The organism is Microbacterium enclense (assembly GCA_038182865.1).
In the GTDB taxonomy this organism is placed as follows: domain Bacteria; phylum Actinomycetota; class Actinomycetes; order Actinomycetales; family Microbacteriaceae; genus Microbacterium; species Microbacterium enclense_B.
The window spans coordinates 1,029,470-1,085,076 of the sequence record CP116226.1 but is presented as its reverse complement, the minus strand read 5'-3'; the positions used below and the strand labels follow the sequence as shown (position 1 = coordinate 1,085,076).

General features: G+C 71.7%; 56 protein-coding genes and 1 pseudogene (1 of these 57 cut by a window edge). 26 read left to right on the top strand and 31 right to left on the bottom strand.

Annotated features, from left to right (window positions below):
- Positions 1-116: 116 nt before the first annotated feature.
- Positions 117-611, bottom strand: a complete 495-nt coding sequence (locus PIR02_05050; GenBank protein ID WZH38035.1) for a DUF1990 domain-containing protein — start codon at positions 609-611, stop codon at positions 117-119.
- Between the two features lie 609 nt (positions 612-1,220).
- Here PIR02_05050 and PIR02_05045 point away from each other — a divergent pair.
- The gene (locus PIR02_05045) at positions 1,221-2,435 is read left to right on the top strand and encodes a molybdopterin molybdotransferase MoeA (GenBank protein WZH38034.1); all 1,215 of its coding nucleotides are present in this window, start codon (positions 1,221-1,223) and stop codon (positions 2,433-2,435) included.
- A complete protein-coding gene (locus tag PIR02_05040; GenBank protein ID WZH38033.1) occupies positions 2,432-3,259 on the top strand; it encodes an NTP transferase domain-containing protein in 828 nt (275 codons plus the stop codon). Before PIR02_05045 ends, PIR02_05040 begins: the two co-directional genes overlap by 4 nt.
- Positions 3,260-3,280: 21 nt before the next feature.
- Here PIR02_05040 and PIR02_05035 read toward each other — a convergent pair whose 3' ends face one another.
- The gene (locus PIR02_05035) at positions 3,281-4,459 is read right to left on the bottom strand and encodes a citrate synthase (protein WZH38032.1); all 1,179 of its coding nucleotides are present in this window, start codon (positions 4,457-4,459) and stop codon (positions 3,281-3,283) included.
- Between the two features lie 52 nt (positions 4,460-4,511).
- On the opposite strand from PIR02_05035, the gene PIR02_05030 reads away from it, so the two are divergent.
- Positions 4,512-5,597, top strand: a complete 1,086-nt coding sequence (locus PIR02_05030; GenBank protein ID WZH38031.1) for a citrate/2-methylcitrate synthase — start codon at positions 4,512-4,514, stop codon at positions 5,595-5,597.
- A gap of 118 nt (positions 5,598-5,715) precedes the next feature.
- Positions 5,716-6,219, top strand: coding sequence for a hypothetical protein (locus PIR02_05025; GenBank protein WZH38030.1), 504 nt, complete (start codon positions 5,716-5,718; stop codon positions 6,217-6,219).
- Positions 6,220-6,225: 6 nt separating this feature from the next.
- Here the strand turns inward: PIR02_05025 and PIR02_05020 are convergent, their stop codons facing one another.
- The gene (locus PIR02_05020) at positions 6,226-6,597 is read right to left on the bottom strand and encodes a hypothetical protein (GenBank protein WZH38029.1); all 372 of its coding nucleotides are present in this window, start codon (positions 6,595-6,597) and stop codon (positions 6,226-6,228) included.
- Between the two features lie 137 nt (positions 6,598-6,734).
- Between PIR02_05020 and PIR02_05015 the strand changes: the two genes are divergently transcribed.
- Positions 6,735-7,931 carry an MFS transporter gene (locus PIR02_05015; GenBank protein WZH38028.1) on the top strand — a complete coding sequence of 399 codons (1,197 nt, stop codon included), beginning with the start codon at positions 6,735-6,737 and terminating at the stop codon, positions 7,929-7,931.
- Positions 7,932-8,010: 79 nt separating this feature from the next.
- Here PIR02_05015 and PIR02_05010 read toward each other — a convergent pair whose 3' ends face one another.
- Both PIR02_05010 and PIR02_05005 read right to left on the bottom strand, forming a co-directional pair.
- Positions 8,011-8,910, bottom strand: a complete 900-nt coding sequence (locus PIR02_05010; protein WZH38027.1) for an AraC family transcriptional regulator — start codon at positions 8,908-8,910, stop codon at positions 8,011-8,013.
- 44 nt (positions 8,911-8,954) lie between these two features.
- Positions 8,955-9,098, bottom strand: coding sequence for a hypothetical protein (locus PIR02_05005; protein ID WZH38026.1), 144 nt, complete (start codon positions 9,096-9,098; stop codon positions 8,955-8,957).
- A gap of 113 nt (positions 9,099-9,211) precedes the next feature.
- On the opposite strand from PIR02_05005, the gene PIR02_05000 reads away from it, so the two are divergent.
- Positions 9,212-9,955 carry a DUF429 domain-containing protein gene (locus PIR02_05000; protein WZH38025.1) on the top strand — a complete coding sequence of 248 codons (744 nt, stop codon included), beginning with the start codon at positions 9,212-9,214 and terminating at the stop codon, positions 9,953-9,955.
- Between the two features lie 15 nt (positions 9,956-9,970).
- On the opposite strand, the gene PIR02_04995 is transcribed toward PIR02_05000, so the two are convergent.
- From PIR02_04995 to PIR02_04980, 4 genes are read right to left on the bottom strand one after another with little or no spacing between them, the layout of a single operon-like run.
- On the bottom strand, positions 9,971-10,801 hold the full coding sequence (locus tag PIR02_04995) for a hypothetical protein (GenBank protein ID WZH38024.1): 831 nt from the start codon (positions 10,799-10,801) through the stop codon (positions 9,971-9,973).
- Positions 10,801-11,124, bottom strand: a complete 324-nt coding sequence (locus tag PIR02_04990) for a transcriptional regulator (GenBank protein WZH38023.1) — start codon at positions 11,122-11,124, stop codon at positions 10,801-10,803. Before PIR02_04990 ends, PIR02_04995 begins: the two co-directional genes overlap by 1 nt.
- Positions 11,121-13,649 carry a DUF2309 domain-containing protein gene (locus tag PIR02_04985; GenBank protein ID WZH38022.1) on the bottom strand — a complete coding sequence of 843 codons (2,529 nt, stop codon included), beginning with the start codon at positions 13,647-13,649 and terminating at the stop codon, positions 11,121-11,123. Before PIR02_04985 ends, PIR02_04990 begins: the two co-directional genes overlap by 4 nt.
- Positions 13,646-15,124, bottom strand: coding sequence for a proton-conducting transporter membrane subunit (locus PIR02_04980; GenBank protein WZH38021.1), 1,479 nt, complete (start codon positions 15,122-15,124; stop codon positions 13,646-13,648). The genes PIR02_04985 and PIR02_04980 overlap by 4 nt, the downstream gene beginning before the upstream one ends.
- Before the next feature lie 98 nt (positions 15,125-15,222).
- Here PIR02_04980 and PIR02_04975 point away from each other — a divergent pair, with 98 nt between their 5' ends.
- Positions 15,223-15,495 (top strand): winged helix-turn-helix domain-containing protein, encoded by a 273-nt coding sequence (locus tag PIR02_04975; GenBank protein WZH38020.1) that lies wholly within the window; start codon positions 15,223-15,225, stop codon positions 15,493-15,495.
- Between the two features lie 18 nt (positions 15,496-15,513).
- Here PIR02_04975 and PIR02_04970 read toward each other — a convergent pair whose 3' ends face one another.
- Together PIR02_04970 and PIR02_04965 are read right to left on the bottom strand one after the other, a co-directional pair.
- A complete protein-coding gene (locus PIR02_04970; protein WZH38019.1) occupies positions 15,514-16,770 on the bottom strand; it encodes an MFS transporter in 1,257 nt (418 codons plus the stop codon).
- On the bottom strand, positions 16,767-17,351 hold the full coding sequence (locus PIR02_04965; GenBank protein ID WZH38018.1) for a TetR/AcrR family transcriptional regulator: 585 nt from the start codon (positions 17,349-17,351) through the stop codon (positions 16,767-16,769). The genes PIR02_04970 and PIR02_04965 overlap by 4 nt, the downstream gene beginning before the upstream one ends.
- A 47-nt stretch (positions 17,352-17,398) precedes the next feature.
- Here PIR02_04965 and PIR02_04960 point away from each other — a divergent pair, with 47 nt between their 5' ends.
- The 5 genes from PIR02_04960 (at position 17,399) to PIR02_04940 (ending at position 20,663) form a co-directional block, all read left to right on the top strand.
- On the top strand, positions 17,399-17,983 hold the full coding sequence (locus tag PIR02_04960) for a GNAT family protein (GenBank protein ID WZH38017.1): 585 nt from the start codon (positions 17,399-17,401) through the stop codon (positions 17,981-17,983).
- Between the two features lie 81 nt (positions 17,984-18,064).
- The gene (locus PIR02_04955) at positions 18,065-18,760 is read left to right on the top strand and encodes a YafY family protein (GenBank protein ID WZH38016.1); all 696 of its coding nucleotides are present in this window, start codon (positions 18,065-18,067) and stop codon (positions 18,758-18,760) included.
- Positions 18,761-18,856: 96 nt separating this feature from the next.
- On the top strand, positions 18,857-19,231 hold the full coding sequence (locus PIR02_04950; protein ID WZH38015.1) for a VOC family protein: 375 nt from the start codon (positions 18,857-18,859) through the stop codon (positions 19,229-19,231).
- 49 nt (positions 19,232-19,280) lie between these two features.
- Complete coding sequence (locus tag PIR02_04945; protein WZH38014.1) at positions 19,281-19,652, top strand: metalloregulator ArsR/SmtB family transcription factor; 372 nt, start codon at positions 19,281-19,283, stop codon at positions 19,650-19,652.
- Positions 19,653-19,685: 33 nt separating this feature from the next.
- A complete protein-coding gene (locus PIR02_04940; GenBank protein ID WZH38013.1) occupies positions 19,686-20,663 on the top strand; it encodes an SRPBCC family protein in 978 nt (325 codons plus the stop codon).
- Positions 20,664-20,778: 115 nt separating this feature from the next.
- Here PIR02_04940 and PIR02_04935 read toward each other — a convergent pair whose 3' ends face one another.
- The 3 genes from PIR02_04935 to PIR02_04925 all read right to left on the bottom strand — a co-directional run bounded on the left by PIR02_04935 (position 20,779) and on the right by PIR02_04925 (position 23,005).
- On the bottom strand, positions 20,779-21,222 hold the full coding sequence (locus PIR02_04935; GenBank protein WZH38012.1) for a hypothetical protein: 444 nt from the start codon (positions 21,220-21,222) through the stop codon (positions 20,779-20,781).
- Between the two features lie 89 nt (positions 21,223-21,311).
- Positions 21,312-21,767, bottom strand: a complete 456-nt coding sequence (locus PIR02_04930) for an SUF system NifU family Fe-S cluster assembly protein (GenBank protein ID WZH38011.1) — start codon at positions 21,765-21,767, stop codon at positions 21,312-21,314.
- A complete protein-coding gene (locus tag PIR02_04925) occupies positions 21,764-23,005 on the bottom strand; it encodes a SufS family cysteine desulfurase (GenBank protein ID WZH38010.1) in 1,242 nt (413 codons plus the stop codon). Before PIR02_04925 ends, PIR02_04930 begins: the two co-directional genes overlap by 4 nt.
- Before the next feature lie 437 nt (positions 23,006-23,442).
- On the opposite strand from PIR02_04925, the gene PIR02_04920 reads away from it, so the two are divergent.
- A complete protein-coding gene (locus PIR02_04920) occupies positions 23,443-23,919 on the top strand; it encodes a hypothetical protein (protein WZH38009.1) in 477 nt (158 codons plus the stop codon).
- Positions 23,920-24,049: 130 nt separating this feature from the next.
- A complete protein-coding gene (locus PIR02_04915) occupies positions 24,050-24,406 on the top strand; it encodes a hypothetical protein (protein ID WZH38008.1) in 357 nt (118 codons plus the stop codon).
- 49 nt (positions 24,407-24,455) lie between these two features.
- Here PIR02_04915 and PIR02_04910 read toward each other — a convergent pair whose 3' ends face one another.
- Positions 24,456-25,046, bottom strand: a complete 591-nt coding sequence (locus tag PIR02_04910) for an Lrp/AsnC family transcriptional regulator (GenBank protein WZH38007.1) — start codon at positions 25,044-25,046, stop codon at positions 24,456-24,458.
- Positions 25,047-25,194: 148 nt separating this feature from the next.
- Between PIR02_04910 and PIR02_04905 the strand changes: the two genes are divergently transcribed.
- Genes PIR02_04905 through PIR02_04885 form a run of 5 tightly spaced genes read left to right on the top strand, consistent with a single transcriptional unit; the run spans position 25,195 to position 30,427 of the window.
- On the top strand, positions 25,195-26,781 hold the full coding sequence (locus tag PIR02_04905; protein WZH38006.1) for an ABC transporter substrate-binding protein: 1,587 nt from the start codon (positions 25,195-25,197) through the stop codon (positions 26,779-26,781).
- Positions 26,782-26,792: 11 nt separating this feature from the next.
- The gene (locus PIR02_04900) at positions 26,793-27,848 is read left to right on the top strand and encodes an ABC transporter permease (protein ID WZH38005.1); all 1,056 of its coding nucleotides are present in this window, start codon (positions 26,793-26,795) and stop codon (positions 27,846-27,848) included.
- Complete coding sequence (locus tag PIR02_04895; protein ID WZH38004.1) at positions 27,845-28,756, top strand: ABC transporter permease; 912 nt, start codon at positions 27,845-27,847, stop codon at positions 28,754-28,756. The genes PIR02_04900 and PIR02_04895 overlap by 4 nt, the downstream gene beginning before the upstream one ends.
- Complete coding sequence (locus PIR02_04890) at positions 28,753-29,598, top strand: ABC transporter ATP-binding protein (protein ID WZH38003.1); 846 nt, start codon at positions 28,753-28,755, stop codon at positions 29,596-29,598. Before PIR02_04895 ends, PIR02_04890 begins: the two co-directional genes overlap by 4 nt.
- A complete protein-coding gene (locus PIR02_04885) occupies positions 29,591-30,427 on the top strand; it encodes an ATP-binding cassette domain-containing protein (GenBank protein ID WZH38002.1) in 837 nt (278 codons plus the stop codon). Before PIR02_04890 ends, PIR02_04885 begins: the two co-directional genes overlap by 8 nt.
- Before the next feature lie 20 nt (positions 30,428-30,447).
- Here PIR02_04885 and PIR02_04880 read toward each other — a convergent pair.
- The 7 genes and pseudogenes from PIR02_04880 to PIR02_04850 form a co-directional block, all read right to left on the bottom strand.
- Positions 30,448-31,120 (bottom strand): annotated as a pseudogene (locus PIR02_04880) (response regulator).
- Positions 31,117-33,732 (bottom strand): DUF4118 domain-containing protein, encoded by a 2,616-nt coding sequence (locus tag PIR02_04875; GenBank protein ID WZH38001.1) that lies wholly within the window; start codon positions 33,730-33,732, stop codon positions 31,117-31,119. Before PIR02_04875 ends, PIR02_04880 begins: the two are co-directional and overlap by 4 nt.
- Positions 33,733-33,860: 128 nt before the next feature.
- Complete coding sequence (gene kdpC / locus PIR02_04870) at positions 33,861-34,445, bottom strand: potassium-transporting ATPase subunit KdpC (GenBank protein WZH38000.1); 585 nt, start codon at positions 34,443-34,445, stop codon at positions 33,861-33,863.
- An 11-nt stretch (positions 34,446-34,456) separates the two neighbouring features.
- On the bottom strand, positions 34,457-36,607 hold the full coding sequence (kdpB, locus tag PIR02_04865) for a potassium-transporting ATPase subunit KdpB (protein ID WZH37999.1): 2,151 nt from the start codon (positions 36,605-36,607) through the stop codon (positions 34,457-34,459).
- Positions 36,607-38,292, bottom strand: a complete 1,686-nt coding sequence (gene kdpA / locus PIR02_04860; protein ID WZH37998.1) for a potassium-transporting ATPase subunit KdpA — start codon at positions 38,290-38,292, stop codon at positions 36,607-36,609. The genes kdpB and kdpA overlap by 1 nt, the downstream gene beginning before the upstream one ends.
- 1 nt (position 38,293) lies before the next feature.
- Positions 38,294-38,383, bottom strand: a complete 90-nt coding sequence (kdpF, locus tag PIR02_04855; protein WZH37997.1) for a K(+)-transporting ATPase subunit F — start codon at positions 38,381-38,383, stop codon at positions 38,294-38,296.
- Entirely contained in the window at positions 38,380-38,520 is a 141-nt protein-coding gene (locus PIR02_04850; GenBank protein WZH37996.1) for a hypothetical protein, read from the bottom strand. Before PIR02_04850 ends, kdpF begins: the two co-directional genes overlap by 4 nt.
- A 334-nt stretch (positions 38,521-38,854) precedes the next feature.
- On the opposite strand from PIR02_04850, the gene arfB reads away from it, so the two are divergent.
- On the top strand, positions 38,855-39,283 hold the full coding sequence (gene arfB, locus PIR02_04845; protein ID WZH37995.1) for an alternative ribosome rescue aminoacyl-tRNA hydrolase ArfB: 429 nt from the start codon (positions 38,855-38,857) through the stop codon (positions 39,281-39,283).
- Positions 39,284-39,471: 188 nt separating this feature from the next.
- On the opposite strand, the gene PIR02_04840 is transcribed toward arfB, so the two are convergent.
- The 3 genes from PIR02_04840 to PIR02_04830 all read right to left on the bottom strand — a co-directional run bounded on the left by PIR02_04840 (position 39,472) and on the right by PIR02_04830 (position 43,172).
- Complete coding sequence (locus tag PIR02_04840; protein WZH37994.1) at positions 39,472-39,852, bottom strand: PLD nuclease N-terminal domain-containing protein; 381 nt, start codon at positions 39,850-39,852, stop codon at positions 39,472-39,474.
- A gap of 254 nt (positions 39,853-40,106) precedes the next feature.
- Positions 40,107-42,200: an APC family permease gene (locus PIR02_04835; protein ID WZH37993.1), complete on the bottom strand. Its 2,094-nt coding sequence runs from the start codon at positions 42,198-42,200 to the stop codon at positions 40,107-40,109.
- A 102-nt stretch (positions 42,201-42,302) separates the two neighbouring features.
- On the bottom strand, positions 42,303-43,172 hold the full coding sequence (locus PIR02_04830; GenBank protein WZH37992.1) for a serine hydrolase: 870 nt from the start codon (positions 43,170-43,172) through the stop codon (positions 42,303-42,305).
- Positions 43,173-43,247: 75 nt separating this feature from the next.
- On the opposite strand from PIR02_04830, the gene PIR02_04825 reads away from it, so the two are divergent.
- From PIR02_04825 to PIR02_04805, 5 genes are all read left to right on the top strand, one after another.
- Positions 43,248-44,345, top strand: a complete 1,098-nt coding sequence (locus PIR02_04825) for a VanZ family protein (protein WZH37991.1) — start codon at positions 43,248-43,250, stop codon at positions 44,343-44,345.
- A 50-nt stretch (positions 44,346-44,395) separates the two neighbouring features.
- A complete protein-coding gene (locus PIR02_04820; protein WZH37990.1) occupies positions 44,396-45,649 on the top strand; it encodes a wax ester/triacylglycerol synthase family O-acyltransferase in 1,254 nt (417 codons plus the stop codon).
- A 50-nt stretch (positions 45,650-45,699) separates the two neighbouring features.
- Complete coding sequence (locus tag PIR02_04815) at positions 45,700-46,302, top strand: hypothetical protein (GenBank protein WZH37989.1); 603 nt, start codon at positions 45,700-45,702, stop codon at positions 46,300-46,302.
- A 66-nt stretch (positions 46,303-46,368) separates the two neighbouring features.
- The gene (locus PIR02_04810; GenBank protein WZH37988.1) at positions 46,369-47,115 is read left to right on the top strand and encodes a YcnI family protein; all 747 of its coding nucleotides are present in this window, start codon (positions 46,369-46,371) and stop codon (positions 47,113-47,115) included.
- A gap of 8 nt (positions 47,116-47,123) precedes the next feature.
- On the top strand, positions 47,124-47,696 hold the full coding sequence (locus PIR02_04805) for a copper resistance protein CopC (GenBank protein ID WZH37987.1): 573 nt from the start codon (positions 47,124-47,126) through the stop codon (positions 47,694-47,696).
- A gap of 262 nt (positions 47,697-47,958) precedes the next feature.
- Here the strand turns inward: PIR02_04805 and PIR02_04800 are convergent, their stop codons facing one another.
- The 6 genes from PIR02_04800 to PIR02_04775 all read right to left on the bottom strand — a co-directional run bounded on the left by PIR02_04800 (position 47,959) and on the right by PIR02_04775 (position 55,343).
- Entirely contained in the window at positions 47,959-48,834 is an 876-nt protein-coding gene (locus PIR02_04800; protein WZH37986.1) for a neutral zinc metallopeptidase, read from the bottom strand.
- Positions 48,835-48,919: 85 nt separating this feature from the next.
- On the bottom strand, positions 48,920-49,954 hold the full coding sequence (locus PIR02_04795; protein WZH37985.1) for a LacI family DNA-binding transcriptional regulator: 1,035 nt from the start codon (positions 49,952-49,954) through the stop codon (positions 48,920-48,922).
- A gap of 29 nt (positions 49,955-49,983) precedes the next feature.
- A complete protein-coding gene (locus PIR02_04790; protein WZH37984.1) occupies positions 49,984-50,859 on the bottom strand; it encodes a carbohydrate ABC transporter permease in 876 nt (291 codons plus the stop codon).
- Positions 50,856-51,794 carry a sugar ABC transporter permease gene (locus tag PIR02_04785; protein WZH37983.1) on the bottom strand — a complete coding sequence of 313 codons (939 nt, stop codon included), beginning with the start codon at positions 51,792-51,794 and terminating at the stop codon, positions 50,856-50,858. Before PIR02_04785 ends, PIR02_04790 begins: the two co-directional genes overlap by 4 nt.
- Before the next feature lie 54 nt (positions 51,795-51,848).
- Positions 51,849-53,165, bottom strand: a complete 1,317-nt coding sequence (locus tag PIR02_04780; GenBank protein WZH37982.1) for an ABC transporter substrate-binding protein — start codon at positions 53,163-53,165, stop codon at positions 51,849-51,851.
- 21 nt (positions 53,166-53,186) lie between these two features.
- Positions 53,187-55,343, bottom strand: a complete 2,157-nt coding sequence (locus PIR02_04775) for an alpha-galactosidase (GenBank protein ID WZH37981.1) — start codon at positions 55,341-55,343, stop codon at positions 53,187-53,189.
- 142 nt (positions 55,344-55,485) lie between these two features.
- Here PIR02_04775 and PIR02_04770 point away from each other — a divergent pair, with 142 nt between their 5' ends.
- Positions 55,486-55,607: the 5' end (the start) of a hypothetical protein gene (locus tag PIR02_04770; GenBank protein WZH37980.1), read on the top strand. Its footprint extends 2,581 nt past the window's final position; only the first 122 of its 2,703 coding nucleotides appear in the window; the start codon lies at positions 55,486-55,488; the stop codon falls past the right edge of the window.

The following is a 55,607-nucleotide window of genomic DNA, read 5'->3' as shown; positions in this document are numbered from 1 at the left end:
ATCGGTGCGAGGCGACACGTCCGACGCGGCCCGCACCGCGTGCTCTCGGACGGATCGTGTGATCTCGCGGAGCCGCCGGCCGCGCCCCTGGTGCGCCGCGCCGGGCGCGGCGGTGGTCAGCGCGCGTCGAGCGCGCGCAGGTACCGCCGCGTCATCCACGCCTGCACGAGACGCCCGAGCGGCGCCCCGACACGGGTGAACCAGCGGCCGGGCCGCGAGAACGCCGCGACCTCGAACACCACCTCGCCCGAGGGGCGGAGGGTCACCGTGAAACGTTCCTCACCGCGTTCGGGGTGGCCGGGCAGCGTGCCGTACGCAAAACCCGCGGTGGTTTCGCTGCGCTCGGCCCACACGACGAGACACGGGATGCGGAAGCTCAGGATGCCGAGCCCCAATCGCATCGTCACACGGCTGCCCGCGCGCAACGGGGTCTCCGACATCTCGATCCGTGCGCCCGCTCGTCGCTGCGCTTCGCCCGCGAGCAGGGCGTCGGCCGCGCGCTCGAAATCGCGGCGCCCGTGGCCGATCATGCGGCGGCCGCGCACGTGGTGGTACCCGGCCGGCATCTCGCCGGCGGTCGCGCCGACCTCGTCGTAGGTCAGGCCGTCCATGCCCTCACGCTAGCGCGGCGCATGTCTCGCGGGGCCGTCGCGGTGCCGAGGGGTTGCGCGCCGCGGAGCGGCGGCGGGTGCGGAGCGGAGCGAGGGCTGTTCGGCGCGGAGCGGGGGTGGTGTGGCGCGGAGCGAGGGTGGTGTGGGGCGGAGCGAGGGGTGGCGCGCAGGGGAGGAGATGGGGCGACGGGAGGACGCGGCACCGCTCCCATGTCCTCCGCTCCCCGAATCTCCTCCCGTCACGACCTTCCGCGGCGCGGTCCCCGTCACCGTGGGAGGTCATGACGGGCCCCGCCCCGCCGCGGGCCCTCCTGCACGCTGCGCGCCTCACCCGCCCGCTCTCGGCGGGTGCGGGTGGCGCGCAGGGGAGGAGATGGGGCGAAGGGAGGACGCGGCACCGCTCCCATGTCCTCCGCTCTCCGAATCTCCTCCCGTCCTCGCGTACCGCCCCACTCCCGCCGGACCCCCCGGCCCGCGACCCCCCCCGGGCCCCCGGCCCCCGACCCGACCCGACCGGACCCCCGCCCCCGAGTCCCCGCCCCGGAGCCCCTGGCGCCCGGAGCCCCCGGCCCCGAGCCCCCGCCCGCGCCCCGCGCCTACGCTGGACGCATGCCCGTCCCGCCCGCCGATCCGATGATCGACGTCGCCGCACACCTCGCCGTGATCCTCGAGGCCGTGCAGCCCCTCGCACCGGAGATGCGCGACGTCGCGGCGGCCCGTGGCCTGGTGCTGCGGCATCCGGTGCACGCCGCGGTCGACGTGCCGGGCTTCGACAACTCCGCGATGGACGGCTTCGCCGTCCGCGAGCTCGGCCCCCTCCCCGCCACCCTCCGTGTGGTCGCCGACCTCCCGGCGGGATCGGCGGACGACCCGCGAATGGATGCCGACGACGCGGTGCGCATCATGACGGGGGCGCCCGTCCCCTCCGACGCGACCGCGGTCGTTCCGTTCGAAGACACCCGCGATGGCCTCGACGGCGGCCTCGAGAGCGTCACCGTCATCGCCGCCGACCGCGGGCCCGGGGCCCACATCCGCCGCCGCGGGTCCGACGTGCGGGCAGGGGATCTGGTCGTCGCCGCCGCGACGCGGCTCACGGCGGCACGGATCGGGGCCGTCGCGGCATCCGGAGTGTCCCGGGTGTCGGTCTCGCGGGCGCCGCGAGTGGCCGTCGTCTCGACCGGGTCGGAGCTCGTGCCGGCGGGCCAGCCGCTGCGACGCGGGCAGATCCCCGAGTCGAACAGTGTGCTGCTGGCCGGCCTCGCCGAAGAGAGCGGGGCCGAGATCGTCCTGCGCACCAGCGTCGGAGACGAGGGCGAAGGCCCTCGCGACGCCATCGCCGCCGCGGAGGCGGCCGGGGCCGACGTCGTGGTGTTCTCGGGCGGAGTCAGCGCCGGGGCGTACGAGGTCGTGAAGAACACCCTCGGCGACCTCATGCGTTTCGACCGCGTGCGAATGCAGCCGGGGAAGCCCCAGGGGTTCGGGCGCACTGCCGCCGGCACGCTGTTGTTCGGTCTGCCGGGAAACCCGGTGAGCGCGGCGGTGTCGTTCGAGCTGTTCGTGCGCCCCGCGCTCCGAGCCCTCGAGGGTGATTCCGACGTCGGGCGAGCGAGTGTCCGCGTCGCGCTCGCCGGAGGGTGGCGCGGGCGCGTCGACCGCGTGCAGTACGTCCCGGTGCGGCTCGACCGCTCCGATCCCGCGCGATGGCTCGCCGAGCCCACGGCCCGGGGTACGCGGGGTCTCGCGGACGCCGACGGGTTGGCCGTCATCGAACCGAGCGGGGACGACCTCGCGCCCGGTGATCACGTGACGGTGCTCCTGACGTGAGGGTCGATGCGATCGTGCTGGCGGGCGGGCGTGGCTCGCGCGTCGGCGGGGCCGTGAAGCCGCTCTTCGTCATCGCGGGCTCGACGCTCCTGCAGCGCGCGGTCGACGCGGCGCGCGCCGCGGGAGCGGAGCGGATCGTCGTCGCCGCCGTGCCACTCGCCCCCGGCCTCGACGTCACGTGGGTGCGTGAGGATCCCCCCTTCGGCGGACCCGTCGCGGGGATCATCGCGGCCCTCGACGAGGTGGATGCCGACGAGGTCTACGTCATCGCGAGCGACCTGCCGACCGCCGGCCCGGCCCTGACGCTGCTGACCGACCCCGTGCCACCGGGGAGCGACGGAGTGTGCCTCGACGACGGTCGACGCCAGTGGCTCATCGGCCGGTACCGGACCGCGGCGCTGCGGGCAGCGGCATCCGGTCTCGCCGATCGCGGGCGTGATGCGTCGATGCGGGCGCTCCTGGGTGCGCTGGCGGTCCGCCTCGTCGCCGCGGATCCGGCCCTCACGCACGACGTCGACACATGGGACGATCTTCGAGCAGCCCGAGGAGGAGCCATGACCGAGTCCCGCACCCTGCCCCCTGAGGCGTTGAACGACTGGAGCGCGGCGCTCGCCGAACGCTTCGAGCTCACCGAGGGCGACATTCCGATCTCGCTGATCCTCGACCTCGCGCGCGACGTCGCGAACGGCGTCGCGCGTCCGGCGGCCCCGCTCAGCGCCTTCGTCGCCGGGCTCGTCGCCGGTCGCGCGGGCGGCGCGCCGGCCGACACCGAGGCCGCGGTCGCCGCGGTGGTCGAGATGGCGCGCGGCTGGGAGAACCGCTGATCCCGCCGGCGTGAGCGGCGATCACCGCCCGAGGTACTCGCCCCTCGGTCGCAGGCGCATCGCCTTCTCCGCGTACTCCGCGCCGATGTGCGAGACCCACCCCGCCAGACGCCCCAGGACGAAGATCGTGCTCGCCGCGTCGTCGGGAAGACGGGCTCCGGATGCCAGCGCGGCCAGCGCGAGATCGACGTTCGGCCGCAGCCGCGTGCGGTCGGCGACGACCTCGCTGAGGCGGCGCACGGCATCCATCGTCGCGGCTCCGTCGGGAAGCTCCCCCACGAGGGGGAAGAGGGCGTCGGCGCGATCGTCGACCTCGGGATAGAGCGGGTGGCCGAAGCCCGGGATACCGTTGCCGTCCTGCAGCGCCTCGGTCAGGGCTCGCTCGGGGTCGAGGCCGCGCCGTACCCGCGCGAGCAGGCGTGCCGTCCGCGCCGCGGCCGAGATGTGCAACGGGGAGTCGGCCGCGCCGAGCGCGGCGCTGATCGCGGCGTAGCCGTCGGCGCGCGCCGACGCCGCCACCCGCGCGGCGAAGGTCGACACCGCCAGGTCGTGGTCGATGAGCAGGATGAGGGCCGCGTTCACCGCGGTGACGGTCGGGCCGTCGGGCGGCGTGCGCCACGCGCTCGCGAGTGAGCGGGCGACGTCCGCGTGCGGGTCGCCGCCGAGAGCGACGGGCAGGCCCGTGAGCAGCGTCCAGCCGATGCGGTGCAGCGTCGCCGCTGAGGCGTCGTGGCGGAGCGGGTCGTCGGCGGTGAATCCGGTCAGGGCGGCGCGGAGACGATCCATCGCCCCCGCGTGCGAGGGGAGTGCCGCGACCATCTCGCGCGCGCTCCCGATCGCCGGGTCGGGGGCGTCGATGCGCTCGGCGTCCCAGAGCCACGCCACGACCTCGGCGAAGTCGCGGTCGATGAGGTCGCGCGCGCGGCGTCCCCGGTAGAGCAGCTCTCCGTCTTCGATGTCGGCGATGTCGGTGTGGACGACGCCGATCGGCATCCCGGTGGTCGGATGAGCGGGCGCGGGTGCCGTGCGGCGACGCGTGCCCGCGAACGCCTCGACCTCGAGAGCGTCGAAGCTCGAGCCGTGCGCGTCGCGCTCGCGGTGCAGGAGCCCGCGGGAGACGTAGGCGTAGACGGTCTCGGGTTTGACCCCCAGACGGGCGGCGACCTGGGCGGCGGTGAGGCGGGGGAGCGGCGGAGTCATCTTGATCCGATCAACGTTGACGCTGGTGTCGTCATGTTCGCACACTGGGCCCATGAACGACCTGATCGATGTGCCCCGCGGCCTGAACGGCGTCGTGGCGGCCGAGACCGCCCTCAGCGACGTCGACGGCGAGGCCGGTTTCTACCACTACCGCGGCCACGCGGCCGTCGATCTCGCGCGCGAACGCTCGTTCGAAGACGTCTGGCATCTGCTCGTCGTGGGCGAGCTCCCCGCCGGCGCCGACGGCGCCGCCTTCGCCGAGCGCGTGACGACCGCGCAGGCAGATCGGCGGCTGCCCGAGCTCGTCGCCGCGGTCGCGGCGCACACCGATCAGCCGCTCGCGCGACTGCGCGCGGTGTGGACGCTCGCGGCATCCGCCCGTCGGTCCTCCCCGCTCTACGACCTCGACGAGGCCGCGCGGCTCGAAGAAGCGATCGCCTTCGCCGCGATGGCGCCGATCGCTCTCGCCGGGGGCGGGGGAGGCCGCGGGGCGGGTGTGGTCGCCGACTATCTCGAACGCGTCACCGGGAACGCGCCCGACGACGCGCACGTGCGCGCACTGTCGGCGTACCTCATCGCGGCGATGGACCACGGTTTCAACGCCTCGACGTTCACCGCGCGCGTCATCGCGTCGACCGGGGCCGACATGGCATCCTGCCTCACCGGTGCGCTCGGAGCCCTCTCGGGGCCGCTGCACGGGGGAGCGCCGGCCCGGGCCCTCGACAGCCTCGACCGGGCGGGCGACGACCCCGCGGCGTGGGTCGCCGGAGAGCTCGCGGCGGGGCGGCGCCTGATGGGCTTCGGTCACGCGGTGTATCGCACGAGCGACCCGCGGTCGCGACTGCTGCGCGAGGTCGCCACGGGTCTCGGCGGCGGTCGCGTGGCGCAGGCGCTGGCCTTCCAGCATGCGGCGGAGGAGGCTCTCGCGGTCCGCCATCCCGAGCGTCCCTTGCGTGCCAACGTCGAGTTCTACGCCGCCGTGGTGATGGAGCAATGCGGGATCCCGCGCGCGATGTTCACGCCCACCTTCGCGCTCGCCCGCACGATCGGGTGGACGGCGCACGTGCTCGAACAGGCCCGAGACCCCAAGATCATCCGGCCGGCGGCGCGCTACGTCGGACCGCCTTTCGGGCGGTGACTCCTCACCGCTCCGGCGCGGTGCGGAGCGCCAGGCACCCGGACTCCGAGGCTCGACCTCGCGGCCGCTGAACCCGAGCGGACGTGACGCGGCCGCCGAGCTCGGCGACAATGGAGTGATGCGATCCCCCCACGCGCTGGTCATCACCCTGCTCGCCGCCGGTCTCGCCCTCACCGGGTGCACCGGTTCCTCGGCATCCGACGACTCATCCGCCGCGGCGCCTCCGGCATCGGATGCCAGCCCCGTGGCCACCGCCTCGCCGGTGCCCGCCGACGGTCCGGTCGCGGCCTTCCAGACGTGGTGGACGGCGGTGCGCTCCGCCGACACCGTGGCCGCCTGCGGCGCGCTGACCGAACCCCTGCAACAGCGCATGATCGCCGAGTACACCGCCACGACCGGCGTCGAGGTCGGCGATTGCGCGACCCTCATCCGCCAGAGCTCGGCGGTCTACGCGGCCGCGGGGATGCCGGCCGAGGTCGCTGTCGCCCTCGAGTCGGAGACCGCCGACGACGCGGTGCTGCAGGTGACCTACGCGACCGGCGACTGCGGCACGGTGCACCTCGAACGCGCGGACGCCTCCTGGATCCTCACCGAACTCAGCGAGGAGTGCGGCCAGGGCTGACCCGCCTCAGGGGAGGAAGTCGGCGCCGCTGAAGAAGCCGATACCCAGCGACAGCAGAGCCGCGGCGACGCCCGCGATGAACCCGGCCGCGGCGAGCTCGCGCGCCATGCGCGCGTTCAGGCTCAGGATGCCGGTGACCAAGGACACGAGGGCGAGCACCCAGATGCCGATCTGGATCCAGACGAACTGATCGAAGTCGGCGATCGCGCTGACCGACACCAGGAAGATGTGCCAGGCGATCACGATGCTGCCCGTGATGATCGCGATGACCGACACCGCTCGCAGGTCGCCCTTCGGCAGCCGCGGCGCGGGCGGTTCGGGCCGCGGTGGCACACGGATACCCGGCTCGAAGGAGTCGGGGAGATCGTCGTCTGCCATGGGGTGATCCTCGCAGGTCTCGCGGGTGAGAGCGAACGTCCGGCCCGGGGTTGCGGAGCAAGACGTCACGGACGAACGGTCGGATGCCACGGACGATCGGTCGGGCACGGAGACCGCCGTCCGACGAGCATCGAATCATGCCCACGACCGCATCCGTCCCCCTTCCCGTCGTCGCCGCCGCCCCTTGCATGAGATACGGCGGTCTCGTCGTGATGATGCTCATGAGCTTCCTGCTCGTCACGGCCGAGTTCCTCCCCAACGGCGTGCTGACCGAGATGGCCGCGGGACTCGGGATCACCCCCGGGCAGGCGGGTCAGACCGTCACCGTCACGGCGCTCGCCGGGTTGCTGATGGCGCCGACGGTGGGGTTGATCTTCCCGCGCCTCGACCGCCGCACCCTCCTGGTCGGCGCCGCGGCCGCGGCCGCCGTGTCGAGCATCGTCGTCGCCGCCGCGCCCCACCTCGTCACGATCCTTTTCGCCCGCTTCCTCCTCGGTGCCGCCATCAGCACCTATTGGTCGATGTCGATCACCGTCGCCTCGAGCCTCTCCGCCCCCGGACGCATCGGTCGCGCCGTCATGTTCACCTCGGCCGGTCTCTCGCTCGCGACGGTCGCGGGCGTGCCGCTGGGCGTGATGCTCAGCGAAGCGCTCGACTGGCGACTGGCCTTCCTCCTCGTCGGAATCGCGTCGGCCGTCGTCGGGCTCGCGGTGCGTCTCGTGCTCCCGCGCGTGCCGGCGGCCTCGGCATCCACCATCCGTCTGCTGGTCGACACGTTCCGCCGACCGGGCGCCGCGCTCGGCCTGGCCGGGCACGTCCTCATCGTGCTCGGGCACTTCCTCGCCTACACCTACGTGCGGCTCCTGCTCGAGCGTCTTCCCGAGGTGGACGCCGGCACGGTGGTGATGCTGCTCACGCTGTTCGGCGCCGGCGGCCTCGTGGGCAACATCGTCATCGGCATGGTGGTCGACCGGGCCTTCGGCATCCTGGCCGTGGGCGGTCCGCTCGCGATCGCCGCGTCGATCGTCGTCGTGCTCACCATGCCCGGGGGACTCGTCGCGGTGGCGGGGGCGGTCTTCGCCTGGGGCTTCCTGTTCGCGTCGTGGCTGATCATCGTGAACACCTGGATCGGCCACCGCATGCCCGACCGCCTCGAGGCCGGGGGCAGCCTCGTGGTCACCGGCTTCCAGCTCGCGATCGTCGTGGCCGCCGGTGTCGGCGGCGTGCTCGTCGATGCCGCCGGGGTGGTGGTGACGGATGCCGTGGGCGTCGCGCTCCTCGTCGTGGGCGCCGTGCTGTTCGGTCTGTCGTTGCGGGTTCCGCGGGCGCGCTGACCGGGGCAGGGGCGCGTGCGACTCCCGCGGACGCGCCCCCACCTCGCGCTCGCGTCGCCGCCACGGACCTCGGGCGGGGTCAGCCGTGCGAGATCGGCGCGGGCCCCGGCGCGGTCCGCCACTCCGACGGGGCGACGCCGACGATCCGGCGGAACGCGCGACGGAATCCCTCGTCGGAGGCGTAGCCGAGCGCGCGCGACACGTCGCTGACGCTCTCCCCGGCCTCGAGCAGCTCTTTCGCGCGGTGAACGCGGGCGTCGGTCACGTATCCGCCGGGAGAGCGGCCGAACGCCTCGCGGAACCGCTCCGCGAACACCGAGCGCGACATGGCGGCGAGGCCTGCCATCTCCTCCGCGGTCCACGGGTGTCCGGGGTCGTCGGCGATCGCGGCGGCCACGCGGTCCAGGAACGGATCATCCGCGCGGGGAGGCCAGACGGCGCTGGCGTTGTCGAAGGCCCACGCGCGGATTACGGCGAGAAGGACCGTCCGCACCATGATGCGGCAGATCACGTTGTCGCCCGAGCGCGAGCGACCGGGCTCGCCCCCGGTGGGACCGAGGTGCGAGGCCAGGGCGGCGGCTGCCGGCTCGGCGTGGGCGAAGTCGTTCACGAAGACGACCCCGGGGAGGGTCCATGACGACACCGTGCGCGCGAGCTCGGCGGAGATGACGGTGACCTCGGCGCCGGACTGCGACGTGAGGTCGAGGTGCTCGCAGCCGAAGGACACGAAGGCGTCACCCGCGAGAAGCGTGCGGCGCCCGCGCAAGGTGGCGGCATGCCCGGAGGGCGCGTCCACCGCGCAGCCGAGGTTCTCGCCGATGTCGCCGGTGATCTCGCCCGAGCGGACGAAGACCAGCGTCGCCTCTCCCCGCGGGACGGCGAGGCGCTCTCCCGTGGCGAGGGCCGAACGCCGCGCGTTCTCGGCGCTGATGTCGAGCGACGCGAGAGCGCGATCGAGGGCGGCGGCGTGCGGTGTCACGAAGCGGGAAACCGCCCTCGTCCCGTCGCTATTCCTCGCCGCGCTCAGACGATCACCTCCACGCTGGTGCGCAGAGCGACGACGGACGTCACCCGCGGGTCGTCCCGGCGGAGATCCGGTGCCTCGACCGCGGGGACGCGACGGGAGTCGCGGGCGCTGAGCGGGTCGGAGAGGTCGGCGTCGGGCATCCGGCGATCCTCACACCGAGCCGACGGGCGGGCAACGCGAGCCGCCCGTTGCTGCACCCGTCGCGATCCGCAACCTCACCCGCCGCGCGGGCACGCGACGTAGGCTGCCGACGATGAGAACGATCGGGGTCGACCTGGCTGCCGGGGCGGCGGGGACAGCACTCGCGGAGATCATGTGGGAGGGCGCTCAGGCGCACCTCACGCGTCTCGAGGTCGGGGTCGACGATTCGACGATCGTGGCATCCGTCGCCTCCGACGAGGTGTGGCTGGGGGTCGACTGCCCCCTCGGCTGGCCCGATGCGTTCGTCGACTTCGTGCGGGCGCACCATGCGGCCGAGCCGCCGACGCGTGGTCCCGTCGAGGGCGGAGCCGACTGGCGTCGGCCCCTCGTGTACCGGCGCACCGATCACGTGGTGCGCGATCGCATCGGCCGCTGGCCGTTGAGCGTCTCGACCGACCGCCTGGGGGTCACCGCGCTGCGCTGCGCGGGGCTCCTGCGGCGCCTCGCCGAGGCTGGTTTCGGCGTCGATCGCGCCGCCGAGGGGCGCCTGTTCGAGGTGTACCCGGGCGGATCGTTGCGTCTCTGGGGCTTCGACACGACCGGATATCGCGTGGATGCCTCGCGCCGGGACGCGCTCCTCACCTCGCTGTCCGGGCGCGCACCGTGGCTCGATCTCGGCGCGTTCGTTCCGCTCGCGATCGCGAACGCGGACGCGTTCGACGCCGTGGTGGCCGCCCTGGCGACCCGCTCCGGCGCTCTCGGGGCGTTCGAGCGTCCGGCGTCCGATGATCTGCCGGTCGCCCGCCGCGAGGGGTGGGTCGTGCTGCCCGACCTCCCCCTCGAGGGACTGCCCTGAACGGAACGCCCGCCCTCACGGGTTGCACGCATCGCACGTGGCGGGGTCGGCGTTCTTCACCGCCCGGCGGCGCTTGCGCTGTTCGTCGCAGCGCGGGCAGCCGTCGACGTCGAAGCGCACCTGCGAGGTCGCGCTGCCGCACGCCGCGCACGGGAGGCCCCGCACGACGCCGATCGGCCCGAATCCCGGGCACCTGCACCCCGGGCACAACCGGGTGAGGCGTCCCGCGAGCAGCCACGACAAGCGCCGCAGGGTGCGTCGGCGCTCCGGGTTCATGTGAGCGCGCAGATCGGGCTCGAGCTCGACGGGACCTCGGCGCACGAGCGACAGCACGGCCGCGGCATCCTGGATCCCCTTCGTCAGCCCCTCGTCGGTGCGCGCCACGACCGCCTGGTGCGGAAAGCCGACGCGATCGAGGTACCGGCGCGCCTCGGCCTCCGTGCGGACCACGCGCGCAGGGGCGACGTGGGTGTACTGCCGGATGCCGTGTCGCACCCGGATGCCCCGTTCGAGGTCGACGAAGACGGCGAGTTCTTCGTGCACCATCGGGCCGAACCCGCCGAGCGCGGGCGTGTACGAGGCCTCGGTCGCCACGCCCGTCAGGGTGCCCAGCTCGGCGGCGGCCCCGCGGGCCTTCGCCGTGGCCGCCTCCTCCGGCGTGACCGTCCGAGGGACGTCACGCGTGAACGTGCCGAGGGCGTCGGTGTCGAGCGCCACCGTGGGGCAGACCCGTGCATCCAACCACCGCGAGAAGGCGGGCGCGAACGCCGCCTCCTTGCCGTGCAGGGTGCCGACGGCCACGGTCGCTCCCGCGAAGGGCGACTTCGCGCGCGTGTTCGTCGCCATCACACGAAGTAGTCGGGCCGGCTCACCGCGGTGGGCGAGACGAACATCACTCCGGCCGCGCGTTCCAGCAGCGGGCGGATGCCGTCGACGATCGCGTCCGCGCGCTCGGGGGCGACGACGGTCACGAGCAGGGTGAGGGCATCGTGGTCGTTGAACAGCAGACGGCCACCGCGGGCGCCGTGGTGCCCGACGCCGGCAACGCCCGTGATCGCGGTGTAGCCGCGGGCGCCGAGCGACTGCATGAGGGCGGACACCTCGGCGACGTCGCGGCTTGCGACGACCACCTCGATCTTCGTCATCGGGGTCAGATCGGACAGGCTCATGAGTGGGTCTCCTTCGTCAGGGGTTCGGCAGGGATGCCAAGGGTCGCGGCGGCGTCGAGGTCGTCGCTCTGCCAGCCATAGCGCCCCCAGCGCATCCACGGCGCGGTGGCGTGCTCGCGGACGCGGAGGGTGATCCAGCGGTGGGCGACGAGGGTGCGGACGACCTCGGATGCGTCGACGATCGCGTTCACCCGCTCGAACGGCGCCTGCACGAAGACCTGGAGGCGGACGGGCTCGTGGTGGGCCTCGCCGCCCACTCCGACCGATTGCCAGGGGAGCCCGATCCGCAGGTCGCCGCCATAGCCTGAGAGCACGCCGACGGTGCCGACGACGTTGTGCAGCGGCTTCGGGCCCGCGCCGAAGCGGTCGGGGGCGACGGTCGACGCCGCGTACTGGGCGTTGATCCACTGCGCCACGATCATCGGCGCCGTCAGGATCGTCTCGAGTCCCGCGCCGTCGGGATCGGCGGCGGCGTCGTAGCTGTGCAGGAAGGCGCGGCGGCCGAGGTCTCGACCGGCCGTCATGGCGCGCGGGCCGACGATGAATGCCGCGTTGCCCATGAGCCCCCACTCCGGGTACACCTCCGCCCAGTCGGCGGCCCGCCGCTCGGTGCTCCGGATCGGGTCGAGAGCACCCGCACCGCCAGGCAGGCCGGCGCTGCGGTCCGCCGCGTTCGCGGTGCGGGCGGTGCCGAGGTGGCGGCGGAGCTCGAGCACGGCCGTCTCGTGCGTGGCCGGCACGGTCCACGGCTCGAGGAGGGCGACCTCGTCGGTCACGGTGTCCATCTGCGCGGCGAGGAACAGGGTGTCGGAAGGGATCCGGATGCCACGCTCGGCGAGGGCTCGCCGTGTCTCGGGGTCGTTGAAGATCATCGCCGCGGCGCGCGCGTTCGGCTCGCCCTCGTGCCCGCCGCACGCTCCGCACTGCAGGCTCGAGGCGAAGGGGTTGTTCGTCACCGAGGCGCCGTGGCCGCACAGCAGCACGATGGGGGCGAAACCGTCGATCAGCCCCATCATGCGCAGCGCCGTCTCGGCGTACAGGACACGCTCCTCGAGCGAGAAGACGACGTCGGCATCCACGTGCGTGGACGGCTTCGCTGCGCGCCCCTTCGTCACGAGGGCGCGCCAGCCCTCGGGCGCGAGGGTCCGCAGCGCCGAGGCGGCGCCGAGCACCCACCCCGCCGTCTCGGCGAACGCGAAGGGCGTGACCGGCGACTCTTTCAGCGCGTCGGCCATGGCATCCCGTTCCCCCTCCGCCTCGCGCCGACGCCGCCATCGCGCGAGGGCGTCACGGTCGACGGACGATTCGGTGATCGCGACGCGCGGGGTGAGCAGCACCGGGCACGAGGCGACCTCGCCGGACCCGTCGGCGGGACGGAACGAGATCGGCACCGCGAAGAATCCCGCGAAGCCGAGCGTCTCGATGGGGCCCGACGCCTCGAGGTGGCGGCGGAAGCTCTCGGAGCGGGTGTCGATGCAGAACACCGCCTGCGCGAGCGGGCGGTCGGTCGGGAGGGTCTCCGGGGTCGGTGCCGGGGCGAGGGCGCGCGCCGCACCGCGCTCGTACGCCTCCTGCCAGACGGCGAGGCGCGTCGCGGGGCTCAGCAGGGAGAGCGTGCGGCTGACGGTCGCCCGGGCCGCGGCGTCGCCGGGGTCGGCTCCGAGGGCGAGGGTGACCGCGCCGACCCGGGCGTCCTCCTCGGACGCCGTCTCCCCGGGCAGAGGCAGGGAGACGTCTGCGGGAAGCAGCAGTCGCTCCAGCGTCACGCGGATGGCGACGAGCGTGGTGAGGTCGATCTGCCGGGAGCCGTCCGCGAGGTGCCGCACGAGAGCCGCCCAGCCGGGCTGCGCGAGCACGTGCGCCCGAAGGAGGTCTTCGGCCGCCTCTCCGTGGAGCCGCCACCGCGCGACGGCCTCACCGATCGCGGCCGCGGGGTCGTCGGACGTCTTCCGGATGCCGGTCCGCACGCGCCGCGACAGCGTGGGGTCGAGAGCGGCCAGTCGCCGCCACCCGCTCCACATGCCGTCGCGGGTGACGGGGCCCGTCCAGACGCCGGTGCCGAGGACGGCGCCGAGCCACCGTGCCGTGAGGTCGTCGACGCGGGCATGCACGCGGGGCGCCAGCACGCTCGCCGGGGTCGGCAGAGACGCGGCGGGCGCCAGCGGCGGTGACACGAGCAGGTCCTGCCGCAGCACCTCGCCCACGGTCGTGGGGAGGTTCCCGACGCGAAGGGGGCGGGACGCGCGGGCGTCGGCGATCGTGAAACGGAGGGCGGCCGTCAGGTCGTCGGACGAGATCCGCTCCCGCGCGTACAGCTCCCGGAAGCGCTGCTCGGGATGGGACAACAGGATGCCGTGCTCCCGCGCGATCAGGGTGATCGCCTCCTCCCACTCGAGGTTCTCGTAGCCGGCGACGGGGTTGCGGGCGATGAACGTCTCGAGGGGGAAGTGCGGGGCGATGGCGCGGCCGGCGGCGGCGACCCACCCCCGGATCGTGGCGGGTGACGGAGGGGCGGTGATGGTCATGAGACGCTCCGATACTCGAGGGGGCCGCCGGCGGGTGCCTGCGTCCAGGACGTGTGCGTGCGAGGGGGGGCCGCGGGCAGGGGCGGCCGCCCCCAGGCGAAGGCGAGGGCGAAGAGGCGGTCCGAGAGCGGACTCACAGCGCGCGTGACGAGGAACGAGGTGAGGGTGGCGAGGAACACCGCGACCGCGAACAGCGGGGGCAGGGCCGCGGCATCGGAGACAGGGACCAGCGCCTCCGCGCCCGGGAAGATCACCGCGACATACCCCGCCACCACGATCGACAGGGTCACGACGAGCGCGGCGCGCGTGGAGATCGCGGCGGAGGTCGCACCGATCCGTGCGCCCGCGACCGTCGCCGTGGCCAGGGCGAAGAGCAGCAGCACCGCCGTCGCGTGCGAGAGGGCGCCGGTCGCCACCACGGTGGTCGCACCGACCGCGAGCACGACGGCGCCGCCCACGACCGCCCCGGAGCGCGAGGGGGCCGGTCGCCCGCCGGTGCGGGCGCGGAGCGCGTGCTCCACCGCGGAACCGGCGCCGAGGAACAGGCTCGCCTTGAACAGGGCGTGGCCGATCGCGTGGACGAGGGCGAGCCCGAACGCGCCGAACGCACACGCCATCAGCAGGAAGCCCATCTGCGCGGCGGTGGAGTGGACGAGTCGACCCTTCACGTCGGGCCGCGTGAGCATCGCCAGGGTCGCGATGATCATCGTGATCGCGCCGGCGATCCCCACGAGCCAGGCTCCGGCGACCGAGGGGACGGGAGAGAAGCGCAGCAGCAGGAGGGCTCCGGCGTTGACGAACCCCGCGTGCAGCAGCGCCGAGACGGGTGTCGTCGTCGCGGCGGTGGCGGGGAGCCAGCCGTGCAGCGGGAACGAGCCGGCGCGCGCGATCGCGGCGACGGCGACCAGCACGCCGACGAGTGCGGCGGGGACCCCCTCCAGGCCGCCGAGGGCGCCCGGCGAGGTCGACCCTGTGGATGCCGTGGCCACGACGACCGCCGCCCACAGGGCCGCGTCGCCGATCGCGAGACACAGAGCGCTGCGACGGACCGCGACGCGCGTCTGCGGAGCGCTCCCTCCCGATGCGATGAGGGCGATGACGCTGAGGGTCGCGAGCGTCCATCCCGCGGCGAGCAGCACGATGTCGCCCGCCCCGATGCTGACCGTCGACCCGAGCGCCGCGAGCGACGAGAAGACGAAGAAGGTGCGCGAGCGGGGATCGCCGCGCAGGTTGCGGCTCGCGAACACCTGGACGACGACCGTGAGCGCGACGATCAGCAACGAGAGCGAGGCGCCGCCGGCGTCGTGGCCCGTGGCGAGGGCGCTCGCGAGGCCGAGAGTGGCGAGCGCCGCGGCGGCGGCCCCGGGCCACACGGCCAGGGCGCCCGCGGTGCGGTGGCGCGCGGCATCCGGAAGCAGGGCGGCGACGACCGCGGCTAGAAGCGCAGCGGTGAGGAGCGGAGCGAGCGTTGACATGCGCAGGAGATTACCTGCATCAAATTGCGTGTGTCAAAACGCAGGTAATGAATAACACGTTCTTGAATTCCGGCAGTGAGAATCACTAGGCTGTCCGGATGAACACCTGGACGTTCCTCACGAACCACGCCCACGTGTTCATCTACGTCGCCCGTGATCCCGGCGCGCGCGTGCGCGAGATCGCGGATGCCGTGGGCATCACCGAGCGCACGGCGCACGGCATCCTTGCCGACCTCGTCGACGCGGGCTATCTCAAGCGCGAGAAGGAGGGGCGGCGCAATCGCTACGAGTGCGTCGAAGACCTGCCCCTTCGGCACCCGATCGAGAGCGACCACCAAGTGGGGGCGCTGCTCGCGGCTCTGCGGGGCTGACGCGCGACAGCGCGCCACTCACGCGGTCTCGTCCTCCTCGGCACCGTCCTCCTCGGCTCTGCGTCGCAAGGGCGAGAGCCAGGCGATGAGCGCGGCCGCGGCGAAGAGCGCGGCGATCGGGATGAGGGCGGGTCTCTCTCCGACGACGCCGACGAGAAGCCCCGCGAGGAGGGTGCCGACGGCGGCGAGCGTCCTGTTGCCCGCCCGTCGCGTGGCGCTCGACCGACCGAGAAGCGCATCCGGGGTGAGCGTCTGCCAGAGGTACTGCTCGGCGGCGTTCTCGGATCCCATCGCGAGGCCCTGCACGGCGAGGGCGGCGAACAGCAGGGCGGAACCGGCCGGGGCGTCGGGGGCCACGATGACGAGCAGCCAGGCGACGGGGTACGCGGTGCGCGCGGCGATGATGGTGCGGCCCGGGCCCAGGAGAGTGCTGAGGCGCGGAGCGAGGAACGCGCCTACGAGGCTGGCGAAGCCGAAGACGGTGAGCAGGAGGCCGTATGCCGTGGCTGTGAAGTCCAGAGTGCGCAGGGCGAGCAGCGACAGGACCGTCATCGCCGCGCCGTTCGCCAGGAACCAGGCGTGGGTGGAGAGGGTGAGGGGGCCGAGGATCCGCTGGCGATACGTCCACCGGAGGCCTTCGCCGATATCGGCGCGCAGGTCGAGACGCGTGCGGACGGGGGCCGGTTCGTGCACGCGGACGCCGGCGATGAGCACGGCGTCGACGAGGTAGCTCATCGCATTCACGATGATCGCGACCGGCGCGCCGAGGAGGCTGACGAGCGCCCCTCCTACCGTCGGTCCGAGAGTCTGGGCGGCGGCGTCGCTCTGGTCGAGACGGGCGTTGGCCGTCAAGAGGCCGGAGCGGGGGACGAGCCGCGGAAGCAGGGACTGGGTGGCGGCGAATCCGAAGACGGAGAATCCCCCGAACAGCAGCAGCGCACCGACGAGCATCCACGTCTGCAGGGCGCCGGAGAACCAGAGGACGGGGATCGCGCCGAGGGAGAGGGCGCGCCCCACGCTCGCCCAGACGAGGATCGGCTTGCGGCGCCAGCGGTCGGTGTACACACCGGCGATCACCCCGAGCACCGCGTAGGGCACGAACTGTGCCGCGTTCACCAGTCCCACCTCGAACGGCGTCGCCCCGAGCAGTTGGACGACGAGGACCGGCATCGCGACGGCGGTGACCGTCGTGCCGAAGGAGCTGATGGTCGCCGCGGTCCAGTACCGCGCGAATCCGCCGGACGGATGAGCGTCGTGCGGCGGAGGGGCCATCATCGCGTCGGCGACAATCCGTGGTCGGCGAGGAGATCGTCGAGGAGGGCGGTCTGGCGCGCCGCCGAGTAGGTGGCGGGATCGAGCACGGCCTGGACGGTCATGCCGAGCGTGAAGGAGTGCAGGATCTCGGTGAGCCGGTCCACGCGCTCGTCGTCGTCGGGGAGGCAGGTCGCCACGAGGGCGGTGACCTTCGCCCGGCTGGCCCGGTACCGCTCGGCGTGTTCGGCGGCGTGCCGTTCGTCGGCCAGCGCGGCATCCCACGACGAGACCCAGATCCTGTTCGTCGTGCGCGAGTCGTCGTCGAGGGGGAGCATGTCGAGCAGGGCGGACCGCAGAGCGTCGAGGTCGTCGGATGCGACGTGACGCTCCCGCGTCGCCGACTTCTCGGCGAGCATCTCGAGGGCGAAGCTGGTCAGCTCCCGCTTGCTGGGGAAGTAGTGGGTGACGATGCCCGTCGTGGCATCGAGCTCGCGGGCCACCGCGCGCATCGAGAGGCCCGCGAAGCCGGCCTGGTCGAGGACGCGCCAGACCGCCGCCGCGACGTCTTCGCGTCGACGCTGGTACGCATCCGGCCGGGTCACCGGACTCAGTATGGACGACATAACGACTGTTATGCAACGCTGGGGGCATGTTCCGACTCGAGCTCGATCCGACCGCCCACCTCACGCCTCTCGAGGTCTGGCACGCGCGGGAGTTCGCCGACCATCTCGACCGCGCGCGCGAGCACATCCGCCCCTGGGTCGGGCCGTCATTCGTCACCGAGTCGGTCGACGGCGCCGCGGGGACACTGGCGCGCTACGCCACCTCCGCGGCGGCCGACGGCGGGCGTCTCTACGGGATCTGGATCGACGGTGTGCTGCGCGGCGGAGTGATGTTCGTCAGCTTCAGTGCCGCCGCCGGGGTGTGCGAGATCGGCTGCTGGCTCGAGCCCGCGGCCGAGGGGCGCGGAGTGGTCACGTCGGCGGTGAGGGTTCTGCTCGATGAGGCGCTGACCGAACGCGGGCTGAATCGCGCCGAGTGGCGGTGCCGAGCCGACAACGTCCGCAGCGCCGCGGTCGCCGAGCGGGTGGGGATGCGCCTCGAGGGAACTCTGCGGGGTGCGTGGCTGAACGGCGGGGTCTTCCACGACAAGCAGGTCTGGGCGATCCTGCGCTCCGAACACCTCGACCGTCGGGGGCGAGCGGATGCCGCGCCCTCGGCTCCGCGCCCCTGATCGCGCGCCGGCTCCCGGGTGGCGGTGACCGGGTGGGCTGTCCGATGACCGAGATGTGCAGGGGTGGCGGATGATGGCGGAGTGAACCGCACCGACCGCCTCTACGCCCTCGTCGAGGAGTTGCGCGCGGTCGCGCCTCGTCCACGGAGCGCCCGCCGCCTCGCCGAACGGTTCGAGGTGTCGGTGCGCACGATCGAGCGCGACATCGGCGCATTGCAACAGGCGGGGCTTCCGATCTGGGCGGAGCCGGGGCGGACGGGCGGGTACGTCATCGATGCGTCCGCGACACTGGGTCCGGCCGGCTTCACGCTCGATGAGGCTCTCGCGATCTTGATCGGGCTCGGCGCGCTCCGACACAGTCCCTTTCGCCAGGCCGCTCAGACCGCGGCGCGCAAGACGCTCGCGGTCATGCCGAAGGAGGAGGCCGCGCGGGCCCGTGCCCTCGCCTCGCGCGTCCATTTCCTCGAACCAGAGGACGACGAGCCCGTCCCCGTGGCCTTCGCGACGGCGCTCGGCGCCGACCGCGTCATCCGGCTCCACTACCGGGATGGGACCGGGGTGGCCTCGGTTCGCGACGTCGAGCCGCTGGGCTCGATCGTGAGGGAGGGGCACTGGTATCTCGTGGCCTGGTGTCGCCTTCGTCACGGCGTCCGCGCTTTCCGCGCAGATCGAGTGGATTCCGTCGAGGTGACGGGCGAGCGCCCGCCGCGCCGCGTGGTTCGGGCGGAAGACCTCGCGATCCCGTACGGACGGTTGCGACCGGTCGTCGAGGGCTAGGCGCGGGCGAGAAGTCCGGAAAACACCCACAGGACGGTGTCGCCGATGCGCGAGACGCTGGAGCCTCCTCCCTCGTCATCCCCGAAAGGCACTCTCATGGCGTTCACCTCCATCCGTATCGTCACCGACGATCTCGAGGGTCTCGTGACCTTCTACGAGCGGGTCACCGGGCAGCGGGCAGAGCGTCCCGCGCCGACGTTCGCCCAGTTCACGGGTCCGGGTGCGAACCTGGCCATCGCGAGTGCCGTCACGGTCGCCACGCTCGACGGCGCTCTCGTCCCCGCCGCCAACCGCTCGGTGTTCATCGAGTTCGAGGTGGACGATGTCGACGCCGAGTTCGCCCGGCTCGCGCTCGCCCCGGAGGGCGTCGTTCTCGAACCGACGACGATGCCCTGGGGCAATCGCTCCGCGCTCGTCCGCGACCCCGACGGCAACGTGGTCAACCTGTTCCGCAGGCCTACCTCCGCGTGAAGGAAGAGGCCCTTGCGCCTTCCCCACCCGACCGCTAACGTGCAACCAAATGGTTGAACGACGGTACCTCGACGACGCCGAGATCGATCGCGTGTTCCACGCGCTCGCCGACGCGACCCGTCGCGACATCGTGCGGCGCACGCTCGTCACCGAGCAGTCGGTGTCGGATCTCGCTGCCGGGTACGCCATGTCGTTCGCCGCGGTGTCGAAGCACGTCGCCGTGCTGGCCGAGGCGCGGCTCATCACCAAGCGCGCGGAGGGGAGGGTGCGACTCGTGCGTGCCGATCCCGCCGCGCTCGCCCGGGCGCAAGAGCTGCTGCGCTCGTACGAAGACCTCTGGCGCGCTCGCATCGACCGGCTCGACGCGATCCTCCTCGAGGATGCCGGGGGCTCGGCATCCGTCCCTTCCCCTGCCACCTGACCACCGCGAACCGAACCGACGAAGGAGTCCGTCATGCCCGTCACATCCGTCGAGAGCGACGCCGAAGCGCTCACCATGACCCTCGTCGCCGACTTCCCGGTCGGACCGGAGCGGCTGTGGGACGTCTTCACCGACCCGCGCCAGCTCGAGCGCTTCTGGGGGCCTCCGGGGTGGCCGGCGACGTTCACCTCGTTCACCTTCGAGCGCGGCGGACGGGCGCGATACCAGATGGCCAGCGCGGGCGGCGAGGTCGCGCGGGGGAGCTGGGAGTTTCTCGGCATCGACCCCCCGCGGGGCTTCGAAGTGGTCGACTCCTTCGTCGACGAGAACGGTGACGTGCTCCCCGGAACGCCTGCGATGCGGATGACCTTCGCGTTCGATCGGACCGGCACCGGCTCTCGGCTGACCAACGTCACGTACTTCGATTCGCTCGAGGGCCTCGAGCAGGTGCTCGCGATGGGCGCCGTCGAAGGCTCGACTCTCGCGATGAACCAGCTGGATGCCGTACTGCTCGGACTGCGCGCCTTCGCCCAGGGCAAGGGCACCCGACTCGAGGTGCTCAGCGACCAGCACGTGCGCATCACGCGGCTGATCGACGGGCCGCGCGAGCTCGTGTGGCGCGCCCACGTCGAGCCCGATCTCATGCGGCGGTGGATGCTCGGCCCCGACGGGTGGCGCATGACGGTCAGCGAGGTCGACGTGTCGGTGGGCGGGTCGTACCGCATCGCGTGGGAACCCGAGCCGGGCGCCGAGGGCGAGGCCTTCGGCTTCGACGGCACCACCGTGCTCATCGACGAGCCGCGCCGCATCGTGCAGACCGAACACATGACCGGCACCGATTACCCCTCGACGACGAACGACCTGTCGTTCTACGAGGAGGACGGGGTCACGCTGGTCACGCTGCTCATCGAGTATCCGGATGCCGCCACGCGAGACGCGGTCCTGTCCACCGGCATGGTCGACGGCATGGAGCAGAGCTTCCAGCGGATGGAGCACGTCGTCATCGGCTGAGGGCAGGCGCGCTCGGTGACACCGGATCCGGAGATGTGCAGCAGATCCGGATGCCATGGCCGAAACGGTCCGGATCCGGTGCCCATCTCCGGATCCGCGGTCGGGGCGGCGCTGCTCAGGCCGCCGGCGCCGCCCGCCGCACGAGCTCGCGGATCCGCTGCTCGACCTCGGGTGTCACCTCGACCACGGCGAACGACACCGGCCACATCGGGCCGTCGTCGAGCTGCGCGGTCTCGTCGAAGCTCACCGTGCCGTACCGGGTCTTGAACTTCGACGCCGGCTGGTAGAACACGACGACCTTTCCGTCTTTCGCGTACGCGGGGAAGCCGTAGTAGGTCTTCGGGGAGAGGTGCGCCGCCTCTTCGAGCACGATGACGTGCAGCCGCTCGGCGACGGCGCGGTCGACGCCCTCGAGCTTGTCGATCGCCTCGAGACAGGCCTCGTTCTCTTTCTGCAGCTTGGCCAGGCCTTTCAGGCCCTTCATGGCCGTGAGCTCCTCGGCCCGCTGCTTCAACGCCGCGCGCTCTTCGTCGCTGAATCCCGCTCCGCCTGCCGCCATGGCATCCGCCTCTCTCGCTGCGGAAAAGGCTAGCGCCGAGGTCTCCGACCCCGCTTCTCCAAAACCGCTCGGTGAGGGATGCCGCGCCCTCAGGCCTGCCGTAGGCCTTCTTCGAGCGCGACCCACGCGAGCATCGCGCACTTGACCCGGGCCGTGTACTTCGAGACGCCCGACAGAGCGGCCGCGTCGGCGAAGGTCTCCTCGTCGAGGGGCACCTTGCCGCGCGAGCGGAGGGCTTCGCGGAACCCCGCGATCAGCGCCTCGGCGTCGTCGCGTGGCATCCCGTCGTCTCCGCCGTCTTCCTGCAGGAGAGCGACGAGCATCGACGCCGAGGCCTGCGAGATCGAGCAGCCCGCTCCTTCCCAGGTGACGGACGCCACGCGGTCGCCGTCGACGTCGACGCGCAGCGTGATCTCGTCGCCGCAGACGGGGTTGCGCTGGTGCACGGTCGCGCTGTGCGGGCCCGGCTCGGCGAGCCCGAAGCCGCGACGGTTCTTCGCGTGATCGAGGATGAGCTCCTGGTACAGCGATTCGAGGCCGCTCATGCGCCGACCCCGAAGAACCCGCGGACGCCCGAGACCGCGTCGAGGAACGTGTCGATCTCGGCCTCGGTCGTGTGGATCGCGGCGCTCGCTCGGACGGATGCCGTCAGGCCGAACCGACGGTGCAGCGGCTGCGCGCAGTGGTGGCCGACGCGCGCGGCGACACCGCGGGAGTCGAGGAACTGCCCCACGTCGTGCGCGTGAACCCCGTCGACGGCGAACGCCTGGAGGGCGACGCGCTCGGCGGCATCCGTGTCTCCGAGCAGGCGGACCCCGGGGATCGATCGCAGCCCGTCGCGCATGCGCTTCTCGAGTGCAGCCTCGTGCGCGTGCGCGGCGGCGAGATCGTGCTCGCCGAGCCAGCGGACCGCGGCGGCGAGACCGACGGCCTGCGACACCGGCTGCGTGCCGGGCTCGAAGCGCTGCGGCGGCGGGAGGTACTCCGCCTTGTCGAGGGTCACGGTGGTGATCATCGACCCGCCCATCGTGAACGGCGGCAGCGACTCGAGCACCTCGTCGCGCCCCCACAGGGCGCCGATGCCGTACGGTCCGTAGACCTTGTGGCCCGAGAAGACGGCGAGGTCGACCCCCGTCTCGGGGAGGTCGAGGGCCAGGTGCGGCGCGGACTGGCACGCGTCCAGCACCGTGAGGGCACCGGCCTCGCGGGCGAGGGCGACCAGCTCGGCGACGGGGTTCACGATGCCGAGCACGTTCGAGACGTGCGGGAAGGCCACGACCCTCGTGCGCTCGCCGATGATCTCCGCGGCGACAGACATGTCGAGTCGGCCGTCGTCGAACACCGGGATGTGCCGGAGGCGTGCACCCGTGCGGGCGGCGAGCTCTTGCCACGGGATGAGGTTCGCGTGGTGCTCCGCCTCGGTGACGACGATCTCGTCGCCGTCGCGCAGGCGCCCGGCATACCCCAGCGAACCGGCGACGAGGTTGAGGCCGGCGGTCGCGCCGCTCGTCCAGACGAGGTGCTCGGGCTCCGCCCCCACGAAGTCCGCGACCGTGGCGCGGGCGTCTTCGAACAGCTCGGTGGCCTCGGCGGCGAGCGTGTGGGCACCGCGGTGCACGGCGGAATTCGCGCGCTCGAGGAAGGCGCGCTCAGCGTCGAGCACGGCGCGCGGCTTCTGGCTCGTCGCGCCGGAGTCGAGGTAGACGAGGGGGTGGCCGTCGACCTCGGTCTCGAGGATCGGGAAGTCGTCGCGCACGGCGTCGACGTCGAAGGAGAGGGTCACCCCTCCAGGCTACGCGGAGTGGGGTGGGTGGCGGCGGGTGGGCGGGGCTGCCGGCCCGGCGTGGGGCGCGGCTCCGGACGCCAGGCGCGGCGGGGGCGTGCCGCGCTCCGGGGGAACGGGACCGCCGGGCGGGCCGGGGTGCGTGCCGCGCTCCGGATCGTCGGGGCCGCAGAGGCCCATGGGCGGGCACAACCCGGGGTGGACGGCCATGCATCCGGAGCGCGGCACTGTGCGGCGCGGCCGCGCGGGGGCCGGGCGGGGCGGGCCGAACTCCTGAAAATCGGGTGCGGTGCCTCCCCCACGGCCCCGACTCCGCCGCCCCGACGAAGAAACTCAGGAGTTTCGCCCGCGGGCGCGTCGTGAGCTTCTCGCGGGGGCGCGCATGGAAGTCGTGAGGACCGCGGGAGCGGCCCATCCTGCGGCGTAGACCGGATGCCATGACCCTCACGGCCCTGCTCCCCACCCTGCGCTCCAGCATCCCGGCGCCGTTCGACGCGGCGGCCTGGCCGGCCGGCTCCGCCCCCACCCTCGACGACGTCACCGTGCGTGCGATGTCGGTGGGCCGCTACGCCGACATCTGCGGCACACCCTGCGTGTGCACGGGGCCCGCCGTGATCCCGGCGTCGGGCGGGGCGGCATCCGCCATCCTGCAGACGACCGTGGTGGTGGCGACGGTGATGGATGCCACCGGCGCCACCGTGCACCTGGACGCGGGCGTTGCGGGACTCGACGTCACCTGGAGCGAGGCGCGGTTGATCGGCCGGATCTCGCGCGCCTACGACAAGCCGTTCGCGGTGATCGACGCGCACGGGTCCGGTGCGTGCGGAACCGCCGTGCTCCCGAGCGACCTGCACCCGGGCGACCGCGTCGCCTTCCCGTGCCCCGGATGCCACACCGTCGGCGAGGTGCGCTGATGCTGCTGCACTCGATCGTCTTCGCATGCCGATGCGCTCGCGTGCAGGCGGAGTTCGACGCGGCGTCGGGAGAGGGGATCGGGGGAGACCCTCGATCGGAGGCGGCTCCGGCGTCCCCCATAATCGACGGATGAGCGCCACCGCCACGATCCCCTCCCTCGACGGCCGCCGATTCCGGATGGTGTCATCGACGACATCCGCCGTCGATCCGGACGCCCCGAGCGTGTTCGAGTACTTCGAGCGCGACGGCGCGATCTGGGGCGGCTACGAAGGAGACACGGTCACCTTCGGCAAGTTCGTCGGAACGCGCTCGGCCGACACGATCTGGGTGTCGTTCGTGCACGTGCTGGTCGCCGACGGCACCGTCGTGACCGGCGACGGAGAGAGCGAGCTCGAACTGATCGAGGGGGGCCGCATCCGCCTCGTCGAGCACTACGAGATGCACGGCGAGCCGCAGCTGAGCGTGTGCGAGGAGATCCCGGCCTGACCTCACGCGGGCCCGTCGGTCGGCGGAGGCAGGAGAGCGGCGCGGGAGATCAGCGCGGCGGGAGGGTGTCGCGGCCCGGCGTCGCCGGGGTCCACCGTGTCATGCCGAGCAGGGTGCTGGTCGCCGTGCGGTCGGGAAGATCGGCCGGCAGCAGGTAGGGGCGACGCACAACCTCGTCGAGCACCACGACGCTGACGACCGTGCGCACCTCCGGGAGCTGGGCGATCACGCCGGTGGAGAACTCGTGCACGCCGCTGACGTCGACGGCGCGGATGAGCAGCATCGCGTCGTGCTCCCCGGTCGTGACGGCGCACCACTCGACATCGGGCATCTCGACGACACGCTCACGGAACGACGCCCACGCCTGCGGGAGCACCGTCACGAAGACGAGAGCGCCGATCGACAGTCCCGCCTGCGCGTGGTCGACCTGCGCGCTGAAGCCCGTGATGACGCCGTCGTGCACCAGGGACTCGACGCGCGTGTAGGCGTTGGCGCGCGAGATGCCGACGCGCTCGGCGAGGGCGGCGATCGAGATACGACCGTTATCACGCAGCACGGCGAGGATTTTGTACGCCGTATCGTCCAAGGGGGCGGCACTTCGTCCAGAATTGTTCGTCGGTTCCGCGTCTTTGCTGGACATTTTGCTCCAAGGCGAGGGTTCGGTGGACAGACCGCGAGGCTGGCACGTTCTGGCTGGACACATCGTCGAATAGGGTGCGAATCTAATCCCGGTCGTCTACTTCCGCATCGACCGAACCCGAATGTACTCCTCGCCTCCGGAGGCTCCCATGTCGTCACGTCGCACCACGTCGGTCCTCGCCCTCGGCGCTGCCGCGCTCCTCGCGCTCACCGGGTGTACCGGAGGCAACTCCGCCAACGGCGGTTCCTCCGCCCAGGGCTCGGAGTCGCTGGTCATCGACACCGCGTTCTCGATCGAGACCGCCGACCCGGGTCACACCTACGACCCCACCGGGAACATGGTCGCGAAGGCCCTGTACGAGACGCTCGTCGACTTCGACGGCTCCGACGTCTCGACCCCCGTCCCGGGCCTGGCGTCCTGGAAGCAGAACGACGCGGCCACCGAGTTCACCTTCACGCTCGAGGGAGACCGCGTCTTCTCGGACGGCAGCCCCATCGAGGCGAAGGACGTCGTCTTCAGCCTCCAGCGCATCCAGGGCATGGCCGATGCCAAGCCCAACTTCCTCCTCGGGGGCCTGACCATCGCCGAGGTCGACGACAAGACGATCTCGATCACCTCCCCGACCCCGCTCCTGCAGCTGCCGGCGATCCTCGCGAACCCCGCCCTCGGCATCGTCAACTCCGACGTCGTCACCGAGCACGGCGGCAGTGTCGACGGTTCCGACTCGGCCCAGGGCTTCCTCGACGGGGAATCGGCCGGGTCCGGACCGTTCGTGCTCGACACGCTCGACCTCTCCTCGCAGGTCGTGCTTTCGCGCAACGACGCCTACAACGGCGACGAGAAGTCGGCGTACGGCCGCGTGGTCGTCCGCAACGTCACCGAGAGCGCGACGCAGCTGGCCAACCTCAAGGGCGGCGACTCGATGGTCGCGATGGACCTGAACGGCGACCAGGTCTCGGGCCTCGGCGACGGGCTGAAGGTCGAGTCGGTCCCCTCGGGCCAGACCATCTTCCTGCTGCTGAACCAGTCGCCCGCCGTCAGCGGCGACCTCGCGAACGTGAAGATCGCCGAGGCCATCCGCTACGCGCTCGACTACGACGCCCTGCTGGAGCTGGCCGGTGCCGGCGCGCAGCAGGCGACGGGTGTCATCCCGCCCGGGTTCGAGGGTGCGCTCGCCACGGGTGCCGGTCAGGACCTCGACAAGGCCAAGGCGGCGCTCGCCGCCGCGGGCTACACCGGTCAGACGCTGCGGCTGCAGTTCCCGAACGACTACCCCGTCGGCGGGGTCGAGTTCACCCCGCTCGCCGAGCGCATTCAGGCGCAGCTGAAGGATGCCGGCATCGCGGTCGAACTCGCTCCGGCACCGTTCGCGACCGAGCTCGACTCGTACGTCAACGGCACCGAGGGCTTCGGACTGTGGTTCTGGGGACCCGACTACGCCGACTCGGCCAACTTCCTGCCCTTCGCTCCCGGCCTGAAGGTCGGTCTGCGCGCCGGGTGGACCGCCGAGGCCAACCCCGAGATCGCTCAGATCGCCGCGGACGCCGCATCGGCGACCGACACCGACGTCCGTACCGCGACCTTCACGGACTTCGCCGAGAAGCTGCAGGCCGAGGGCCCGTTCGTTCCGCTGATCGTGCCCGGTCGCAACATCGCGACGGCCGCGTCGGTCTCCGGCGCCGTGTACAACTCGGTCTGGGAGATGGACATCGCCGAGATCGCCCCGGCCGGCTGATCGAGGTCTCGATGACGACGGTGAAGGAGCGGACGCCACGGCGCCGATCGCCCCTCGCGGGGTACCTCCTGCGGCGGGCGGGGACCTCCCTGCTGCTGCTGGTGGGCGTGACGATCGTCACGTTCCTGCTCACCAACCTCGTGCCCGGCGACCCCGTCTCGGCCGCCCTGGGTGAGGGCGCGTCGCAGAACCCGGTGACTCGCGAGGCGTTCATCCGGGAGCAGGGCCTGGATCAACCGCTGTTCGTGCAGTACTTCATCTACATGGGGAACCTGCTGCGCGGCGACCTCGGCACGTCGCTGGTGACCGGTCGCCCGGTCGCCAGCGACCTGGCCACCGCGGTGCCCGCGACGATCGAGATCGCGATCGGCGCGATCGTGCTGAGCCTCGCCGTCAGCATCGTGCTCGGCACGCTCGCGGCGTACCGCCGCGGGCTGGTGTCCGACCAGGTCATCCGCGTGGTCACGCTCGTCGGTCTGAGCGTGCCCACGTTCTGGCTCGCCCTCGTCAGCTTCTACTTCTTCTTCCTCCAGCTGCGCATCGCGCCCGGTTCCGGACGCATCTCGCCGTCGATCACCCCGCCCCCGCGCGTGACCGGCCTCTACACCGTCGACTACCTCCTGAACGGCGACGGCGTCGGCTACATGGACGCCCTCACCCATCTCGCCCTGCCGGTGCTCGTGCTCTCGCTCGTGACCATCGGCCTGCTCACGCGCTTCATCCGCACGTCGGTGCTCGAGGTGCTGGGCAGCGATTACGTGCGGGCCGCCCGCGCCAAGGGGCTTCCGGCGATGCGCATCATCCTCGACTACGTGCTGCGGGGTGCGTCGCTTCCGATCCTCACGGTCGTCGGTGTCGCGTTCGGAGCGCTGCTGTCGGGCACCGTTCTCGTCGAGTCGGTGTTCGCGTGGCCGGGACTCGGCACGTATGCCTACAACTCCGCCGCCAACCTCGACCTGCCCGGGATCATGGGCGTGGGTCTGGTCGTCGGCGTCATCTACCTGCTCATCAACTTCGTCGTCGACATGCTCTACGGCGTGCTCGACCCGAGAGTGAGGATCGCATGAGCCGCCTCGCCGCCGTATCGGGCCGCGGACGCTTCCGCCTGCGGTGGCCCCGCGCGTGGCGCACTCCCCTGGGCATCATCGGAACCGTGATCGCCGGCGCGTGGGTGATCGTGGCCTTCACCGCGCAGTGGTGGGTGCCCTTCGGGCCCGACGCCCAGGTGCTGCCGCGCCTCCAGCCGCCCGGCGTCGACACGCTGCTCGGTACCGACGGCAACGGTCGCGACATGTTCTCGCGGCTGATGACGGGTGCGACCGTGAGTCTGCCGCTCGCTCTGACGCTCGTGCTCGCGGCGCTGATCATCGGGACGACCATCGGTGCCGTGGCCGGCTACTTCGGCGGGTGGGTCGACGAGACCCTCATGCGCATCACCGACCTGTTCATGGCGTTCCCCACCGTGATCCTGGCGATGGTGGTCGCGGCCTCTCTCGGCCCCTCGCTGTTCAACGCCGTGATCGCCGCGATCGTGGTGTCATGGCCGCAGTACTCGCGCGTCACCCGCAGCATCGTGCTCGGTCTGCGCGGGCAGAACTACGTGATCGCCGGACGTCTCCTGGGTCACTCGCCGCTGCGGACGCTCTTCGTCGACATCCTGCCGAACATCGCGGGCCCCGTCCTGGTGCTCGCGACCCTCGACATCGGCGCGGCCATCCTGCTGCTGTCGGGACTGTCGTTCCTGGGCCTCGGGGCGCAGCCGCCGACCGCCGAATGGGGCTCCATGATCTCGGGAGCGATGCAGAACTTCGACGCGTGGTGGCTGGGCATCTTCCCCGGCCTCGCGATCCTCACGGTCGTGCTCGCGTTCAACTTCCTGGGTGACGCCATGCGCGACGTGCTCGACCCGACAGCCGAGATCACGCACGAGCGGCAAGCGGAGCACCAGGCGTCGGCCACGGGGGTGCCCGCATGAGCGCTCTGTCCATCCGCGACCTCACGATCGACATCGGCCGTCCGCTGGTGCGGGGTGTCTCGATCGACCTGCAGCCCGGCCGCATCCAGGGCCTCGCCGGGGAATCCGGTTCGGGCAAGACCCTGACGTCGCTGGCCGTGCTCGGGCTCCTGCCGCGACAGGCGCGGACGGGCGGTTCGGTCCTTCTCGGCGACGAAGAGATCCTCGGGCTGGACCGGCGAGCGATGAACCGCATCCGCGGGGCGCGGATCGCGATGGTCTTCCAAGACCCCTCCGCGTCGCTGCATCCGCAGCTGCCCATCGGCCGCCAGCTCACCGATCACCTGCGCGTGCACCTCGGCCTGAAGGGGGCCGCCGCCCGAGCGCGCGCCGAGGAACTGCTCGAGACCGTGCAGGTCCCGCGCCCGGCGGACGCGCTGAGCCGCTACCCGCACCAGTTCTCCGGCGGCCAGCGCCAGCGCATCGCCATCGCGTGCGCCCTGGCGTGCGACCCCGAGGTGCTGCTCGCCGACGAGCCGACGACCGCCCTCGACGTCACGGTCCAGGCCGGCATCCTGCAGCTGTTGCGCGATCTGGCGACCGAGCGTCGCCTCGCGGTGCTGCTGGTCACCCACGACCTCGGCGTCATGAGCGCGATCGCCGACGACGTCGCCGTCATGAAGGACGGCCTCATCGTCGAGCGCGCCGACCGCGAGACCCTCTTCCGCGACCCGCAGCACGCCTACACGCGCTCGCTGCTCGCCGCGCTTCCCGGGTCGAGGATCGAGGCCCCGGATGCCACTCCCCTCGCCGACGCGGAGACGAGAGCGGATGCCACGACGGAGGGCGGATTCGATGAGTGACGCAGTCCTCGACGCGCGGGGGGTGGTCGTGCGCTACCCCGGCACCCCACCCGTGGTGGCCGTCGACGATGTCTCGCTGCGTGTCGCCCCCGGCGAGACCGTGGCGCTGGTCGGGGAGTCGGGCAGCGGCAAGTCGAGCTTCGCGCGCGCCGTCGTCGGCATCGAGAGGACGGCGGCCGGCTCCGTGCTGTTCCAGGGCGTCCCGGTCACGCCGCTCGGGCTGCGTCGTCGTCGGACCGACCTCACCAGCATCCAGATGGTCTTCCAGGACCCGTCGACCTCGCTCAACCCTCGCCGCCGGGTGGGGACGCAGATCGCCGACGGCATCGCGACGGCTCGGGCTCGCGGAGCGGCAGGATCGACGGTCGGGGAGTGGCTCGAGCGCGTCGGATTGCCCGCGAGCGTCGCGACCCGCTTCCCCCACCAGTTCTCGGGTGGACAGAAGCAGCGCCTCGCGATCGCCCGGGCTCTGGCGGCCCGGCCGTCGCTGCTCGTGGCCGACGAGCCGATCTCGGCCCTCGACGCCTCGACGCAGACGAGTGTCGCCGCGCTGATGCGCGATCTCGTCGCCGAAGCCGGCGCGGGCATGCTGTTCATCTCGCATGACCTCGCCGTCGTGCGACGCATCGCCGACCGCACGTTCGTGATGTTCGGCGGGCGCGTGCTCGAGTCGGGGAGCACGGCCGACCTGTGGGCGGCTCCGCAGCATCCGTACACGCGGGCGCTGCTGGCCGCGATCCCCGAGCCCGATGGGGAGGGGCGCATCCCTGCCGCTCCCACGACCGCCGACCGGGCGGTGTGGGCCGAGGTCCCGCCGGTGCTCAACTAGCGGTTCCCGGACGTCCGTCGTCACACCACCAGTCGGTACCCCATGCCCTGCTCGGTGAGCAGGTGCACGGGCGCCGACGGGTCGGCCTCGAGCTTCTTGCGCAGTTGCGACATGTAGAGCCGGAGGTACCCGCTGTCGGCGACCTGCTCGCTCGCCCAGATCTCCTTCAGCAGGGTCTGCCGTGTGACGAGTGAGCCGGGGTTTCGGGCCAGGAACTCCAGCATCCGCCATTCGGTCGGCGTGAGGTGCACGCGGGCACCGTCGCGCAGCACCGCCTTGGCGGCCAGGTCGACCTCGACGGACCCGAAGCGCACGACCGACTCCCCGGGCGAGGGGGGCGGTGCGACGCGCGTGCACGCGCAGTCGGGCGAGCAGCTCGTCGATCTGGAACGGCTTAGTGACGTAGTCGTCAGCGCCCGCATCGAGCGCGTCGACCTTGTCGGCCGAGCCCGTGCGCCCCGAGACCACGATGATCGGAGCACTCGTCCACCCGCGCAGCGCCTGGATCACCTGCACGCCGTCGAGGTGCGGCATCCCGAGATCCAACAGCACGATGTCGGGGTGAGCGTGCGCGGCCAGCGTGATCGCAGCCGCCCCGTCGGCCGCGGCCACGACGTCGTAGCCGTGGGCGGCGAGCGTGATGCGCAACGCCCGGACCAGCTGCGGGTCGTCGTCGGCGATCAGGATCTTCACGGGGCGTCCTTTCGAGGAGCGGATGCCGCGGGCCGGGCGTCCGGTTCGCGCGGGGCGCGGGGCACCCTGATCCCGGATGCCACATCCGCGGCGCTGCTCGAGCGGGAGCCCGCGGTGGCGTCGGTGGTGGCGTCGGCGATCGGCAGCGCCACCACCATCGTCAGACCGCCCCCGGGGGTGTCCTCGGGGGTCAGGGTTCCGCCCATCCCCTCGGCGAAGCCGCGGGAGAGCGCGAGGCCGAGGCCGAGGCCCGCGGTGTTGTCGGTGTCGCCGAGGCGCTGGAACGGCGAGAACATGTCGTCGCGGCGCTCCGCGGCGATGCCCGGTCCGTGGTCGATCACGCGGATCTCGGCGATGCCGCCGAGACGGCTCGTCGCGATCCGCGCGCGTCCGCCGGCGGGCGTGTAGCGCTGGGCGTTGGCGAGGACGTTGACGAGCACGCGCTGCAGCAGCACGCCGTCGGCGCGCAAAGACGGCAGGTCGGGATCGAGCGCGAGCTCCACCTCGTCGGGGCCGAGGCCCAGCTCGTCGAGGGCCGCGATCACGACGTCGGCGGCGTCGACGGGCGCGAGCGACACGGCGAGGACCCCCGCCTGTACCCGGCTGACGTCGAGAAGGTCTGTGACGAGTACCGAGAGGGTCGCGAGGCTCTCGTCCGCCGTTTCGAGCAGTTCTCGGCGATCGTCGTCCGACAGGTTGTCGCCGGCGGCGCGGAGTCCTCCGAGGGCGGCGACGGCGGATGCCAGGGGGCGCCGAAGGTCATGGCTGACGGCCGAGAGCAGGGCGCTGCGCACCTGGTCGGTCTCCGCCAGTGCCCCCGCCTCGGCGGCGGTCTCGGCGAGATCGGCGCGTTCGAGGGCGGCGGCGAGCTGAGCGACGACGACATCGAGGAGGCGGCGGCCGCCGGCATCCAGGTCTCCGCCGTGAAGTTCGAGGGTCGCGCGGCCGTCGCCGACCGGCATCGTGGTGCGCCGATCGTCGCGGACGGGCTCCCCGTCGGTGGCGAGCACGCGACCATCGGCGGCGAGCAGGCGCACCCCGGAGAGGCCGAAGGCTTCGCGTGCGCGGCTGACGAGCGCGGGCACAGCACTCTCCCCGCGCAGCACGCTGCCGGCCACGGTCGCGAGCAGCTCGGCTTCGGCGGCCGCGCGGCGGGCGGCGCGGGCACGGCGTGCGGCCTGGTCGACGACGATGCTCACGAGCATCGCGATCACGACGTAGAGCACGAGCGCGATCGCGTGGACGGGGTCGCTGATCGTCACGGTGTACAGCGGCGCGATGAACAGGAAGTCGAGGGTGACCCCCGACAGCACGGCCGCGAACACCGCCGGCCAGATGCCGCCGATCAGCGCGACGACCACGACGAGCAGCTGGTAGGAGAGGACGTCGGTGGTGATCGAGTCGTCGGAGCCGGTGGCCAGCAGGAGCAGCGAGATGAGGGGGCCGCCCACGAGCGCCGTGACGAAGCCGAGGATGCGCCGCTTCGCGCTCAGCGCGGGCCCGGAGAGGCGGGGGAGGGCGAACCGGCCGCCGGCGCGCGCGTGGTTGACGATGTGCACGTCGATGTCGCCGGAGGCGCGGATGACGGTGTTGCCGATGCCGGGCCCGGTCAGGGCGGCGCCGAGGCGACCGCGCCGGCTGACGCCGATCACGAGCTGCGAGGCGTTGACCGAGCGGGCGAAGTCGACGAGTGCCGTGGCCACGTCGTCGCCGATGACCTGGTGGTACGTGCCGCCGAGCTGCTCGACGAGTGCGCGCTGCTGGTCGAGGGCGCCGGGCGTGCTCGCGCGCAGGCCGTCCTGGCTCGACACGTGCACCGCGAGCAGTTCGCCGCCGGCCGAGCGCGCGGCGATACGCGCGCCGCGGCGGAGGAGCGTCTCTCCCTCCGGGCCGCCGGTCAGCGCGACCACCACGCGCTCACGGGCCTGCCACGACCCCTCGATTCCCTGTTCGACGCGGTAGCGCTGCAGGGCGGAGTCGACCTCGTCGGCGAGCCACAGCAGCGCGAGCTCGCGCAGCGCCGTGAGATTGCCGAGGCGGAAGTAGTTCGACAGGGCCGCGTCGATGCGCTCCGCGGGGTACACCGAGCCCGCCGCGAGCCGGTCGCGCAGCGACTGCGGTGCCAGGTCGACGACCTCGATCTGGTCGGCGGCGCGGACGACGGCATCCGGAACCGTCTCGCGCTGCACGACCCCGGTGATCTTCTCGACGACATCGTTCAGTGAGGCGATGTGCTGCACGTTGACCGTCGTGATGACGTCGATCCCGGCGTCGAGCAGCTCGTCGACGTCGATCCAGCGCTTGTCGTTGCGTGAGCCGGGGGCGTTGGTGTGCGCGAGCTCGTCGACGAGGGCGATTCGCGGATGCCGTTCGAGCACGGCGTCCAGGTCCATCTCCTCCAGGGCGACTCCGCGATGGGCGACGGTGCGACGCGCGACGACCTCGAGGCCGTCGGCCTGGGCGGCGGTGGCGGCACGACCGTGTGTCTCGACGACGGCGATGACGACATCGCGGCCCTCGTCACGGAGGCGACGGCCCTCTTCGAGCATCTCGTACGTCTTGCCCACGCCCGGCGCCATGCCGAGCAGCACGCGCAGCGTGCCGCGCTTCACGGCCGCCCTCCCGCGCCCCGGGCCCCTGAGCTCGTCGACGGGCCCGTGACTCGCGCGTGACGCCGCCGCCGCGCGGGGAGCGCGACGGCGGGGGACGCGACGACAGCCATGTCAGCGATTCTCGTCGCTCATCGTGCGTCGAGTGCGCGATTCAGCTCGAACACGTTCACGCGGGGATCGCCGAGATACCCGAGGTCACGCGGCAGCGTGTGCGCGGCGACGAGTGCCTCGACGTCGGACGCCGGGATGCCGCGGGCCTCGGCGACCCGCGCGACCTGGCGTTCGGCGTTGGCGACGGAGATGTCGGGGTCGAGGCCGGAACCGGAGGCGGTGACGGCGTCGGCGGGGATCGAGCCGTCGCCGTTCAGGGCGAGGAAGTCCGACCGCCCCTGCTGGATCGAGGCGATGAGGTCGCTGTTCTCCGGGCCGAGGTTCGAGCCGGTCGAGGCGCCGGCGTCGTAGGAGGCGGCGGACGGACGCGACTGGAAGTACTGCGGGAGCGCTCGGCCGTCGGCATCCTGGAACGACTGCCCGATCAGCGTCGAGCCGATCACGGCGCCGTCGGCGGAGCGGACGAGCGAGCCGTTGGCCTGGAACGGCAGGGCGACCTGCCCGATCGCCGTGATCAGGAGCATGTAGCCGACACCGAGCACGGCGGTGAAGACGAGCATCGCGCGGACGGCGACGCCGGCGGTACGCAGGGTGGTGCGCATGACGGGGCCTTTCAGAAGCCGGGGAGCAGGCTCACGACGAGGTCGATGAGCTTGATGCCGATGAAGGGGACGAGGACGCCGCCGAGCCCGTAGACGAGCAGGTTGCGGCTGAGGATGCTCGACGCGCTCGCCGCGCGGTATTTCACTCCGCGCAGGGCGAGGGGGATGAGCACGATGATGACGATCGCGTTGAAGATGATCGCGCTGAGCACCGCGGATGCCGGCGACGACAGCTGCATGATGTTCAGGACCGCGAGGCCCGGGAAGACGCCCATGAACATCGCCGGGATGATGGCGAAGTACTTCGCGATGTCATTGGCCAGCGAGAACGTCGTGAGCGCGCCGCGCGTGATGAGCAGCTGTTTGCCGATGCGGACGATGTCGATGAGCTTGGTCGGGTCGCTGTCGAGGTCGACCATGTTGCCGGCCTCCTTCGCGGCCGAGGTGCCCGTGTTCATCGCGACACCCACGTCGGCCTGCGCCAGGGCGGGGGCGTCGTTCGTGCCGTCGCCGGTCATGGCGACGAGGTTGCCGCCCTCCTGCTCGCGCTGGATGAGCGCGAGCTTGTCTTCGGGGGTGGCTTCGGCGAGGAAGTCGTCGACGCCGGCCTCGGCGGCGATGGCCTTCGCGGTGAGCGGATTGTCGCCCGTGATCATCACGGTGCGGATACCCATCGCGCGCAGTTCGCCGAAGCGCTCGCGCAGGCCGTCTTTGACGACGTCCTTGAGGTGGATGACGCCGAGCACGCGCCCGCGGTCGTGCGAAACTCCTGAGGAATCGGGGGCCAGGGTCGCCACCACCAGCGGGGTTCCGCCGGACTCGGCGATCTCGTTCGTGAACTTCAGGAGTTCGGCACGGGTGGCGTCGGGCACCGTCGCGCCCTGACCGTCGAGCCAGGCCACCACGGCGGATGCCGCGCCCTTCCGCACCTGCGTGCCGTCGACGAGGTCGAGGCCGCTCATGCGGGTCTGGGCCGTGAAGGGCACGGGCTCCGCGCCCCGGGGCATCTCGGCGACGATGCCCCGCGCGGCGGCCAACTCGACCACCGAGACCCCCTCGGGCGTGGGGTCGGCCTGCGACGACAGCGAGGCGTACTCCGCCAGCTCCGGCCCGCCGACGCCCTTCAGGGGCACGAACGCCGAGGCCCGCCGGTTGCCGTAGGTGATGGTGCCGGTCTTATCCAGCAGCAGCGTGGTGACGTCTCCCGCGGCCTCGACCGCGCGGCCCGACATGGCCAGGACGTTCCGCTGCACGAGACGGTCCATGCCCGCGATGCCGATCGCGCTCAGCAGCGCCCCGATGGTCGTGGGGATGAGGCAGACGAGCAGCGCCACGAGCACGGGGATCGAGACGGGCGACGCGGCGTAGGACGCGATGGGGTTCAGCACGAGAACCACGACGACGAAGACGATCGACAGGCTCGCGAGCAGGATGTTCAGCGCGATCTCGTTCGGCGTGCGCTGGCGCGAGGCGCCCTCGACGAGCGCGATCATCCGGTCGACGAAGGTCTCGCCGGGCTTGGAGGTGATTCTCACCACGATCCGGTCGCTGAGCACGCGCGTACCGCCGGTGACGGCGCTGCGGTCGCCGCCCGATTCGCGGACGACCGGGGCGGACTCGCCCGTGATCGCCGACTCGTCGACGGTCGCGATGCCGTGCACGATGTCGCCGTCGCCGGGGATCAGCTCGCCCGTCTCGACGAGCACGACGTCGCCGACGCGCAGGTCGCCCGAGGGGACGTCCTCGGTCGCGGCGTTCCGGGCCGCGGGATCCGCGGGGGAGTACGCGACCACGCGGCGGGCCGAGGTCGTCGTGCGGGTCTTGCGCAGGGTCGCCGCCTGCGCCTTGCCGCGGCCCTCGGCCACCGACTCGGCGATGTTCGCGAAGAACACCGTGAGCCACAGCCATACGGCGATGCCCCACGTGAACCCGAAGGGCAGGCCGGTGTCACCGCCGAGGAACGGTTCGGCCAGGGCGATCAGCGTCGTCAGGGCCGCACCGACCCACACGAGGAACATCACGGGGTTGCGCCACTGCGCGGCAGGGTTGAGCTTCCTCGCCGCGCCCGGCAGGGCGGCGACGATCTGCGCGGCGCTGAACGCGCGGCGCGGGGCTTCGGCGGCGGGCGCTTCGGCGGCCGGGATGTGGGTCAGGGTGGACATCAGCGAACAAGTCCTTCAGCGAGGGGTCCGAGGGTCAGGACCGGGAAGTAGGTGAGGGCCGTCACGATCACGGCCACGCCGGCGAGCAGACCCGCGAACTGCGGGCGGTGCGTCGGCAGGGTTCCGGCCGTGGCCGGCACGGCATCCTGAGCCGCCAGCGCTCCGGCCAGGGCCAGCACGAAGACGATCGGGAGGAAGCGCCCCAGCAGCATCGCTACGGCCAGCGCCGTGTTGAACCACGGGGTGTTGGCCGTGAGCCCCGCGAACGCGGAGCCGTTGTTGTTCGCCGCCGAGGTGAACGCGTAGAGCACTTCGCTCAGGCCGTGCACGCCCGGGTTGAGGATCGAGGTGCTTTCGACGTCGGAACGGATGCCGGGAACCCCGAAGCTCAGCGCGGTCCCCGCCAGCACGAGGGTGGGCGTGACGAGGATATACAGGCTCGCGAGCTTGATCTCGCGCGGGCCGATCTTCTTGCCGAGGTACTCGGGCGTGCGGCCGATGAGCAGCCCGCCGACGAACACGGCGATCACGGCGAGGATGAGCATGCCGTACAGGCCCGACCCGACGCCGCCGGGGGCGACCTCGCCGAGCATCATGTTGATCATCGGCATCCCGCCGCCCAGCGCCGTGTAGCTGTCGTGCATCGAGTTCACGGCGCCGGTCGAGGTGAGCGTGCTGGTGGAGCCGAACAGCGTCGAGCCGAAGATGCCGAAACGCACCTCCTTGCCCTCCATCGCGCCGCCCGCGAGCTGGGGCGCGGTGCCGGCGCCGGCCATCTCGGCCCAGGTGAGCAGGGCGGTGGAGGCCACGAAGATCGCGCCCATCACGCCCAGGATCGTGTACCCCTGGCGGTCGTCGCCGACGATGCGGCCGAAAGCGCGGGGGAGCGAGAACGGGATCACGAGCATGAGGAAGATCTCGAACAGGTTCGTCCAGGGCGTCGGGTTCTCAAACGGGTGGGCGGAGTTGACGTTGAAGATGCCGCCGCCATTCGTGCCGAGCAGCTTGATGGCCTCCTGCGAGGCCACCGGCCCACCCGGGATGGACTGGGCCGCGCCCGCGAGGGTCGTGGCATCCGTGAACCCGGTGAGGTTCTGGATGACGCCACCCGCGAGCAGCACGATCGCGGCGATCACCGAGAACGGCAGCAGCAGGCGGTAGGTGCCGCGGACGAGGTCGACCCAGAAGTTGCCGATCACGCCGCTGCGTCGGTACGCGAAGCCGCGGACGAGAGCGACGGCCACGGCGATGCCGACGGCGGCGCTCACGAAGTTCTGCACCGTGAGGGCGGCGAACTGCGCGGTGTAGCCCAGGGTGGTCTCGCCGCCGTACGACTGCCAGTTCGTGTTGGTCACGAACGAGATGGCGGTGTTGAACGACAGGGCCTCGCTCGGCGCCTCGAGACCCAGCGAGAACGGCAGCACCGTCTGCAGACGCAGGAGCGCGTAGACGATCACGACGCCCACGAACGAGAAGAGCAGCACCGAGCGCAGGTACGCCTGCCAGGTCTGCGCGCCGCGCGGGTCGACGCCGATCAGGCGGTAAGTGCCGCGCTCGACGGCGAGGTCGCGCTCGCCGGTGTAGATGCGGGCGATGTAGTCGCCCAGCGGGCGGTAGGCCAGGCCCAGGGCGACGAGCAGCGTGAGGCTGGTCAGGACGATGGACCAGATGGTTCCGGCATCCATGTCAGAACTTCTCGGGGCGGACGAGGGCGACCACGAGGTACACCACGGCGGCGACCGCGAGCACGGCGGCCAGGATGGAGAAGAAGATCACGAGTGCTCGCCTCCGCGCCCTGAGGGGCGGGCGGACGAGGGGCGGGCCTCAGGGCCGAGCTTCTCGACCCCCTTGGCGACGAGGGCGACCAGCGCGAAGAGCGCGACAGTCGCGGCGAGGAAGACGGCATCGAGCACGACGACTCCAGGATGAAGACAGGGCCGCGGCGGACCGCGGGCGCCGCGGGGCGGCACATCTGTCGATCAAACGCGCCCGGGGCGTGGCATCCGGGCATCCTCACGGTTTCCCTACGGGTCGGTGACCGACGCATACGGCGTTCTTACGGGCGCGCGGGGTCGGCCCACCGCGTGCGGGCTCGCCCCGTGCCCGGGGCGGCGTCCGCGCGGGCGTTCCGTTCGCGAGACTGCACCTCGCTGACCTCTCCGTTGCAGGCTGACGCCGACTTGTCAGCCGGATGCCGTCTCGACGCTGCCCGGGCCAGGAGAGCCGCCGACCGCGCATGATGGAGGCATGGCCGAGAACGACGTGCGCGTGAGCGCGGGGCTGGTGATCCCCGCGGCCGAGCTGTCATGGCGCTTCTCGCGCTCATCGGGTCCGGGGGGACAGGGCGTGAACACCGCCGATTCGCGCGTGGAGCTGATGTGGGATGCCAGGGCCTCGACGGCGCTGTCACCGGTCCAGCGCGAGCGGCTCATCGAGCGCCTCGGGAACCGGCTCGTCGACGGGGTGCTGACGATCGCGGCGTCGGAGCACCGCCATCAGCTGCGCAACCGCGACGCCGCGCGCGAGCGCCTCGCCGCGCTCGTCGCCGAGGCCGTGCGCGCTCCCGCTCCGCCGCGTCGCGCGACGAAGCCGACGCGAGGGTCGACCGAGCGCCGCCTGCGCGCGAAGCAGCGCCGCACCGACGTCAAGAGGCTGCGCCAGCGCCCGACCGACTGAGCCCGCGGAGCTCGAGCGCCCGCCCGCCCGCGCGCCCGCGCGCCCCAGCCCGTTGAGTGTCCAAAACACCCGGACGATTTTCTGAGGCGTCCGGGTGTTTTGGACACTCAACGCGTCTGGCACGGTGCGGAGTGACCTCGCGGCGGGACCGCCGACGACATCCCGACCGAAGCGGCGCTCCCGGCGCGTCAGCTCCCCGCGCCCGCCCCGGCCCCGTCGCCCTCGGCGCGTCGCCGCCGCACCTGCTCCTCGAGGTCGGCGAGATGCATCTCTCGCTCGAGGTCGGCGATCTGCTGCTCCGTGCTGCGGGCGTCATACGGGCGCGGCGCCGGGGAAGGCTCGGGATTCTTCTGCCAGCGCCGCGGGTCGCCGAACGACATCGGCGCGGACCGCGGCTCGTACTCGCGCCCGATCGTGAACCAGAGGATCGAGCCGATCAGCGGCAGCAGCACGATGAAGAACACCCACACGAACTTGGGCATGTGCTTCACCTGGTCGTCGCGGCGCGTGATGGCGTCGATCAGCGCGATCACCATGACGGCGAGGGTCAGCAGGGCGAGGATCGGCATGGCATCCACCCTGCCCGAGACGCGCGGCCCCGTCCACCGTCCTCGCGGGCGGGGCGCCGCGGAGCGAGGCGGGCGGAGACGGGGCGGGCCGAACTCCTGACTTTTCGCGCGCACGGCGTCTGCGGGGCCGTTCTCTCCGCTCGAACCCTGCGTTTCTCAGGAGTTCGGCCCGCCTGAGGGCGGCGACAGCACCCGGACCCGCGAGCCGACGACGCCGAGCGCCCCCGCCGGGGGGACGGGGCGTCGGGCAGGACTCAGGATGCCGCGTCGCCGGACGTCTTCCGGGGACTCCGCGCCGGCACCTGGGCCACCGGCTGACCACCGCGCTGTTGGCCGGGGAGGGGCCGCGAGCGACGGCCGTAGATGACCTCGGACGAGTCGAGCAGCCACGGCACGAGGGTGATCGACACGCCGTGCACGAGCATGAGCTGCTGCGCGAGGCGACGGGACCGGCGGTTGTGCAGGATCGACTCCCACCAATGCCCCACGATGAACTGCGGCAGGTACACCGTCACGACCGAGGAGCCGTGCTTCTCACGGTAGGTCTTGATGAAGCTCGACACCGGCGAGGTGTAGGTGCGGTACGGCGATTCGATGATGACCAGCGGGATGGGCATGTCGTGCTCGGCCCATTCGCGCTGCAGGCTTGCCGACTCTTCGTCGGTGATCGCCACGTGCACCGCCAGCGTCTTGTCGTGCTTGGCGGCGAGGGCGTAGTCGATGGCCTTCATGACCGGCTTCTGCAGACGGTTGACGAGCACGATCGCGACGTCACCCGTGGCGCCGAAGTGGACGGTGTCGTCCATCTGGATCTCGTGCTCGACGTCGCGGTAGTACCGGTTCACGCCCACCATGAGCACCGCGAGGATCGGGATCGCGATGAACACCAGCCACGCACCGTGCGTGAACTTCGTGATGGTGACGATCAGCAGCACGAGCACCGTCATGCCGGCGCCGACCGAGTTGATCCACAGGCCCGAGACCGCCGAGCGCCGTTCGATCGCGGCGGACTGCTGCTTCGCCGCCTCGGGGGGCAGCTCTCGCAGGCCGCGCAGCGCGCGGCGCCAGTGCTTGACCATGCCGAGCTGACCCAGCGAGAACGAAACGAAGACGCCGATGATGTACAGCTGGATCAGCGTCGTGAGGTTGGCCTGATAGACGATCAGCACCCCGATGGCGACGATGCCGAGGATGATCATGCCGTTCGAGTACACGAGGCGGTCGCCGCGGGTGTTCAGCGCCTTCGGGGCGTAGCCGTCGCGGGCGAGGACCGCGCCGAGCAGCGGGAAGCCGTTGAACGCGGTGTTGGCCGCGAGCAGCAGCACGCACGCGGTGGCGGCCTGGATGATGAAGAACGGGATGCTTCCCATGCCGAAGGTGGCTGCCGCGACCTGCGCCATGAGACTCGGCTGCGGGTTGTTGGCGCAATCGAAGCCGATGAGGTGGCAGGGGTTCTCGGCGTAGTGCACGCCCGAGATGAGCGCGAGGATCGTGAGGCCCGCGAACAGCACGATCGCGATGCCGCCCATGAGCGTCAGCGTCGTCTGGGCGTTGCGGATCTTGGGCTTGCGGAATGCGGGCACGCCGTTCGACACGGCCTCGACGCCGGTCAGCGCCGAGCACCCGCTCGAGAACGCGCGGAGGATGAGCAGGATGAGCGCGGCTTGCGTCAACGACTCGGCCTGCACCGCGTAGTCGGCGCTGGACGCGTGCGGGGCGTCGCCGAGCACGGTGCGAACCAGGCCGACGACGATCATCACGCCCACCGAGCTGATGAAGAGGTAGGTCGGAATCGCGAAGACGCTGGAGGCTTCCCGGACTCCGCGGAGGTTCACGATCACGATGAGGATCACGAAGCCGACCGCGATCTCGACGCGGAACGGGTTCAGCTCCGGCAGCGCCGAGATGATGTTGTCAACCCCGGATGCCACCGACACGGCGACCGTGAGGACGTAGTCCACCAGGAGAGCCGCGGCCACGATGACCCCGGGCACTTCGCCGAGGTTCTTGCTCGCGACCTCGTAGTCGCCACCCCCGGAGGGGTATGCCTTGATGAGCTGCCGGTAGCTCAGCACGACCACGACGAGAAGCACGATGACCGCCACGGCGACCCACGGGCTGAGCGTCAGCAGGGCCGTTCCGCCGATGAGGAGGATCATCAGCAGCTCCTGCGGCGCGTAGGCCACGGAGGAGAGGGCGTCGGAGGCGAAGATCGGCAGCGCCATCTTCTTGGGCAGGAGCTGCTCGTCGAGTTTTTCCGACGTCAGAGGCTCGCCGATGAGGATGCGCTTGGCCATCGGCGTCTCCACGCCGGGCTCGCGACTTTCTTCAGTCACGGCGCGCGACATTACGCGCACTGGGGGCTGTGCGCAATCTGACGCGCAGCCGTTCACGCCATGGTCGCCAGACCGTGATGATGGGGGTTTCGGATGCCGCCGCCCTCACCGCCGTCACAGAGGCGGGCATCCGGCGCCGGCGGCGGTGACCGCGACGAAGGCTGCGAACGCATCGGCACCCTCATGGTCGTCGGCGCTGACGGTGACGACCGTGTCCTCGACGAAGATCACCAGCTGCCCGTACGCCCCGTGCAGGCGCCATGCCGCGCCGGGCCCGTCCCACCCGGACAGGGCGTAACGGCGGTAGCCATCGCCCTGGCCGCCGGTGTCGACCCAGCCCGAGTGCATGGCATCCACGATCCCCGCCGAGACCAGACGACGCCCGCGCCAGACACCCCGGTCGCGGATCAGCTGACCGAGGCGGGCCATCTCGTCCGTGCGCAGGGCGAGACCCTCGCCGCCGAGCACGCGCCCGTTCGGGCAGCGTGCCCACGCGACGTCGTCGAGTCCGAGCGGCGCGAACAGCCGCGGCCTCAGGTACTCCTCGATATCGCCGACGCGTCGCGACAGCGCGTGCATCGCCGTGTAGCTGCTGGCATTGGAGTACTGGAAGACCCGGCCGCGTGAGGGACGCGACAGGAACTCGACCGCGAGATCGGGCCAATCGGTCATGAGCGTCGGGGACCACGGGAAATCGACGCCGCTCGTCATCGTGAGGAGGTTCCGGAGGGTGAAATCCCGGTCGCCCGCGGCCTCGATGTCGGCGATCGGTTCATCGAGCGACACGAGACCCTCGTCGACCGCGATCCCGGCGGCGAGCACGCTCACCGCCTTGGCGACCGAGTGGATCTCTTCCCGCTCGTCGGGGGTCCAACGGTATGCGGCGGTCTCGTCGCCCACGCGCACGTGCAGGCCGTGTGCCCGGAAGCCGGTCTCCTCGATCCGCCGGACGAGGATGTCGCGCAGGTGATCGGCGTGCGTCATGTCTCCAGGCTACGAGGGGGTGCGCACACGGGTGAGGGGCCCGTGCGGGTACCGGGCGTTCCCTAGGATCGCGGGGTGCACAACATCGTCGGGTCCGGCGTTCTCGCCATCATCGCGGGGGCCGTCGTGGCGTTGCTCGCCTTCGTGCCGTTCGTCGCCGTCAGCTATCGCCGCCGGGGGCGCCTCACGGTCGGACGCACGCTCCTGTGGGCGGGGGCGGCGGTCTACTTCTGGGCGATCTGGACCTACACGCTCATCCCGATGCCCGCGAGCGACGACTACCGCTGCGCCGGCGTCAACCTGCGTCCGTTCGAGTTCGTCGACGACATCCGCGCCGCCGTCGCGGTCTCGGGCCGCTACCTCACCGACCCGACCGTGCTGCAGGTGGTGCTCAACGTCCTGCTGTTCGTGCCGCTCGGGTTCTTCCTGCGCGTGCTCGGGGGGCGTGGCATCCTGGTCGCCGGTCTCGTGGGCCTCGCGACGACCGGCCTCATCGAGACCACCCAGCTGACCGGTGTGTGGGGGCTGTACCCCTGCGCGTACCGCGTGTTCGACGTCGATGACCTCATCGCCAACACCTCGGGGGCCCTGCTCGGCTCGTTGGCCGCCTTCGTCGTTCCGCGGAAGAACCGCGGTGCCGACCGGACTCCGGATGCCGAGGTCCCCCGCCGCGTCACGCGCCGCCGCCGGCTGCTCGGCATCCTGTGCGACGTGCTCGGCATCGCTCTCGTCGGCATCGCCGTGTCGGTGATCGTGCAGGCGGCCGTGACGCTGCTGTTCGGCGACACGGCGACGTTCCGCACCGACGAGGTCGCTTCGCTTGCGGGGACGGCGGTGTCGGCGGGCGTGTGGTTTGTCGTCGTGCTCGTGACCGGTCGGTCGATCGGCGACCTGGCCACGCGCGTGCGCTACACGAACGGGGTGCTTCCGGCGTGGGTCGCCCGCCCTCTGCGCTTCCTCACCGGAGCGGGCGCCTTCACGGTGCTCGAGGCGCTCCCGACGCCGTTCTCGCTGCTCGCCTTCCTGCTCGCGGCCACCACCGTGGTGCTGCTGTTCGTCTGGCCCGACGGACGCGGGCTCACCGGCTGGGTCGGCCGTCGACGCCTGGTGGACGACCGCGAGGGCGTCGTGAGTCCCTCGGTCGATCGCGGTGCCGCGCCGACGCCGCGATGACGAGCTTTGCCATGGCTCGATGACGCCCTCGCCGAGATAGCGTGTCCCGCATGGGGGAGCCGCTGACGGCCGCGGATGCTCGCATCCTGGCGCTGGAGTCCGACGTCGTTCGCGGGCACGCGCTGAAGCTGCTGATCCTCGATCCGGGCGGAGCGCTCGACCTCGAGACGGTTCGCGCGAGTGTGGCCGAACGGCTCCCGGCCTTTCCGCGCGGGCGGCACATCGTGGTCGACGACGACGGCGTCCCCTCCTGGGAAGAGGCGGAACATGTCGACCTCGCGCATCACGTCCGCCAGCGCCCCGCCGCCGACCCGGCCGAGCTGCGCGCTGTCGTCGGGCAGCTGATGTCGGAGCCGCTCGACCACGGCCGCCCGCTCTGGAGCATCGACCTCATCGGACCGCTCGCCGATGGACGCGAGGCGATCGCGGTCCGTCTGCACCATGCCGTCGCCGACGGACTGACCGCCGTGCGCTTCCTCGAGTCGGTGGTCCTCGAGCCGCATGATGCTCCCGCGCACGAGGTCGGCATCCGCGATCCCGACGCCCGACCGTCTCGCTGGAGCGAATGGGAACGGATGCCGCTGACCCTCGCCCGCGAGCTCGGTCACCCCGGCTCGCACTCGCCGTTCGACCGCCCCCTCACCGCGCGCCGCGCTCTCGCGTTCGTCGACGTGCCCCTCGCGGAAGCGCGAGCGGTGGGTGCCGCGCGGCCCGAACACGCCACGGTGAACGACGTCCTCCTCGCCGTCATCGCCGGTGCCCTGCGCCGCCGCCTGCGCGAGCACGGCCACGTCCCGCGCCTGAACGCCCAGGTGCCGGTGAGCCTGCACGAACGCGGCGAGGACGCCGTGGCATCCGGCAATCGTGACTCGTTCGTCGACGTCGGCCTGCATCTGCACGAGGGCGACGACGCGCGGCGGCTCGACCTGATCAGCGCCGACACCCGCGCCCGCAAGCACGGCCGCGACGCTCGCGTGCTCGACGAGCTGTTCCACGCGCTCGCCGCGACCGGACCCGTCGGCGCGGCCTTGCGCGGGCTCGCCGACGACCCGCGGGAGTTCGCGCTCGCCGTGTCGAACGTGCCCGGCCCCCGCGTCGCGGTGTCGGTCGGAGGACGCCGCGTCGGGCACGTCTACACCTCGTCGGAGCCGAGCCCCCGGCACGCGCTGCGGGTCGCCGCGATCTCGAACGACCGCTGGCTGGGCATCGGCTTCTGCGTCGATCCCGACGCTGTTCCCGACGTCGAGCTCCTCGCCGACGCCGCACACGACGCGTGGGAAGCGCTCCGCACGGCTGTGTCGTGAACGGTGCGCCTCGCGCCGTGACGCCACCTAGGCTGGCGGGAGGGAGTGAGATGTCGTCGAGAGCGGGGCGCGCGCAGCGCGGAGGACGCGGAATCGCCGCGGCCTCTGTGGCGACCTTCGTCGCGACCGTCTCCCACGCGGCGGTGAGCGCCCAGCTGCCACCTGCGATGAACATCGCCCTTGCGCTGTGCCTCGCGGCTCCCGTGTGCGTGGCCCTCGCCGGACGCGCGCCGTCGTGGTGGCGGCTCTCGGCCGCCGTCGTGCTCAGCCAGGCACTGTTCCACGCCTTGCTCACCCTCGACCTCGAGGGCGGCGGTTCCGTCTCGGGTGGGGCGCATCACGGCTCCGGCGCGCTGCTCCTGGATGCCGCGGCCTCGGCGCCGACGACCATGACGCACACCACGCATTCGGCGTGGATGTGGGCCGCGCACGCCATGGCGGCGGCCGTCACCGTCCTCGCCCTCGGGCGGGACGAGCGCGCGGTGCGCGCGATCGCGCGATTCGTCGGGGCGGCAGCGCGAGCTCTGCGCCCGGTGCGACGACCGTCGCCGGCCGAACCCGCGATGCTCGCGGCCCCCGATTCTCCGCTGCTGCCGACCGCCCTGACGGTGCTGTCGCCGATGAGGCACCGGGGTCCGCCGCGCGCGGCGTGACCTCGACCCCTCATCCTTCGCGCCCGCCGCGTCTGTTCGGCGTGCGCATTCGCAGAAAGCAGCATCATGTCTCGCAAGACCACTCTTCGTCGTACCCTCGTGGGCCTCGCCGCCGGCGCCGCCCTCGCGGTCGGGGTGCCCTTGGCGGCATCCGCCCACGTCACGGTGAACCCCAACACGGCCACCCCGGGCAGCTACGCCACCGTGAACTTCCGGGTGCCGACCGAGTCGGAGACGGCATCCACCGTGAAGATCGCAGTGACCCTGCCCACCGACACCCCGCTGAGCGCCGTGCTCGTACAACCGGTGCCGGGCTGGACCGCCACCGTCGAGAAGGGGGCGCTGCCCGCGCCCGTCGAGGTGGAGGGCAACACCCTCACCGAGGCGCCGTTGAAGATCGTGTGGCAGGCCGATCCGGGGGTCGGAATCGGTCAGGACCAGTTCCAGATCTTCTCCGCCGTGCTCGGCCCGGTGCCCGACACGGGGCACCTCGTCCTCCCCGCGGAGCAGACCTACTCCGACGGGTCCGTCGTCGACTGGGCGGCGACGCCCGACGAGGTCGCGGCCGACGACTCGCTGGAGCCGGCACCCGTGCTGTACGTCAACGACACCCCGCCGACCGCCGAGCACAGCCACGGCGCCGCGTCGGCGGCCCCGTCGTCGAAGGGTCATGACGCGGATGCCATGGCATCCGGTTCCTCGTCGGACTCGTCGGACGTCGCGCTCGGTCTGAGCATCGCCGCGCTCGTCGTCGGCGCGATCGGCGCCGTGCTCGGGGCTCTCGCGTTCGCCCGTCGCCCGAAGCGCGGCTGAGCGTGGGCGTGTCGAACGCCCTCGTGCGCACCGTGGCGATCGCGGCGATCGCGCTGGGCGCGGTGCTCGGTGGGGCGCAAGCCGCCTCGGCGCACGACAGCCTCGAGTCGACGTCGCCCGCCTCGGGCGCGACGGTGTCGTCGCCGTCGGAGGTGTCGCTCGACTTCAGCGCCAACCTGCTCGGGTACGACGGCGGCAACATCGTCGTCGTGCTCGGGCCGGACGGGCGCCACTACGAGACGGACTGCGTCGCCCTGTCAGGGTCGACCTTGACCGCGCCGGTCGCGCTCGGGGCCGCCGGCGAGTATCAGGTGGAGTGGCGGGCGGTCTCGTCCGACGGGCACCCCATCTCGGGGTCGTTCTCCTTCACCTCCACGACAGCGGGCTCGTCGGCGGGGGCCGGGCAGTCTCCCTGCGCGGCCGCGGTCAGCGCGGGGGGAGAGTCGTCGGCCGCGTCCGACACCGCTCAGACCGGCGGCATGTCGGGCCTCACCCTGGGGCTCGTCGTCGGCGGGGGCGTCGTGGTGCTCGTCGGCGTCGTGGTCGTCGTCATCCTCCGCACGCGTTCGCGCGAGGAGTGAGCCGGCACCGCGGTGCCACCGTCCTGCGGAAGTGGGGTGGTGGTGCCGCGGCGCGGGTGGCGTCCCGTGAAGGGGGTGGCACCGCGGTGGTGACCGGTACCGTCCCGCGGAGTCGCCCGCGGACACGCCGGGGGACGGCATCCGGAACCGGCGTTTCTCGAGGGAAGTCCGCCAGACGGTCGGGCGTGCGCGCGGGGGAGTCCGCAGGACGGTCGGGCCTGCACGAAAGTCCGCAGGAGCGCGCGGAGCGGGATGCCGTGGTCTAGAGGTCTTGCCCCGACACCGAGAACGTGTCGCAGGAGTTCACGCCGCCCTGGCGCCCGGCGTCGAACCACCGCTGGCGCTGCTCGCTCGAGCCGTGCGTCCAGCTCTCGGGGTTGATGCCGCGACCCGACTCGGCCTGGATGTGGTCGTCGCCGACGGCTGCCGCGGCCGCGAGGGCGTCGGTGATCTGCTGCTGCGTCGGCGGTTCGAGGTAGGGCGTGCCGTTCTCGTCGACCTGCGTGCCGGCGTCGGCGACCCAGGCGCCCGCGAAGCAGTCGGCCTGCAGTTCGGTCCGCACCCCGTTGCTGTCGGGACCGGTGCCGTTGTCGGGGTGCTCCTGCATGACGCCGATGAGGTTCTGCACGTGGTGGCCGTACTCGTGCGCGAGCACGTAGAGCTGCGCGAGGGGCCCGGCGGTGGTGTCGTACTGCTCGCGGAGGATCGCGAAGAACGTCGGGTCGACGTAGACCGTCTCGTCGGGCGGGCAATAGAAGGGGCCGGTGGCGTTGGACGCGGTGCCGCACGAGGTGCTGGTCGCCTGATCGACGATGATCAACTGCGGCTTGCGGTAGCCGTCGAGGCTCGCCTCCCAGAACTGATCGATGTTGAGGGATGCCGCCGCCAGACGGCACGAGTCGTCCCTGTTCGCGTCGGCCCCTGTCTCGCAGTTGGCGATGGCCTCGCCGCCCGTCTCGGGGCCCGCGGGAGCGCCGCCGTTGCCAAGAAGACCGGTCAGGTCGGTGCCGGTGAAGAGCGAGAACAGCAGCACGACGATGCCGCCGAGCCCGACGGCTCCGCCGCCCACCGCGGCGACGGTCCCGCCACGGCGCTTCGCTGAATTGCCCCCGACCCGGGCGTTGTCGTTGAACGTCACGTCGACACGGTACGCCCGTGGCGCGGCGGTGACATCGGCCTTGCGCCGAGGCGTCCGGCACGTTCCGCGTTCGCGAAACGCCTCCTCAGACGATGCGCCGGACCGCAGCGTCGGCGGACGGCGGGGCGGTGCTCTCGCGCACGACGAGCTGCGGTCGTTCCGAGGAGAAACGACGGCCCGTCTCGCCCGCGATCTCGTTGAGCAGCAGCTGGAGGCCGCGCCGGCCCAGGCCCGCGAAATCCTGATCCACCGTCGTCAACGGCGGCGTCCAGAGAGCCGCCAAGGGGTGGTCGTCGAAGCCGGCCACGGAGATGTCGTCGGGAACGCGACGACCGGATGCCACGATCCCGCGGATCACGCCCATGGCGATCTCGTCGTTGCCGCAGAAGACGGCGGTGACCGTCGGGTCTTCGGCGAGGCGTCGACCGATCTCGATTCCGGAACGCGGGTCCCACGACGCGTCGCTGAGCGGGGGGATGACGGCACCGCGGTGCTTCAGCGCCCGTCGCCACCCCGTCGTGCGGCCGTCCTCGCGGCGGGAAGGCGGTACGCGCACGTGGTGCACGGTGGCATGGCCGAGGTCCAGCAGATGATCCGTGAGTTCCTCGGCCGCTCGCGTCTCGTCGAGCACCGCTTGACGCAGGCCCGGCTCCCGCACGCCCGACAGCGCGACCAGGGGGAGCGATTCGGGGATGCGGTGGAGCGCGGCCACGCCCGGCGGGTCGAACTTCAGCACGCAGACACCGGCGAGGGGCTGGGCCAGGGTCGCTGCGATCGCACGATCGATCTCGGCTTCGTCCGTGCTCTCGACGACCGTGATCATCACCGTGTAGTCCTCGGCCCGCGCCGCTTCCTCGATGCCCCGGATGGTCTCGGCGTACCCGTACTGCGAGGTGTCGCCGGCGATGACCGCGACCACCTGCGCCTTACGCGACGCGAGGACGCGGGCCGCGGCGCTGGGGCGGAAGCCGAGCGCCGCGATCGCGGCCTCGACGGCCTCGCGCTTCGCGGTGCTGACCTTCGCGGCCCCGGTCAACACGCGCGAGACGGTCGGCACCGACACCCCCGCTCGCGCTGCCACGTCGGCGATCGTCGCCGGCTTGGTGCGGGGGTTCTCCATCGTGCTCCGTCGGTGTGACGCGGCGAGGGTCATTTGACGGCGCCGCTGGTGATGCCCGAAATGATCTTGCGCTGGGCCACCATGAACGTGATCAGCAGGGGCAGGCTCATCAGGATGATGTACGCGAAGATCAGATGCCAATTCTGAAGATACAGACCCGCACTCGCCACCTGGTACAGGTTCAGAGGCAACGTGTCCAGACGCCCGCCGACGACGAAGAGGGCGTAGAACACGTCGTTCCAGATGTACAGGCAGATGAGGATCGTCGCCGTCGCGAGCACGGGCATCAGCAGCGGCAGGATGATCTTCACGAAGACGCGCACCGGTGAGGCCCCGTCGACACGGGCGGCCTCCTCGAGCTCGATCGGGATCGTGCGGACGAAACCCGTCACGAAGAAGATCACGGTCGACATGTACATCCCCATGTAGACGCCGATCATGCCGATCGCGGTGCCGGCGAGACCCAGTTGGCGCAGCAGCAGAACGATCGTGACGACGGCCGGGGGGAGAACGATGCCGCTGATCGCGACGGCGTAGACGAACGCGAGACCGCGCGAGCGACGGCGCCCGAGGATCCACGCCGCCATCGAGCCCAGGATGAGCACACCCAGCACGGCCGGCACCATCACGAGCACGCTGCCGCCGAAGGCGGCGATCATGCGACCGTCGCCGACGACGGTGGCGATGTTGTCGAACAGTCGCCACTCCGACGGGAAGGCGAGCGTGGGGACGAATGCTTCGGCCTGGGTCTTGGACGCCGTCACGACCGTCAGATAGAACGGCACGCCGAGCAGAGCGACGGCGACGACGATCGCGGCAGCGGGCTGGAGCCGGCGCGCGATCGGTGAGCGGCGCCGGGGTGGGCGCGCGGCGCGCCCCGTCGTGAGGGTCATGGTCTCGGTCACAGCACGTCCTCCCGCTTGCGCAGAATCCGGATGACGGGGAAGGCCAGCACGGCGACGACCAGGAAGAGCACGAGGCTCATCGTGGTGGCCTGAGCGAAGAGGCCCTGGCCGAACGTCCGGAAGATGAAGATGTTGAGCAGTTCGGTGGTCCCGCCCGGACCCCCCGCGGTGGTCGCCTGCACGATGTCGAATCCGTTCATCGAGCCCAGCAGCGCGGTGGCGACGTTGAAGGTGACGGCGGGCGCGATCAGCGGGAAGCGGATCCGTCGGAAGGTCGTCCACCACCCGGCGCCGTCCAGGCGCGCCGCTTCGATCACGTCGTCGCTGATCGTCTTGAGCCCCGCGAGGTAGATGAGCATCGACAGGCCCATCCACTTCCACGCGTGGATCAGGGCGACCACGACGATCGTCCACGTCGTGCTTCCGAGCCAGGCGACGTCGATGTTCTGCCCGGTGAGGGTGCTCAGGATGCCGTTGAGCGCACCGTCGGGCTTGAGCATGGCCTGGAAGATGTAGCCGACCGCGAGCGCCGACATGATCACGGGCACGAAGAACGCCACCCGCAGAGCGCGGTTGACGCGGGTGTCGCGTTCGAGGAGCAGCGCCAGAGCCAGGCCGAAGAGGTTCTGGAAGATCGCGACGAGCACCGCGTAGACCAACGTCACGGTCAGTGCGTTGACGAGCGACCCGTTGGAGAACAGTGACACGAAGTTGTCGGGGCCGACGAAGTCGATGGAGCTTTTGAAGCTCGACCAGTTCGTGAAGGCGTAGACGAAGTTGAACACCGTCGGGACGGCGAAGAACACCACCAGCACCGCCAGGGCCGGTAGGAGGAACCACAAGGGATGGTCCTTCTTGTGCCGCCCGCGCGCCGGAACGTGCGCCGATCGGGGCGGGGGCGTCACCGTGCGGGGACGCTCGAGTGTGGAAGTCATGTCGTTCCTCCGGGAGGGGAGGCGTCGAGCGCGCGCTCGACGCCCCCGAGTGGATCAGAAGCCGGGAGCTCCGATTGCCTTGGCGAGTTCCGCGAACTGCGCCTGGGTGGCCTCTGCAACCTGCGCGGAGGTCTTCGTGCCCTGGATCATGTCGCCGAGGTTGAGGTACAGGTCGGGGTTGGCCACGGCCAGCGCCTGCATCGAGCCGACCGAGTCGCCGAGCGAGTCGCTCACCGCGAGCAGCGCATCGGGGACCTCGGGCGACGAAGGGACGTCGCTCTGGAGCGAGACGGTCTTCTGCGCGTTCACGAAGTCGGCGTATCCGTCGCCCAGCCAGTAGGACAGGAGCTGACGCGCGGCCGCTTCGCGCTTGGCATCCCCCGTCTTGAACGCGACGAGGGCGTTCGCCTGATCCGGGATGAAGGTGCCGACATTGCCCGACGGAGAGATGGGGAAGAACCCGATCTTCTCGTTCAGCTCGGCGGTGTCGGCGAGCGACTGCAACTGCCCGAAGTACGAGTTGACCTGCACGGCCATGGCGGCCTTCCCCGAGAGAAGGGCGGGTCCCTGGTCCTCGAAGGTCGCGGTCTTCAGATCCGCGTTGAAGAGGCCCTCCTGGATGAGACCCTGATATGTGTCGATCGCGCCCTGGATGGTCGGATCGGTGAACTTCTCCTCGTTCTTGTTCACGCGGTCCCACAGGCCGTCCTTGGCGGCGTCGGCGAGCTGCACCTGCACCCACCACTGGGTAGCCCAGGGGGCGCCGCCGCCGAAGTCGAAGAAGGGGGTCACGCCGGAGCTCTTCAGCTGGCGTGCCGTGGCGAGGAACTCGTCCCAGTTGCCCGGCGTCGTGGTGATGCCCGCCTTCGCGAACACCTCCTTGTTGTAGTAGACGCCCTCGACGGCGGGGGTCGTGATGAGGGCCGCGTACCGGGTCCCGTTCAGGATGCCGGTGATGTCCTTCAGCTCGGGGCTGTACGCGTCGATGAACGGCGCCCCATCGAGCGCCTGCAGGTTGGTCGAGGCGTTGAGGGCCGTCAGCTGCGAGGCCGTCGGCTGCCAGAAGGCGAGGTCGGGCTTGTCGCCGGTGGCGACCTTGGTCTGCACACTCTGCTCGTACGGGTCGGGGATGGTCACGACGTCGACCGTGGCGCCGGTCGCGGCTTCGAACCCCTTCACGACGCTCTCGGGGATCGAGTTCGAGTTCTGCGCCGCCCAGATCGTGAGCGTGGTGCCGTCGAGCTTCGTGTCCTGCGCGGGCCAGTCGGCGGGGGCTGCGTTGCCGCCGCCGGCGCCCGGGTCCGAGCAGCCGGCCAGGGCGAGAGCTGCCACGGCGGTGAGCGCCGTGGCGGCAAAGAACCGCTTCTTCATTGAATTGCTCCTTCGGTGTGATCAGTGTGATCCGGTGCGGGCGTCGTCGTCGACCTCGGGGGGTCGATGTGACAGACGCAGGGTGCGCGCGGCGAGACGGGTATCGGTGCCGCGCACGTGGAGGGTTCCCGTCGTGGCATCCCAATCGGTGTGCCAGGCGGGGAGGTCCCGGGGGAAGACCGTGGTCACCTCGACGTCGTGACCGACGAGGTGAGGGAACGACAGCGTGGTCGCGTCCGCGCCACCTCGCCGCCAGATCGAGACGAGGTCGCCGTCGGTGCCGCCGAGCCCCAGTGCGAGCCACGCGTCGTCCCAGCCGGGGAGGCCGAGCGGCCAGTGCGGCCGCGCCGTCGCGATCTCGGCGCGCAGCTGCTGCGCGACCTCGATGGCGGTGGCGACGCGAGAACGCTGCTCGGTGCTCATGCGGTTGAGGTGGCCCGAGGCATAGAAACGGCCGAGCAGGCCGGTGACGAGGCAGAACGCCGACTCCTCGGCATCCATCTCGGGTTGGGGGTAGGCCCAGCTCGCCGCCTGCTCGGGGAGGACCGACACCGGTGCGCTCGCGGCGATCGGGGGGTACTTGCGGAAGTCTTGCTGGTCGGATGTCGACTGCATCGCCAGGCGGGAGAGCATCGCGTAGTCCATGCGCATCGCTCCCGAGCTGCAGTTCTCGATGATGAGATCCGGATGCCGGTCCAGCACGCCGTCGAGCCAGTCCAGGTGCGCGCGGTTGTGGCCCAGGAGGCCGTCGCCGACGCTGTCGGCGTCGAGATCGGTGCCGGGCCCGGGGTTGATGTTGTAGTCGATCTTGAAGAATCCGATCCCGAACTCCGACACCAAGCGATCGACCACGGCGTCGAGGTGTGCCCGCGCGGCGGGGTGGCGCAGGTCGAGGTGGAATCGGTCGTGCTCCACGACGCGCTCCCCGTTGCGTTGCAGGAAGGCCTCCACGGGCAGAGTGCCGGCGATCGGACTCTGGATGCCGACCACCTCGGGCTCCAGCCAGAGCCCCGCGATCATCCCTTCGGCGCGGATCGCGTCGATCACTTCGCCGAAGCCGCCCGGGAAGCGGGTGGTCGACGGCATCCAGGCGCCCACGGAATCCCACCAGAAGCCCGAGTCGTCGTACCAGCCGGCGTCGATGCAGAACACCTCGGCGCCCACCTCGGCGGCCGCGCGGATGAGGGGGAGGAGCTTTTCCGTGGTGGGGTCGCCGTCGAGCGTGTTCATGTAGTCGTTGAAGATCACGGGCATCGCGGCGTTGTCGGGATGCGCGCGGCGCGTGGCACGACGGTGGTCGGTGAGGGCTCCGATGGCGTCGACGGCGTCCACGCCGAGGGCGAGTGTCGCGGGGACGCTCTCGAAGCTCTCCGCGGGGGCCAGCACGCGGCTCCACGCCGCGTCGGCGTCGGTGGGGCCGGAGAGGGCGAGGTAGCCCCCCGCGGTGTCTTCGCCGATCTCCCATCGCCACGCACCGTTGTGCTCGATCTGCCAGGCGAGGGCGAGAGACCGCTCGGGCGACTCGAGGATCCCGGTCGGCAGCTGGTGCGCGGTCGACCACGTGCCGGTGGACACCGCGGCGAACGCGCCGCGAGGGTTGTGGCCGGTGAGGTGCTCGGCGAGGGGAACGAAGTCGGGGCCACGCAGGGGAGTGCGCGTCCAGCGACCCTCGCCGAGCCAGTCGTTGGTGCCGGTGACGCGCGCCCAGTCGGCGAGAGCGTCGCCGTCGTGGTCGCGGGTGGTGAACCCGGCTGACCACGATGCCACGGCCCGCAGCACGATACGCCCGTCGCCGACGTTGCTCACGATCACCCGGCTGGTGACGGCGGCGACCCCCTCGCGAGCCGAGAGTTCGAGCCGGGTCTCGAGCTCGCCGGAACGTTCGCGGATCACGAGCGTCCGTCGCTCGGCATCCCTGATCTCGCGGTGGTCGACGTAGCGAAGGCGTGCACCGTGCTCGGTGTGGGCCAGTCGGCCGGACGCGGGGCGATGGCCGGCGTCAGCGGTGAGGACTTCGACCGCGGGAACGCGGTGGACAGCGACGGTGCGACCGGCCACCGTGAGGGCGGAGCAGCTGACGGGGGTGTCCTCGCCCCACTCGAAGGTCAGCGTCACCAGGTCGTTCCCCCACGTGAGGGTGGGGGTGGTGCCGGCGGCTGCGGGCTGCATCGTCGTCATTCGTCTCTCCGTCGCGTCGAACTGAGAGGACGCTAACCCAATCTGAAAGCGTTATCAAGCGCATCTTGAAACCGCTATCAAATACGGTTACGGTCTCCTCGGGCGCAACGCCGCGCCCTCTGATCGATGGAGAGACACCCCGATGAGACACCCCCGATGGATCGCCGCCAGCGCGATCGGAGCCATCGCGCTCAGCACGCTCGCCGTCGTCGCTCCCCCCGCGACGGCCGCCACCACCGACACCCTGTCCGTGGACTTCGCCAC

Excerpts from the sequence above, each read along its gene's own strand:
- PIR02_05050 (WZH38035.1), bottom strand. The coding sequence starts at position 611 with ATGGACGGCCTGACCTACGACGAGGTCGGCGCGACCGCCGGCGAGATG.
- PIR02_05045 (WZH38034.1), top strand. The coding sequence starts at position 1,221 with ATGCCCGTCCCGCCCGCCGATCCGATGATCGACGTCGCCGCACACCTC.
- PIR02_05035 (WZH38032.1), bottom strand. The coding sequence starts at position 4,459 with ATGACTCCGCCGCTCCCCCGCCTCACCGCCGCCCAGGTCGCCGCCCGT.
- PIR02_05030 (WZH38031.1), top strand. The coding sequence starts at position 4,512 with ATGAACGACCTGATCGATGTGCCCCGCGGCCTGAACGGCGTCGTGGCG.
- PIR02_05025 (WZH38030.1), top strand. The coding sequence starts at position 5,716 with ATGCGATCCCCCCACGCGCTGGTCATCACCCTGCTCGCCGCCGGTCTC.
- PIR02_05020 (WZH38029.1), bottom strand. The coding sequence starts at position 6,597 with ATGGCAGACGACGATCTCCCCGACTCCTTCGAGCCGGGTATCCGTGTG.
- PIR02_05015 (WZH38028.1), top strand. The coding sequence starts at position 6,735 with ATGCCCACGACCGCATCCGTCCCCCTTCCCGTCGTCGCCGCCGCCCCT.
- PIR02_05005 (WZH38026.1), bottom strand. The coding sequence starts at position 9,098 with ATGCCCGACGCCGACCTCTCCGACCCGCTCAGCGCCCGCGACTCCCGT.
- PIR02_05000 (WZH38025.1), top strand. The coding sequence starts at position 9,212 with ATGAGAACGATCGGGGTCGACCTGGCTGCCGGGGCGGCGGGGACAGCA.
- PIR02_04995 (WZH38024.1), bottom strand. The coding sequence starts at position 10,801 with ATGGCGACGAACACGCGCGCGAAGTCGCCCTTCGCGGGAGCGACCGTG.
- PIR02_04990 (WZH38023.1), bottom strand. The coding sequence starts at position 11,124 with ATGAGCCTGTCCGATCTGACCCCGATGACGAAGATCGAGGTGGTCGTC.
- PIR02_04985 (WZH38022.1), bottom strand. The coding sequence starts at position 13,649 with ATGACCATCACCGCCCCTCCGTCACCCGCCACGATCCGGGGGTGGGTC.
- PIR02_04980 (WZH38021.1), bottom strand. The coding sequence starts at position 15,124 with ATGTCAACGCTCGCTCCGCTCCTCACCGCTGCGCTTCTAGCCGCGGTC.
- PIR02_04975 (WZH38020.1), top strand. The coding sequence starts at position 15,223 with ATGAACACCTGGACGTTCCTCACGAACCACGCCCACGTGTTCATCTAC.
- PIR02_04970 (WZH38019.1), bottom strand. The coding sequence starts at position 16,770 with ATGATGGCCCCTCCGCCGCACGACGCTCATCCGTCCGGCGGATTCGCG.
- PIR02_04960 (WZH38017.1), top strand. The coding sequence starts at position 17,399 with ATGTTCCGACTCGAGCTCGATCCGACCGCCCACCTCACGCCTCTCGAG.
- PIR02_04950 (WZH38015.1), top strand. The coding sequence starts at position 18,857 with ATGGCGTTCACCTCCATCCGTATCGTCACCGACGATCTCGAGGGTCTC.
- PIR02_04945 (WZH38014.1), top strand. The coding sequence starts at position 19,281 with ATGGTTGAACGACGGTACCTCGACGACGCCGAGATCGATCGCGTGTTC.
- PIR02_04940 (WZH38013.1), top strand. The coding sequence starts at position 19,686 with ATGCCCGTCACATCCGTCGAGAGCGACGCCGAAGCGCTCACCATGACC.
- PIR02_04935 (WZH38012.1), bottom strand. The coding sequence starts at position 21,222 with ATGGCGGCAGGCGGAGCGGGATTCAGCGACGAAGAGCGCGCGGCGTTG.
- PIR02_04930 (WZH38011.1), bottom strand. The coding sequence starts at position 21,767 with ATGAGCGGCCTCGAATCGCTGTACCAGGAGCTCATCCTCGATCACGCG.
- PIR02_04920 (WZH38009.1), top strand. The coding sequence starts at position 23,443 with ATGACCCTCACGGCCCTGCTCCCCACCCTGCGCTCCAGCATCCCGGCG.
- PIR02_04915 (WZH38008.1), top strand. The coding sequence starts at position 24,050 with ATGAGCGCCACCGCCACGATCCCCTCCCTCGACGGCCGCCGATTCCGG.
- PIR02_04910 (WZH38007.1), bottom strand. The coding sequence starts at position 25,046 with ATGTCCAGCAAAGACGCGGAACCGACGAACAATTCTGGACGAAGTGCC.
- PIR02_04905 (WZH38006.1), top strand. The coding sequence starts at position 25,195 with ATGTCGTCACGTCGCACCACGTCGGTCCTCGCCCTCGGCGCTGCCGCG.
- PIR02_04900 (WZH38005.1), top strand. The coding sequence starts at position 26,793 with ATGACGACGGTGAAGGAGCGGACGCCACGGCGCCGATCGCCCCTCGCG.
- PIR02_04895 (WZH38004.1), top strand. The coding sequence starts at position 27,845 with ATGAGCCGCCTCGCCGCCGTATCGGGCCGCGGACGCTTCCGCCTGCGG.
- PIR02_04890 (WZH38003.1), top strand. The coding sequence starts at position 28,753 with ATGAGCGCTCTGTCCATCCGCGACCTCACGATCGACATCGGCCGTCCG.
- PIR02_04885 (WZH38002.1), top strand. The coding sequence starts at position 29,591 with ATGAGTGACGCAGTCCTCGACGCGCGGGGGGTGGTCGTGCGCTACCCC.
- kdpC (WZH38000.1), bottom strand. The coding sequence starts at position 34,445 with ATGCGCACCACCCTGCGTACCGCCGGCGTCGCCGTCCGCGCGATGCTC.
- kdpB (WZH37999.1), bottom strand. The coding sequence starts at position 36,607 with ATGTCCACCCTGACCCACATCCCGGCCGCCGAAGCGCCCGCCGCCGAA.
- kdpA (WZH37998.1), bottom strand. The coding sequence starts at position 38,292 with ATGGATGCCGGAACCATCTGGTCCATCGTCCTGACCAGCCTCACGCTG.
- arfB (WZH37995.1), top strand. The coding sequence starts at position 38,855 with ATGGCCGAGAACGACGTGCGCGTGAGCGCGGGGCTGGTGATCCCCGCG.
- PIR02_04840 (WZH37994.1), bottom strand. The coding sequence starts at position 39,852 with ATGCCGATCCTCGCCCTGCTGACCCTCGCCGTCATGGTGATCGCGCTG.
- PIR02_04835 (WZH37993.1), bottom strand. The coding sequence starts at position 42,200 with ATGTCGCGCGCCGTGACTGAAGAAAGTCGCGAGCCCGGCGTGGAGACG.
- PIR02_04830 (WZH37992.1), bottom strand. The coding sequence starts at position 43,172 with ATGACGCACGCCGATCACCTGCGCGACATCCTCGTCCGGCGGATCGAG.
- PIR02_04820 (WZH37990.1), top strand. The coding sequence starts at position 44,396 with ATGGGGGAGCCGCTGACGGCCGCGGATGCTCGCATCCTGGCGCTGGAG.
- PIR02_04815 (WZH37989.1), top strand. The coding sequence starts at position 45,700 with ATGTCGTCGAGAGCGGGGCGCGCGCAGCGCGGAGGACGCGGAATCGCC.
- PIR02_04810 (WZH37988.1), top strand. The coding sequence starts at position 46,369 with ATGTCTCGCAAGACCACTCTTCGTCGTACCCTCGTGGGCCTCGCCGCC.
- PIR02_04795 (WZH37985.1), bottom strand. The coding sequence starts at position 49,954 with ATGGAGAACCCCCGCACCAAGCCGGCGACGATCGCCGACGTGGCAGCG.
- PIR02_04785 (WZH37983.1), bottom strand. The coding sequence starts at position 51,794 with ATGACTTCCACACTCGAGCGTCCCCGCACGGTGACGCCCCCGCCCCGA.
- PIR02_04780 (WZH37982.1), bottom strand. The coding sequence starts at position 53,165 with ATGAAGAAGCGGTTCTTTGCCGCCACGGCGCTCACCGCCGTGGCAGCT.
- PIR02_04775 (WZH37981.1), bottom strand. The coding sequence starts at position 55,343 with ATGACGACGATGCAGCCCGCAGCCGCCGGCACCACCCCCACCCTCACG.